Origin of the sequence: Neobacillus niacini, assembly GCF_031457145.1 — a bacterium.
In the GTDB taxonomy this organism is placed as follows: domain Bacteria; phylum Bacillota; class Bacilli; order Bacillales; family Cytobacillaceae; genus Neobacillus; species Neobacillus niacini_J.
On sequence record NZ_JAVDVZ010000008.1, the window covers coordinates 115344 to 173014 of the forward strand.

Genomic DNA, 57671 nt, shown 5'->3' on the forward strand with positions numbered 1-57671 from the left:
ATAAAAGCGGGGTATTAGACCAACCAGTGTACTTTTCCCCGAGCCGGTCGAGCCAATAATTCCGATTGTTTCTCCTGGTAGACAGGTTAGGTTAATATCTTTTAACACGGGGTCACCGCTTGTCCCTTCATAGGAAAAGTAAACATGATTGAAATCAATCCCACCTTGTTCTTTTTCAAGAGATGGTTGGATCACTTCTTCTTTCCAGGTGAGGTCATCCTCGAGGGCAAATACTTCACTCACCCTTACAGCTGACGTTTTCGCACGGACAAACATATTAAATACCATGGAAATCATCATTAACGAAAAAAGAATTTGGGTCATGTAGTTAATAAATGCAATAATATGACCAACCTGAACATTGCCATTGGTAACGCCAAAGCCGCCAATCCAGAGAACCGCGACAATCCCTAGGTTGACCGTCAGCATAATCGCAGGGCTAAATACAGCCATCAGCCTTGTAGCAGAAATCGATTGCTTTTTGAAATCTTCATTTGCATGATCAAATTTCTCAACTTCAACATCAAAACGGTTGAATGCTTTCACCACACGTACCCCTGATAAATATTCACGCATAACACCGTTAACTCGGTCGAGCGCTTTTTGAACCCTTGAGAACAAAGGGAATCCAAGCCGTAGGTTTAGAACAATAAATACCGCAACAATTGGGACCACTACGGCCAACACGACGGAGAGGTGGAGATTTAGCCGCGTCGCCATGATTAAGCCTCCGATAGCTAAAAGCGGGGATTTAACAAAAATCCGCATTAAGCCGTTTGCAAAAACTTGAATTTGTGTCACATCATTGGTCAGTCTCGTGATTAACGACGCACGTTCAAAGCGGTCAATATTTTTAAAGGATAAGGCTTGAATTTTTCTATATAAATCAGACCTTAACTCTGCACCAAAGCTTTGGGACACTATGCTTGCAAGGATACTTCTGATTGAAGCGGAGACGGCACCAAACAAAGTAATCAGAAGCATGACACCGCCCATTTTCAGTACATAATCCAAGTCTCTGCCAGCGACACCGACATCGATGATACTCGCCATAATCGTAGGCATTAACAGATCACAAATCGCTTCAAAGGTTAAAAATAAAACTGCTAAGCTAAAAGACTTCCAATATTTCTTTATGTATTTTGCTAAAAACCCCATGACCCGTTCACCCCAACCGTTATATGGAAACCTTTTTATAATAAGGCTATTATAGCAAAAAAAATATGAGTCCTTTGAAAAGGACTCATTCTTTTTTTATTCTTCTACTGGACGAAATTCGTGAACCCAAACTCGCATTTGTGGAAGCCATGGCATTCCAGGATGATAGGAAAGAATACTTTGCTTGTATTCTTCGACCGTAGGGTGGCCCTCGCGGCGTGCGTCATCGTCTGTCAATTCTCCCAAGCTTTGCGAATAGACATGTTCTACGACAAATTGACATCCTTCAAGCGTCATGATCTCTCCTGGATCGGCATATCTGCCATTCCGGCGTGTAGCAGTCTTTTCTCCTGCCAGCACCTTTTTAACATCTGATTCCATCGTAACCAATTTTTCAATTGAGCAAGTTTTTGGCGGCAGTGAAGTGTTTTCATTTTGCATGTCAATTTCCTCCTTATTCCAATTAGGCTTTTACCATTTTAACACTATCACTACATTATTAAAAACTTCTTACACATTTAAATCACGCTTTTTAAAAAAGACAAAGGTCACTACTGTAAGTCCGGCAATCAATACCACGGATAAAAGAACAAAGATTAGCTCAAAACCGGCACCGAACATAACACTTTTTGCCTCAAAGTATTTAAAAGGAGTAAGGTATTTCAAGCCTTCGATATTTTCATTTAAATCAATCGCCACCGAAATCACATACGTAAGCAAAAGAACTCCAGTCGCTAATGATGCAGCTGCTTTAGAGTTCTTTTTCACAGCTGCTAAAGAGCTGCCGATTACCATAAATAGAATTTGCAAAATAAACATACCTGCCATCGTGATTGCAATATCACCTGTAACCACGCCGCCATCGCTGTATTTTCCAACTAATAATACGGAAGAAATGAAGGTAACAAGATTCAGGATTAAGATATTGACGAATGCCGCCAGTAATTTAGCAGTAATAATTTGATTTCTTGATACGGGCTTAACAAACAAAAACTCGGTGGTTTTGTCCCGTTCTTCTTTTGCAATAATCGTTGCCCCAAGCATAGCTGCATGAATAGTTGCCATTAACAACAAATAAATGAAGAGTAATCCGTAATAACCAGTTGCTGTTGAAATATCAAATTCACCGATTCCTAAGACAGCCAGCAGCGATTTTGGCATTCCCGCCAGCATTTCATTCATTGGCTGACCAGAAGAGGACAGACTTTCATATTTAACCATCCCCGAGGCAACCATTAGGAAAACACCTATACTCCAGAATACAAGAGATTTTCGATGGGACTTCATTTCTTTTAAAAAAATATTCATCCTTCCATCACTCCTCCTTGGCCGTTATACCGAGTGAATATCCTTTTTGGCATAAATGAAATAACTAGCACCAATCGCCAAAATCATGAGTGCTGCTCCGGTTATCAAAAAGGATGTTTCATAACTTGCATTTTCCATGATATAAGCTGTATCAAAATATTTAAATGGAGAGAGATATCGTTTCGCTTCATCAGCGCTGAACATTCCTAAAAAGTAAAAGGCAAAAACGGTAGCGAGCGATACCGTTAGCACTGATTTAATCCTTGAGACGATAACTGAAATAATGATTCCTATTGCTAAAAAAAGCATTTGCACTAGGAAAACGGTTAATGAAAGCAGGATGAAAATGCTAACACTAAAATCTTCAGTCGCTACTTGGAAAGCAAGCAATGTTGCAGCTCCTATATAAACAATATTCGTTAGTATGATTGAAATCAATGCAGCCAATAATTTGTTCGTCAAAACCGTTGTACGGGTTACAGGCTTTGTTAGCAGGAAGTCCGCTGTTTTTTCCCTAACCTCTTTGCTGACAATACTTGTACCTAGATTCATGGCCTGAATTGCGCCGCAAAGCGTAACAAAAGATAACCCATAACAGTAGAATCCTAGAATGGAAAAGAAATTGTTGAGATTAATCCCGAATGCTTCTCGGAGCGCCGCCGGATACCCTTCAAGCAGCTTTGTAAATTCCTCTGTATCCTTTGTAAAGGCAGGAAAAAATGACATAAATAGCGCTGCAGTGCCGACTAGTGATATCGTCCAAATGATGGTAGACTTCCGATATGCCCTCAATTCATGCAACAAAATATTCATGGTTTTTATGCCTCCTTTTCATAATAGTGCATGAAAATCTCCTCAAGGTCTGGCTCTTCAATCCATAGATTCGTAATCTCAATGTCGGCAATTTTCCTCATGACATCGTTAATATTCCCTTTAAATAAGAAACTTGTATGGTTATCCTTTACCTCTAACTTATTTACACCTTCTAGGTTGAAGTAATTAGAGTCTAGTTCTGCTTTCGTTTCCACTTTGAACTTTTTATAGGTATTTTCTTTTAAGGTACTAATCTTTTCAACGGCTACAATCTTACCTTCTTTAATAATCGCAACGCGATTACATAGCCGTTGAACCTCGGTTAAAATATGAGAGGAAAATAGAATCGTAGCTCCTTTTTTGTTTTCTTCCTCTAATAGTTCGAAGAATCTTTGCTGCATCAGCGGATCTAACCCACTTGTCGGTTCGTCTAGAATAATAAGCTTAGGTGAGTGGAGCAGTCCTTGAACAATCCCGACCTTCTTTTTATTTCCCAGTGAGAGGTCTTCAATTTTTTTGGTGAGATCCAAATCCATAATTCCCGCCAATTCTTTTATTCTCTTACTGCAATCCTTTTTATAAAAACTAGCTGAATAGTTTAATAGATCCTTCACCTTCAGATTGTCATAGTAAAAAACTTCGGAAGGTAAGTAGCCGATTTCCTTTTTAATTTCAGGAGCAAATTGAACCGAATCTTTGCCAAAAATCGTTGCACTGCCGCTGGTAGGGTAAATGAGTGAAAGAAGGGTTCTTATTGTCGTCGATTTCCCGGCGCCATTAGGTCCGATAAAGCCAAAAATCTCACCTTCCTCGACATTAAAGCTGATATTACTAATTCCTCTTGCTTTGCCGTAAGTCTTTGTTAAATTTTTAATTTCAATCACATTCATCGCTATTTCCCCCCATCATTATAAAAGCCTTTAATGAAAATCTCGAAATACTCTTCTGCTTCAAGAAAGACCTTGTCATAATCAATTTTGTGATTGGGCAGCATTTTAGCCTTGAGTAACTCTTCATCACTCATTTTTTCAAAGGTCCACGAAATAATCTTAAGGACCTTCTGAACATCGACATCGTCCCTAAATTTAGATAAATCAATGCCCTCGTAAATGATATTGATATTAACCGCGGTCAGTTCTTGTTTCTTTTTATCAAACTCTACCTTTATTTCAGCTGAATCCTGCATAAACGCCTCTTGGATAAAGGTTAAGATATCAGGGTATTTCGTCTGCAGTTCCACTTTTATCTGAACGGCTTGGCGAATTCTTTTAAAAAAGTCTCTTTCGGTTAAATCGACCTTTTTATAAAATTCATCAGCAACCACGTTGTAGCAATAATCAAATAGAAAGAAGAATAACTGCTTCTTGTTTTTAAAATAATGGAATAGAAGTCCCTTTGAAATCCCTGCTTCCTTAACGATTTCATTGGTTGAGGCATTATCATATCCCTTCTGGGCAAATTCCTTTATTGCTGCATTGATGATTCGGTCCTGTTTTTCCTTTTCCAGGTTAAAAAACTTTGAAAACAAATTGGCAGCCTCCTTTCATTACTTCATTGACCAGAGTAGTCAATCATAGTGTACCCCCATTGACTACTCTGGTCAATGGTGGATAAGTAATATTTTTTACAAAATTATGAAATCCATATATTTAGGGAAGGGGACGTGCTAGGATACTTGTGGAGGTGAAAAATGAAGGATTATTCTGACTCACTTACATTAAAAGGTTTGATCTATGCTCAAAGTAGAATCGCGGCCAATCACCCGATTGTGCCTGACCTGTCTTCCAAACAATCCACGATTGAGGCAGGGATTGGAGGCGAGCAACGGGTGGCGGAAATTTTTCAGCGCTATCATTTTCCATTTAAGAACAACATTTTCCACGATTTATCACTTTCTTCAGACAGCTACTTTCAAATCGACCACTTATTCACAACACCTTATTTTGGACTTATTTTAGAAACCAAAAACATGAGCGGCAGCCTGGAATTTCAGGATAATCCACCGCAATTAATTCAAAAGAAGGAGGATGGACAAACCAAATATTACGAAAGTCCAGTCGTTCAATTGGAACGGAATCTTGAACTTTTGGAAATCTGGTTAGAGGAGAGAAATATTCAATTACCACTTTTTGGCGCCATCGTCTTAGCTTACCCGAAACAACATGTGGAAATCCCACCTGCGAATACCACACTCCTCTATCCAAATATGATCCCACCCTTTATTAAAAGCCTTCCACAGCAAGGTAAGAAGCTGGATTTTCCGACAGTACACCGGATTTCTTCAGAGTTGCTTGCTAGTCATCGCCCGTTTATTCCAAAACCTGTTTGTGAGACATATAAGATACCAATTAGCGAAATCAAACCAGGTGTCCGGTGCTGCAATTGCGGGAGGATTGGAATGATTAAGCTCCCCCGGACCTGGCACTGTAATTATTGTGACGTGAATAATCATAGAGCTCATGTGGAAACGCTGACGGAGTGGTTTTTGGTGGTGAAGAGGAGTATCACGAATCGGGAGTGCCGGGAGTTTTTGGGGGTGGATATACATACGGCAACCCGGATCTTGCTGAGTATGAATTTACAATTCAAAGGTAGCTTTCGAAACAGAACTTATTTCATGGACTTTAGAAACAAATAAGTATTTCATGCGAGAGTGTTTTCCGCTATCCGAGAGTATTTCGTCGCCATCCGAGAGTATTCCACGCCATCCGAGAGTGTTTTCCGCTATCCGAGAGTATTTCGCCGCCATCCGAGAGTATTCCACCCCATCCGAGAGTGTTTTCCGCTATCCGAGAGTATTTCGCCGCCAACCGAGAGTATTCCACCCCATCCGAGAGTATTTTCCACTATCCGAGAGTATTTCGCCGCCATCCGAGAGTATCCCACGCCATCCGAGAGTATTTTCCGCTATCCGAGAGTATTTCGCCGCCATCCGAGAGTGTTTTCCGCTATCCGAGAGTATCACACACACAAACCACCAATACTCAACTACTCAACAACTATTTTCAGCAAACCATCCCACAATTTCCGCCCACCACCCGAACATGCTATTATAAAGTTGTAAAAATGTGAAAAGGGAGTGCTACACACGTGAAGAATGAGTTGATTGAAAGATTTACCTCCTATGTGAAGGTGGATACGCAGTCGAATGAGAGCAATGAAAACTGTCCTTCAACACCTGGTCAGTTAACGTTAGCCAATATGTTGGTGGAGGAGTTAAAGTCGATTGGAATGCAAGAGGTAACGGTCGATGAAAATGGTTATGTGATGGCAACCTTACCGTCTAATACCGAAAAGGACGTACCAACAATCGGATTCCTAGCACACGTTGATACAGCAACTGATTTTACCGGCACCAACGTTAATCCACAGATCATTGAAAACTATGATGGCAACGACATCATCCTAAACCCAAATGTCACCATGTCAACAAAGGATTTCCCAGCCCTGCCAAGCTATAAAGGGCACACACTTATCACTACTGACGGCACAACACTGCTAGGTGCTGACAACAAAGCGGGAATCGCCGAAATCATGACCGCAATGGCTTACCTTATTCAACATCCAGAAATCAAGCATGGTAAGGTCCGCGTTGCGTTCACCCCAGATGAGGAGATTGGCAGAGGTCCACACAAATTTGATGTAAAAGCCTTCAATGCCAAGTATGCATACACTGTCGACGGTGGACCGCTTGGAGAGTTAGAATATGAAAGCTTTAATGCGGCCGCAGCCAAAATTACCATTAAAGGAACCAATATTCATCCGGGTTCAGCCAAAGACAAAATGGTAAATTCAATGAAAATTGCCATGGAATTACATAGCCAGCTGCCAGCTTTAGAAGCACCTGAACATACGGAAGGATATGAGGGCTTCTATCACCTAATTTCCTTTAACGGTGATGTCGAGCAAACAAAGCTTTACTACATTATTCGAGACCATGACAAAGATATCTTTCAAGAACGAAAAAATAGAATGACAGCCATCGTCGACCTGTTAAATGAAAGACATGGCAGTGATACCGTTCATCTTGAGTTGAAAGACCAATATTACAATATGGGTGAAAAAATCAAACCCGTCATGGAAATTGTTGACATTGCCCAACAGGCGATGGAGAACCTCGACATTAAACCACTAATCAAACCGATTCGCGGTGGTACAGACGGTTCCCAACTATCTTATATGGGACTGCCAACACCAAATATTTTTACAGGTGGAGAGAACTTCCACGGGAAGTATGAGTTTATATCTGTCGATAACATGATCAAAGCCACAAACTCGGTGATTGAAATTACCAAACTGTTTGAACAAAAAGCATAATCTAAAAAGAAGCCAACCGAACAGGTTGGCTTCTCATTATCTTTGGTACTGGTCCAGAATAGAAAAGAAATCCTTTAAAAACTCATAGAAAATTTTAACCGTAGGGAGCATCTTGCGCTCCTTGTGAATGATGACTCCGACCGTACGGGTGACATCAGGCTCAATAATCTGAACCTTAACTGTAGAACGAGGAAATCCTTCTACTAATGTGATTTCAGGGATTAAAGTGACTCCTAGTCCTGCCGAAACCAATCCTTTTATCGAATCAATATCTTCCCCCTCGAAGGACACTTTTGGCTGAAACCCTAACTGCTCACAAGCATGAACAATGATTTCCCTTAAAACAAATCCCTTTGGAAAAAGGACAAAGGATTCCTCCCGTAATTGGCTTAATTTTATCGAAGTCCGGTCCGATAAAGGATGGCTTAAAGGCAATAAGGCAACAATTTTTTCTGTAAAAAGGGTAGTGCCAATTAGGTTCTTCTCATGTTTTGGAACAGGACCAATTAACGCCATATCAAATTCGCCATGCATTACACCTTCAATTAGCTCTTTATATGAGGCTTGTTTCAATTGAAATTTCACTTGAGGGTAGTGCTCGCGAAAAGCAGAAATGGTTGTTGGGAGTGTATAAGAAGCCAGGCTAGTCGGAAATCCTATTCGTATCGTTCCTTTCATTGGGTCTAAGTATTCTTTAATTTCCCGTTGTGCGCCATCAATCACCTTCATGGCTTGTTCCATATGTTCTAAAAACATCTGTCCTATTCTGGTCAGTTTGACATTTCGGCCTTCGCGAATAAATAAGTCGACACCAAGCTCTTTTTCCAAATTAAAAATTTGCCGACTAACAGCGGATTGAGCTACATGCAGTTCTAATGCCGCATCTGTCACATGCTCACGTTTTGCTACTTCCATAAAATATTGAATTTGCCTTAATTCCAAAGCCTTCACCTCGATTCATCTCATTTTGAGATTGATTTTATCTATTATTAATATTGTTTAGATTATTATTTAATTATAAAATAATCCTATTCAATAATCTAATAATTTAAAGAAATTGGAGGGGTTGCTATGAAAACGATCGAACAGCTTAAACAAGATAACCAAAGTGTAGCACTTCAATATGTAAATGAAGTGTTCAATACTGTGATGTGCCGCAATCCTTATGAATCGGAGTTTCAACAAGCCGTTAAGGAAATTTTCGACTCACTTATTCCTGTTTTTGAAAAACATCCTAAATACATTGAACAGAGTATCCTAGAAAGAATCGTTGAGCCTGAAAGAGTTATTTCCTTTCGAGTTTCTTGGGTAGATGATAAAGGAAAGGCTCAAGTAAACCGTGGCTTCCGTGTACAGTATAACAGCGCCATCGGTCCATATAAGGGTGGTTTACGCTTCCACCCATCGGTTAATGCCAGCATTATTAAATTCCTTGGTTTTGAGCAGACCTTTAAAAACTCGTTAACTGGCCAGCCTATCGGCGGAGGTAAAGGTGGTTCTGACTTTGATCCTAAGGGTAAGTCAGATGGAGAAATCATGCGCTTTACACAAAGCTTCATGACCGAACTTTACCGACATATTGGTCCTGATGTCGATGTACCTGCTGGGGATATCGGTGTAGGTGCCAGAGAAATAGGATACATGTTTGGACAGTACAAAAGAATCCGCGGTGCCTATGAAGCTGGAGTGTTAACTGGTAAAGGGCTTGGCTATGGCGGCAGCTTGGCACGTACAGAAGCAACTGGCTATGGAACAGTTTACTTTGTTCAAGAAATGTTAGCTGACAAAGGACTAGGCTTTGAAGGAAGCACCGTCGTAGTGTCAGGTTCAGGGAATGTTTCTATCTATGCAATTGAAAAAGCAATCCAATTTGGCGCTAAGGTTGTAGCCTGCAGCGACTCAAACGGATATGTATATGACCCAAGCGGTATTAAGCTTGACACCGTCAAACGAATTAAAGAAGTGGAAAGAAAAAGAATCAGTGAATATGTTCTTGAGCATCCAGAAGCAGAGTACTTCGAAGGCTGCAGCGGTATCTGGTCAATTCCTTGTGACATTGCCTTACCTTGTGCAACTCAAAATGAAATTGATGAATCAGCAGCAAAAGTCCTCGTTTCTAATGGAGTAAAAGCTGTAGGCGAAGGGGCAAATATGCCTTCAACTCTTGAGGCTATTGAAGTATTTTTAGAAAGTGATATCCTATTTGCACCAGGGAAGGCTGCAAATGCAGGCGGTGTAGCGGTTTCCGCTCTAGAAATGGCACAAAATAGCCAAAGGCTGGCATGGACATTTGAAGAAGTTGATGCAAAACTTCACCAAATTATGATTAACATCTATCGTAACAGTATGAAAGCAGCTGATGAATATGGATATCCTGGCAACCTTGTTGTCGGTGCCAATATCGCAGGCTTCTTAAAAGTAGCAGACGCAATGATTGCACAGGGTGTAATCTAAAAATTAATGGGGTGCTCCGAATCGGAGTACCCCTTATTTTTATGCAGTTTTTTCCAGCCAATTCTTACCCTCTACCATTCGCGAAACCATCATCCCAGCAACATTATCCCCACTTGCATTCAACATGGTAGCAGGCGGATCAATTAATGTACTGATTGCAGCGATAATCGGTAAAGCTTCAGGCGGGAATCCAAATAAACTTAGGATTAACATTTCCCCAATCATTCCACCGCTAGGAATGGCTCCCATCACCGCACCGACTAACAGGGAAACACTAATAATTAAAAAGAAATTACCAATACCTGAAAGATTCATATCAAAAATACCAAACAAAAAGACAATTTTCAGAACGCCACCAATAACAGAACCATCTTTATGTAAAGCAGCCCCAAGCGGAATGGTTGTATCCCTGATATCTTTCTTAATCCCCATCCTGCTAGAAGCTTCTAGATTAACGGGTATGGAAGCAGCACTTGAACAGGTGGCAAGCGCCGTTATCGATGGTGCCAGCATATTACTCCAAAACACTCTTATTCCGTTACCCTTACCTGCCATAAAGGCATAAATCGTAAAGGCCACAAAGAAATAGACGATAGAAGCCACATAATAGGTTATACCTGCCTTAATATATGAACCTAATAGGATTGGACCATACTGACCTACTAAAGTGGCAAAGTAAGCGCCAAGGCCAATCGGTGCTAGGTACATAATCAAGGAAACCACCTTCATCATGACTTCGGAACCCGAGCTCAAAAAGCTGGTAAAGTGCTTCCCACGTTCCCCAATGGATTGCGCTGCGAATCCAACCAAGATAGAGATTACAATGAGCGCTAACATATTGCTTCTTGAGAACAATTCGACAAAATCCGGTACGGTAAAGGTCTTAACAATTTGTGTGACTGGATTTAACTCCTCTGCACCTTCAGGTTTTACCAGTTTTATATTGACTCCTTCACCTGGATTCACTACTTTTACAATAAAAAACATATAAATAGCTGATACAATTCCTGTAAATAGGAACGTTCCGAACATCCAGCCAATAATCTTCCCCAATCTTTTTGCACCATTCATATTGGCAATAGAAGAGGAAATGGTAAAGAAAATGAGCGGAACAATAATGGTGAATAATAGATTTAAAAAGACATCACCAATTGGCTGAAAAATAACAGCTTCCTCTTTCATTACTAATCCTAAAATGGCACCAACAAAAATGGACAGCAAAAGGATAATCGGAAAACGGTAATTTTTAAATTTTTCCATTTGGATTTTCTCCTTAGACAACTAAGTCGCCTATTTATTTGAAATATCAACAATTCTACTACACAGCCTTTCGAGAAGTGGTGCTTCATGGCTGATCACGAGGATTCCCATTTCCCGCTGTTTAGCTATATCTAGCACAACCTGCCATATTTGAGCTTGTGTAATCGAATCTAGCATAGTCGTCATCTCGTCAGCAATAAGAAACTCTGTCTTCGGTCCAAGTGCTCTTGCGACACAGAAGCGCTGCAATTCGCCGCCTGATAACTCATTGGGCCAGCGGCGCAGACATTCTTTATCAATTCCTAATCTTTCTAGTAATTCATTATCAGGATTCCAGCCCTCATGAAGAGTTTTCTGCATTCTCCATTTCGGATTTACTGCTTTTTCAGGGTGCTGAAAGACTAGTTGAACAGGATGATAGCCCGTATTCGGCAAAGGGGAGTCATTCAGCGTTACCATTCCTTCCAAAGGCATTTCATACCCCGCAAGAATTCGGCCCAGCGTTGTCTTCCCAGCCCCGCTTGGTCCGGCAAGACCGACAATTTCCCCTTTCCCTATCGTTAAATCAAGATGACGAAACATCCAACTATTCTTCTGATACCCAAAACCGACATTTTCCGCTTTAAGTTGCATGCAAACACCTAACCATTCCGCCTCGAATCATTTTTTCTGCCGGCAGTTCCTTGGAACAGTCTGAGGTAGCATGTTCACACCTAGGTGCAAAGGGACAACCGTTAGGTAAGTCATTGGCTAGCGGCTGTGAGCCTTTAATTGGAATGAAATCATTTTGGGGAAGGGCTCTCCATAATGCTTTTGTATAGGGGTGCCTCAAGTTCTCACCCCTACCAAAAAAATCACGAACAGGTGCGATTTCAACAACTGTACCTGCGTAGAAAACTGCAATTTTATCGGCAAGTTTCAAGGCAAAATCTATATCATGAGTAATGACCATTACCGCACTGCCATTATCAGCTAACTTCCTAAAGGAGGATTCCGCTTCCTTGATGACTTCAGAATCAAGTCCTGGTGTTGGTTCGTCGGCAATGATGACGCTGGCTTCACTTACAACTGCCATCGACACGAGTACACGTCTCGCCATTCCGCCTGATAATTGAAAGGGATATAGTTTTTCTACAAGCGGGTGTAATTTATATTTTTCAAAAATTTTCTTTTGTGCCGTAACAACATTTTGCTTTCTAACCGAAGTTTGCACCTGTGAACCGATTCTCATGAGTGGGTCTAAAAACTTCACAGATTGCGGTACCAGCACAATCTCGTGCCCGCGCAAGTTTGCCAGCATTTCTTTCGTCAGCACCTGTCCATCGAAAGAAATGCTGCCTGTCATCGTCGCATTTCCTGGTAAAATCCCAAGAATGGCATGTGCTAATATGCTCTTTCCTGAACCACTTGAGCCGACAACTGCAACAATTTCACCTTTATTTAGTGACACATTTAAGTTATGAATCACTTGATTATTTTCCTGTCTTAATCCCTTTGAGTACTGAGAAAAGGATATAGACAAATCACGAACCTCAAGGATAGTCATATCCCTCTCCACCCCCGTCCTATTCATTGGCACGGCTCGGGTCCGTTAATGACCGCAGCCGGTCCCCTACTAAATCAAAAGCACGCACCACCAAAAGTAAACATAATCCTGGAAAAAATGCCAGCCACCACATGCCTGTAGACAAGTAGCGCATGGATTCGGAGAGGATGATACCGATGGCTGGTTGATGCGGTGATAATCCCATGCCTAAAAATGTTACCGCCGCCTCATGAAGAATCGCGTGAGGAAACAGTAAAAATAGCCCCACTAAGAATTGTGGCAGAAGATGGGGAAGTATATGATGTACGGCAATAAACCACCGTGATTTTCCAAGTTTTTTTGATGTTTGGACAAACTCTGCACTTTGAATTTGCATGACCTCTGCCCGAATAACCCTCGTTAAGCTCGGCCAGTGGGTAAGTGCTAAGCCAATTACTACACCCTTCATCCCACCTCCTAGTACAAAAGCAATTAATATCAGCATGACCAAATGTGGAATACTTAAAAAAAGGTCAATAAGCCAGGAAATGATGGCATCAGCCAATTTTCCCATCGTTGCAGCGATGATCCCTAGACAAACCGCTATCGTAACAGACGCTGCAGCTGCTATAAGACCAACTACAATACTAATCGACAGCCCTTTTATCGTCCGAGTGAGCATATCCCGCCCAAGCCAATCCGTTCCAAATGGATGAGCAAGCGCAGGAGGGAGGTTGCGAAACTCTAAATTCGTTACAATTCGATCATTACTTAAGAGTTGACCTCCAACTAAGATAGCCAATAATAAAGCGGAAGTAACCGTGGTTACAATGACCGTTCTCTGTCTTTTATTTATTGTCCTAATTGTGTTCATAGCGATCTTTTCTCCTTCATTCTTGGATCAACTACAAAAGAAATAAGATCTGCCATTAAATTTCCGACAAATACAAATATGGAGCTAAAGATTACTAATCCTAAAAGGAGCGGAACATCACCGCGAAGTCCCGCTTCAACCGTTGCCTGTCCTAATCCTGGGTATGAAAAGACTTGCTCTGCTAAAACAGCACCTCCAAATAATTCACTAAAGGCTGCAAAATGGAGCGTAATCGCAGGTAAAGAGATGTTTCGTAATCCATGCCTCCATAGAAGGGTGAATCCTTTTTCACCCTTCGCTTTAGCAAATAAGATGTATTCACTTGAAAGGACCTCAATTAGCTTTTGTCTCGTATGTAAAGCAATATTTGCGACGCCGACGATACTAAGGGTAAGCGCAGGCAGAAATAAATGCTTAATACGGTCAGCAAGGGTAACATCTTCTGCAAGAACTCCTGCAGGAACCCCCATTCCTATTGGAAACCAATCTAACCAAACAGCAAATACCATCAATAACAGCAGTCCCATCCAAAATGCTGGTGTCGAAGCTAACGTATAACAATAGCCCTTGATTATTCTGTCCTGCCATTTACCTTTTTTCATCGCTGCTGCTATTCCTAAGGTAAAGCCTACAATGCCCGATAATATCCATGCAATGATCATAAGAGCAAGGGAATGAAGGAATTTCTCACTTATAATTTCTGTGACAGGACGCCGGTAAATCATCGAGGTTCCTAAATCGCCCTGCAATACGGAAGCACCCCAGCGGAAAAATTGTACGGCTGGAGGTTCATTTAACCCCCAGTTTTCTGCAATTTTATCCCGCTGTTCAGGACCGACCCTCATCATATCTGCCCCAATATAGGCTTGAATAGGGTCGATAGGTGACTGGCTAATTAATACGAAGGTAATGACACAAATGGCGAACAGGAGAGAAACCAGCCTGACGCTTTTCCTTACTATAAAAGAGACTATATTCTGCATTTTTGTCTCGCACCTATCATTTATTTCTCATTCCATTTCCAGTCAACAAGATTATCAGTAATTGGCCAACCATGACTATGCGGCTGAATTCTTTGCTCTCCAATATCCAGTTTTTCATTTACTAAATACAAGTGATCGATATTTACCAACCATGCCCAAGGCGCATCCCCCAATGTACTAAATCCAGTTTCTCCATCCCATTGAGCTTTTTTCCAGTATTCAATAGCTTCTTCCTCTGTTCGAGATGACAGTGCTTTTTCCAAGTATTCATCTACTTTTTTATTGGAATAAAAACCTGAGTTATAATAATCCATTCCTGCCATTTTCCCGCTAAACAGATTATAGATTTCAAGCGGGTCATGACTGCCCCATCCCATCATCACCGCATTCGAGTGCATTAACGTTTCAATTTCATCCCAGCTCTTACCTTCGACATTTATTTTTATTCCTAATGGTTTAACCATATCCGCAACCGAAATAGCTAACGATTGTCTAGTAACATCACTGGCAGGGTAGAGGAGATCAAACTCTGCTTTTAATGCTCCCTTTTCAAGAAGTCCATCATCATTTTGATCTTTCCAATTGGCATTTGCTAAGATTTCTTTAGCACCTTGCAGATTGCTATCTTTGATTTTTGTCTCTTCATTTCCCCAAGGCAAGCCATCTGCAGCTGAATAACCAGGTGTACCTTGACCCTCTAATACACCATCCACTAGAGTCTGGCGATCAATAGCAACGTTAATGGCCTTCCGAATCGCGATGTCGGCCGTTACATCATTACCAACTGCAAGACCATCTTTTGTTTTTTCGCCTGAAGGGACATAGGGAAACATGATTCCACGATTATCTACACTCTGAACCGCTTCAAGACGCATACCTGGAACCTGATTTTTACTAAAGGAAGCCGGAATATATGCCATATCTACCTGTCCTGCTTTTGCCGCAGCAAAGGCTGCATCTTCATTTAAAAACAAGAAAGTAATCTTTTTAAAAAATGGCTTTTTACCATAGTAATCAGGATTCATTTCAATAATGATTTGTTGTCCTTTATCCCACTGGACTAGTTTAAAAGGACCTGAGCCAATAGGATTTTCTGCATATGTATCACCATATGAATGCCTTGGAATTATTCCTAACGTTAGCAAAGAATGGATAAAGGTGGAATTTGCATGATGAAGGTGGAATTTAACCGTAGTAGCATCAGTAACCTCTACTGAGTCAAGTATATTCAAGTCTAAAACAGAACCACTTGTTAGTGCCGTTTCAAAGGTAAATTGAACATCCTCAGCCGTTAATGGCTTTCTATCTGAAAACAGAACATCATCTCGAAGTTTTACCGTCCAAGTCTTACCATCTTGACTAACTTCATAACTTGTAGCTACGTCATATGTAATCTTTAAGTTGTTATCTCTTTTTAACAATGTACTTTGAAAAAGAGGCGAACCATATTGACCCCATCCTAAAGCTGGATCAAAGCCCGTTTCAGGCTCATTTCCCACGGCTAGAACGAGTTCCTCTTTAATCGTATTTTCATTATTATTACTTCCTTCATTATTTTCCCTCTGGGCGCAACCTGCCATAAAAAGTAAGAGCATCACCAGAATAAATAAGGTAGCTTTTTTCAAATTACCCACTCCAATCCCTATAAAAAAAGAAAAATCTTAGCAAGAAAATTATAGCATAGGAAACAAAAAAGGTAGTAAAACAACAGCAAAAAAGATAAGCAAGAAACAATGCTTATCTATGAATCTCTTATTTATTACCTATTTATTCATGCTCGCTAGAAATCCGCCCAATAGATCATCTAAGTCAGGCTCATCCTCTGCTTTTTCTTCTTCTGCCAAAGGTCTCGCTGTTTCCCAATCAAAATCATCTAAGTCATCATCCATACCGGATAAATCAATACCAGCAGCTGTTTCCTCTATTACCTTGAGATTATCTTGATAAGAAACAGTTTTCTCAGGAAATACTTCTTCTTGCAGGTATAAAGCCTCATCGATATCGATAGAACTGCTATTTAAACTAGCAAGCAGGGAAGTAGACCGTATTGGGTCGGAGATTAATTGATAGATAATACTCCCTAATAACGCCTCGGAATGCTCATGCTTCAACCAATCACGCTGTGCCTTGGTTAACTTCTTGGGAAGAGGGACTGACACCATTTCCCGCTCTTTTGAATTCGCGTTACTAACGCCCTCCATCACAAATTCCGCAATTTTGCTTGAAAAATTTCTTCTTTCCGTTTCCTTTAACCTTTGCAGCTGCTTGACTAAATGGTCAGGGGTGTCAGAAGGGACGCGAAAGGAAATCGCCTGTCCCCTCTGAATTTCATTGGATCCTGCTTTTTTCATCTTATCACCCTATTAATTGGTAACAGGTTTCTTAATATGTTCAGTCTTAGTTTGTTCGGTCTTGTTTTTCTCTGCCTTTCGAACAAAATCCATGATGAGCTTGTAATAGGCATTGGCCATCATCCAAATACTTTCTTTTTCATCTTCAAAGAAATCGATATTAAAACCATCAAGGTTATTATTTAATGTTTTAAGATAATCCTTTAATACAGTCGCCCCACCGCCGACAAAATAGCAGATTTCTGTTTGTGAGTTCTTGGACCAAACATTCCGTAATAAACGATATTGTTTCTTAGCCAAATCAAGCAGAATGCGGTCAGTAATATCGTGAACACTCGTTCTGCTGCCTTTAACCATGATATGATTTCGGTCGTTTTTCTTCGTGATAATTTCAACAACGTCACGGCGGCTGTCTAATTCAACACCGTGCTTCGATCTGATTTCCTCACGGATTTGTTCTAATGATTCTGATACCCCTAGATTAAATCCTTGAGCTTTATCATCATCGACATTTCGATTTTTAATAACAGCAATATCTGTTGATAAGCCGCCGATATCTTGAATTAAAATACGCTTATCGATTAAATCTTTATTAATGATTTTTGAGTTATTATCCATCACTAGATTAATATAAGCCGCAAATCCCTCAGGGTATACCTTGATTTCATCAAACTTAATATTCACCTTTAAACCTTGGTATTTAGGTGTGACAAGAAACTCTACTTGGTGTACGGAACCAATTAATTTCGAGCGATAACCTGCGTCCTTACCTTCCTTTACTTCACGAAGGGGGAGACCTGTTCCTAAGGTATAGTTCGCATCGATGACATTTTTCACCTGACGGAAATTATTTTGATTTCCTTCCTTCACGGCATCTAACGCCAATGTAGTGAAAAGCATGACTAAGGTTTGGTCCTCCTCAGATTTGCTGCTGCCAGGATCTAATTCTGTCCCATTAACACTTTTCGTTGCAAGATTTCCCACACGATAAATAGCATTATTCTCTTTTAACGCGGGAGAATGTACCTTAATATGAATGCCATCAAGAGGGTTTTTTTCATCCAATTCTTCAATTCCAATTACTGGACGATCCTCTGTGTCTCTCGCGATTATATTAGGAATATTGAGCTCATATTCTAATTCTCCAAAAATAGCCTTAATCGAATCATTCCCTACATCAACTGCTGCCACTCTAGTATTACTCAAAACAATCATCCTCTCATACTCTTATATTAGAAGTAAATGAAAATATGTATCTAGCTTCTCTAGTTTAAGTTTATAGAAGATTGATAGATTCCACAATAAACTATTCGAAAAGAAATGAATGTGTAAAATTGTAAACATTATGTAATCGTTGTATACATTTTCGTTTACAACATTAACAAACACGTACACATGGCTTTACATCAACATGTGTACGTGTTTGTAAACTTGTATGCATTTTTGTAAACATCATGTATACGAATTTGTTTACAAGTAAACGAAATCTGTAAACAAAGGAATAGACCCCAAAGGGTTGGTAAAGTGTTAATCTTTAAGTAGAATTATAAAACTAGTGATGACTCCAGTTTTATGAATGGTGGAGTCTTTTTTCACGAATCAAATTGACAAATGCACAAAAAACCCGAAGCATGACTTGTTTAGGGGTCATGCTTCGGGCTTTGTTTAGTTTGTTATTTCTTTTTTGGAGATTTCTCTTTTAGGTTAATTTTATAGGTAAAGTCTACTGGATTCTTACTTTCAGCAGGCGCTGCATAGGAGGTAATCATATAGTTCTTTCCATCTTTGAATAGCTGTCTTAGAGTTAATGCATCCTCATCTGTTACATTGAATGGATCCACTGTGATTACCTTGTAATTCGTTTTCGCACCCTTTTTATTACCAACTTCCTTTTCGTTGATAAATGTAACCGTGTAATTAACGTATTGACCAGCTAATTCTTGGAAAGATTTAAAGCCCTCTGTAGAGCTGCCATCATTGCTATAACCAATTTCAGGAATTCCAATGTTATCTATAAACCATCCACTTTCATTTGATGCCCAGTCAGTTAAGTAACGGAAAGAAACTAATACCTTTTGACCAGCATATTGACTCAAATCAAAGCTTTCTTCCTGCCAATCTGCATATGTTCCTGTAAATCCTGGTACATTTTCTTTAATCCTTGGATAGCCTTCATCAACAACATCATTACGTGTATTTTCATTTTCTAAGCTAATCCAAGTCTCGCCGCCATCAGTTGAAACTTGAACCATTCCAAAGTCCCATTGCTCTTCGATATCAATGAAGTTATCAAACTTTAATGTTGCGGATTCTACAGCAGATAGGTCAGCTTCAAAGATGATAGCATTATCAGCTTCATCACCTTCATTACCCCATAATACTTTGTTATCAGCATTTTTTGGATCTGCAATTGATACCCATGGAGTACCCAAGAAATCAACACCATCAAATGAGATACTTCTAATCTTATCTTGGAAATCTAACTCTTTAAAATCGCCGCCCCATGCTGGAACGCCTTCTTTTTCAAATGTTACAGCCTTTTCAAAGTCTACTGTCTTACCTCTAGTTTCACCTGTCTTCGCATTTACAACAACATTACGAAGGTCAATACTATCAAAATTATAAACTCCATTACCAACTCTATCAGAATCTAGTGTTAAAGCCGTAATAAAGTTTTGATAAAGCTGAGTAAAATCAAGCTTTGAACCATGTGCTTTTAAAACCTCGTTTACACTGCTTAAGCCTTGAGCTTCATTTAATGCTAAGTCACGAATGAATTCTCGACCGAATTTATCATTCATATATAACGTAAATAGATAAACTTGACCATAATCAGCAATTGTTTCAGGACCAGTTGCTGCACCTTGATGTTCATCCCAATTCACTAATGAGTTCTCAGGATGATCTAAATAGAAGTTAATTGAACTGTCATCATGTCCATATCCACCAAGGTATTCAGAAAAGGTAGACATTCCTTCATTTAACCAAGTTTCTTCAGCTCCATCATTGTCAGCATGAATTAAATGCTGTAACTCATGGATAGTAGTTCCGAAGAATGTAGATTCTAAACGAGTTTCCCAGCTGTTTGTATCGATTGTAATGATATTTCTATCAATATAGTTTTCTAGTGTTTGCCAGAAGAAACCAGCAACAAAGAATGGATAAGTTGGGTCATTGAAATTATCATCTTGAATATTATCTACGAGCATGATTACCTTGTCGCTACCCTCATAGTAACCTGCAGGGACATTTCTGCCGGCAAGAGGAGAAAGTGATCCATCATGAACCTCTGGTGTTCCAAAGAACGCTGTTGCCTTCGGGTAGATATTAATATCGAATTCATCACGTAGTTTATCTACTTGTTCTTGTGTTACAACATGAGCTGGGCGAGGATCTCCTGTTGGAAATGCAAGATCATTAGCTACCCAAATTTCAACATTTTCACCCACGCTTCTTAGTGTAAATGGTTTGAACTTCAAATTCCTATTTAAGAATTGTTTGGTTCCTCCATTGTTCATAAAACTACTATTTGCAGTTGTGCCTGCTGATGTTTGATCCTCATTAAAATTAATTTTTGCAGCCTGCTCAGCAATTTTAGCATCAGCCTGCTTTAAGTATGAAGAATCCTTACTTAGTAGATTTAGCTGACCATCTATATCTACTCGATCTCCATATCGTTCTACATCCCATTTTGGTGCCGTGGCTTCAGCTGCGCTGACCTTTGAATCACCAGCTGATAGTGGTGCAAATAATGAAAGCGCTAATGCACCAGTTGATAGAATTGATAATAATTTTTTCTTTTCCAATTCCAAGTTCCCCCTTTTATGTAAGTTGTTTTCCAAATAATAGTAACATGGCGATTTTTCCGAATATATAGTTAATTAGTTGCAAACTTATCCTACTAAAGTTTCAATTAACTCTTGATTAATTATGAATCTTTTTACTTGTATTAGGATTTATTTGACTTTCTATTTATGTGATAAAAGTACCAACTAATTATTTTGCTAGTATTTCCAGGAAATAATTCATAGTTTACTTTTCACAGCACATCCTAAGAAAAATAATCATATTAGCAGGAGGAATTGATTGTGAACGTAGATGATATTATCATTGCCCGAGAGAAGATGAAGGGAGTGGTCCTTACAACTCCTTTGGATTATTCCAAAACATTTAGCCAGCTTGCTCATAATGAAGTATATTTGAAACTTGAAAACCTCCAAAAAACGGGTTCCTTTAAAGCTAGGGGGTCCTATAATAAGCTGATTTCCTTAACAGAGGGAGAGTTACAAAAAGGAGTTGTGGCTGCATCTGCAGGTAACCACGCCCAAGGTGTGGCCTATTCGAGTCAAATGCTCGGCGTAAACTGTACGATTGTCATGCCAAAAGGTGCGCCATTAAGTAAGGTTCTCGCAACAAAGCAATATGGAGCAGAGGTTATTTTAGAAGGTGCTACCTTTGATGACGCACTTTCCTATGCTTTAGAGTTAAAAGAACAAAGGGATGCAACATTTATACATGCCTTTGATGATGAAGCGATTATTGCCGGTCAAGGGACAGTCGGTTTGGAAATTCTTGATCAGCTTCCAGACGTAGAGGCTATTATTTGCCCTGTAGGCGGCGGCGGGCTGATTGCAGGGGTAGCAATGGCCGTCAAGGAGAAAAAACCTCACATAGCTGTATATGGGGTTCAGGCACTTGCATGCCCAAGTATGAAACAGTCTTTAAAAGAACAGAAGCCTGTTATGGTAGACTCGACACCAACAATGGCTGATGGAATTGCTGTTAGAAAACCAGGCCAGAAAACCTTTGAAATCACACAAAAATATGTAGATGATATATACTGTGTGGATGAGATGGAAATTGCTAGAACGATGCTAATGGTATTAGAAAGAAATAAACTGTTAGTGGAGGGGTCCGGTGCCTGTTCTCTATCAGCACTTTTATATGAAAAATTAAAACTGAAGGAAAAGAAGGTTGTTGCCGTTTTAAGCGGTGGAAATGTCGATATGAATTTTATTTCAAGGATTATTGAACGCGGCTTAGTGGAGTCAGGAAGATTTGCTACTTTTTCGATAACCTTAAAGGATAAACCAGGTGAACTTCAGAAGGTCTTAAGCTCACTAACAGATTTAGAGGCAAACATTCAATCCGTTAATCTCAATCATATGGGGAAAAATATTTATCCGGGCTATGCAGGACTTGACATCTCAGTAGAAACTAAGAATAACGATCATATTGATATGTTGTTTAAAGTCCTCAAAGAAAAAAATTATTGTGTCGAAATGACACACTAGTAATAAGAAAAGAGTGTTGATTTAGTCAACACTCTTTTCTTAACTGCTTCTTTATTTTTGCTCATTTTGATATCTTTCAAATTCCTTAGCTGTACAACGTACAAAATGTCCTGGTTTAACCTCTCTAAGCTCAAACTCTCCGTCTGTGCCATGTACAGTAGGATCATAGCTAATACGTTTACGAGTGCGCTCATATCTTGGGTCTGGCAGAGGAATAGCTGATAACAATGATTTTGTATATGGATGAATAGGATTATTATACAATTCATCACTTTCAGCTAATTCAACTAAATTACCCATATACATAACCCCAATACGGTCTGAAATATATTTAACCATTGAAAGGTCATGGGCAATAAACAAGTATGTTAAGCCGCGTTCTTTTTGTAGTTTCTTAAGCAGATTGACTACCTGCGCTTGAATGGACACGTCCAATGCTGAGATAGGCTCATCGGCAATAATAAATTCAGGATCAACTGCTAGCGCTCTAGCAATTCCAATACGCTGTCTTTGTCCACCACTGAATTCATGTGGGAAACGGGTTGCATGCTCTTTGTTAAGACCAACAGCCTGTAATAATTCTTCAACCTTCGCTTTACGTTCTGCTTCATTTTTTACTAGCTTATGAACATCCAGTCCCTCAGCAATAATATCCAGAACGTTCATACGAGGGTTCAAAGATGAAGACGGATCTTGGAAGATCATTTGCATTTTACGATTAAATTTAAGCAGCTCAGATTTAGACTTTTTACCATGAACATCTTCACCGTTAAATTTAACTTCACCGCCAGTTGCATCATAAAGACGAATGATTGTTCTACCTGTTGTAGACTTTCCGCACCCAGACTCACCAACTAGTCCAAATGTTTCACCTTTATATACATCAAAGCTTACACCATCGACAGCTTTGATGACATTTTTAGTACCAACTGAAAAATGTTTTTGTAAATTTTTTACTTCAAGTAATTTTTCTCTGGTCACTTTTTGCCACCACCCTTAGCACCTGTTTGAGCAAATCCTTGCATCCTGCGCTTAACCGCATCAGGTGGTTCGATTTTAGGTGCGTCTTCATGTAACAGCCATGTTGCCGCATAATGCGTGTCCGAAACTTTAAACATTGGCGGTTCCATTACTGTGTCAATTTCCATTGCAAATTTATTTCTAGCAGCAAACGCATCCCCAACAGGTGGATTAAGCATATCGGGCGGGCTGCCAGGTATCGCAAAAAGTTCTTCATCCGTGCTATCCAATGTAGGCATAGACCCAATCAATCCCCATGTATATGGGTGCTTAGGATTGTAGAAAATATCATCAACTGTACCAACTTCAACGATCTTCCCTGCGTACATAACCGCAACACGGTCCGCAACGTTTGCTACAACACCAAGATCATGCGTAATAAAAATAATCGCACTATCGGTTTTTTGTTGAATACTCTTCATCAATTCCAAAATTTGAGCCTGTATGGTTACGTCAAGTGCGGTTGTTGGTTCATCAGCTATTAAAATCTTTGGATTACATGCTAAAGCAATCGCTACGACCACACGCTGACGCATACCGCCAGAAAACTGGTGCGGATATTGATCAATTCGTACATCAGGTCGAGGAATGCCAACTAGCGTTAATAGTTCAAGCGCTGTTTTTCTAGCCTCTTGTCTGGTCATATTTTGGTGCTTGATAAGACCTTCCATGATTTGACTTCCAATTTTCATCGTCGGATTTAGAGATGACATTGGATCTTGGAAAACCATAGAAATATCTTTTCCGCGAATTTTTTGCATTTCTTTACTCGTCTTTTTAGCAAGGTCTACTCCTTCAAGGAGGATTTGCCCTTCTTTAATAAAGCCATGTGGTTCTGGAAGTAGTCTCATAATTGCATTAGAGGTTACAGACTTACCTGATCCAGATTCACCTACGATGGCCAATGTTTCCCCTTTATTTAAATCAAAAGTAACACCCCGAACAGCATGCACTTCACCATTGTAGGTGTTAAATGATACTTTTAAATCCTTTACTTCCAATAATTTAGTCATTTATTAAACACCTACTTTCTTATTTATGCATTTTCGGATCAAATGCATCTCTCAAACCGTCACCAACAATATTAAATGCAATCATAAGTACAGAGATTACAATTGCAGGGAATACAAGCATGTAAGGATATAGTCTGAGGTTATCAAATCCAAGGTCAATTAAAGATCCAAGTGAAGCATCAGGAGGAACAATACCTAGTCCAATAAAGCTTAAAAATGCTTCAAAAAAGATAGCCCCTGGAACAGTAAACATCGTGTTAATAATGATAATACCACTGATATTTGGAACTAAATGTTTTCTAATGATGGTACCATTAGATGTTCCTAACGTCCTTGAAGCTAAAACAAACTCTTGGTTTTTTAGCTTTAGTACTTCACCACGAACAATTCGGGACATACCAATCCAGCCAGTTATCGTTAGAGCAATTACAATTGAAATAATACCCGGCTTTAGAACTAACATCATTAAGAGAATAATGACTAAACTAGGAATACCAACTAAAATCTCAGCAATACGCTGCATGACATTATCGACTTTTCCTCCATAAAAACCAGAAATTCCACCATAAGCGACCCCAATGACAAGGTCAAGCACTGCAGCGACAAAAGCAATGATTAATGAAACCCTTGTTCCTTCCCAAAGTCTCGTCCATTGGTCACGGCCGAGGGCATCGCTGCCAAACCAAAAATATGTGTCTTTCATATCTTTTGCTTCATAAATATGATAGGTTGCCTTAACTTCAGCAGAATTTTTTGTACCATCGCCTTCATTAATGACTTCAAGGTCAATAAAATCTTCATTATTATCAAATCTAGCATTAGCCTTAGCCGTAGCTTGGTTAACATCTTTACCTTGGAAAGTAGCCATTAAAGTACCATCTACGCCAAGCCAAGAGACATTTTCCAAAACGGGTACACGTGGAGGCATTTTTGCTCTTTTCAAATCCTGTTCATCTGAACCAAAATTGTTCATCCAAGGACCAGCAATACTCATAATGATGATAATTAGGATAAGAATCATGCTGAAAACAGCAGGTTTATTATTAAGAAGTGTTCTTCTCGCATCCTGAAAAAACGTTCTGCTCGGAGCTGAAATTTTTTCACTAGTATCCTCTTTACGTACGAGAGGGACAAATAAATCTTTTGGTATATTATTCAGGTTATTTTTATCCATTTTAATTATTTCCCTCCTGCTAGTCTTATTCTAGGATCAATCAATCCGTATAGGAGGTCAATGATTAAGATAATTAAAATAAAGCCAAACGCAAATAATAATGTAGTACCCATAATTGTTGGGTAATCATTTACCATAACAGAGCTTACAAATTGCTCTCCAATGCCAGGAATAGCAAAAATTTGTTCAATAACCAATGAACCGGTCATCAAACCTACTGCCATTGGACCCAAAACGGTAATTAACGGAATGAGTGCATTACGCAATCCATGTTTTAAGATAATTCCTGATTCAGCCACACCTTTAGCGCGTGCTGTATTGATGTAATTGGAATGTAATACTTCCACCATTTCTGTTCTTGTAAAACGTGCTGCGGTCGCCATTGGGTGAATGGCCAAGGCAATTGTCGGTAAAATGGAATGTTCAAATTTCCCCCAAAGTGCCACCGGGAACCAGCCTAATTTTACAGCAAAAACATATTGCAATAAACCTGCAAATACAAACGAAGGAATCGAGGTTCCTATAACCGCTATGATAGTGGAAGAAAAATCAATGGGACTATTCCGGAAGATAGAGGCCATTAATCCAAGGAATATACCGATGATTGATCCTATTACTAATGCCTGAAATCCTATTTGTGCAGATGGCCCGATTCTGTCTCCCAATATTGTAGTTACAGGCGTATTATCAAATTTGAAGGAAACTCCCAAGTCACCTTTTACAAGGCCACCAAGATATTTTGCATACTGAACTGGTATTGGATCATTTAATCCATACTTTTCAAGAATGATTGCCTTTTGTTCTTCGCTTAACTTATCTTCTGCATTTAGCGGGCTACCTGGCAAAATTTTCATCAGAAAGAACGAGAATGTCGCAATAATAAATAAAGTTATAAGCATATACCATGCGCGACGAAGTATATATCGAGTCATTTTTGCACCTCCTAAATTTCTCTTTTCTCTTTATTATATGTCATATCTTGTCGAATATAAATTTTTATTATAATCGGAATATTCAGATCCACAGGTGAAAAGAGAGCATATGCCTAATAGCATATACTCCCTTTCATTTTTTTCATAGCATTTTTTATATACTATTTTTTCTATTATTCTTCAGCGCCAACACTAGCCCATTTGTACTCGTAAGTTGCACCAAATGCGTTTGTAAATACACCTTGAACTTTTGGAGAAACTAACAGAGCGCTTGCTCTTTGATATATAGGAGCGATTGCTGCCTCTTCAAATAGTACCTTTTCTGCTTTCAAGAAGTTCTCATAACGCTTATCTTGATCTTGAGCTAAAGTTGTTCCAGTTTCATTGATTAACTTATCATATTCAGCGTTTGAAAAGCCCATCATGTTATTTCCACCATCTGTTAACCATAGGTTTAAGAAGGTATATGGATCAAGGAAGTCTGGTCCCCATCCAGCAATCTGTATGTCATAATCCATAGCAGTGTCTAATTCTAGACGTTGTTCAAATGGTACTTCTTTTAAAGTTACTTTTAAACCTGGAAGGTTTGTTGATAATTGGTTTGCAAGGTATTGGTTCATCATTTTAGAAACTTCGCTGTCGCCGCCAAGTACTTCGATTGCTACTGTATCAGTTCCAAGTTCAGCTAAAGCTTTTTCCCATAATTTCTTTGCTTCTTCTTTATCGAATTTCACTAGATCTCCACTAACTTCGCGGAAGTCTTTACCATCAGGAGTTGAAACGAAATCTTTTGGTACTAGACCATTAGCAACGATAGAACCGTTGTTTAAGATTTCATCTACTAATGCTTGCTTATCAAATGCTCTAGAGATTGCTTTACGTACGTTTACGTTCTTAAGAGCAGGGTTTTTAGTTTGGTTCAACTTCATATAGAATACTGAAGTATCAGGCTCTACTGTGTAATCATCATGTGTTGAGTATTGGTCAACTAAGTCAGATGATAAACCTGCGCGGTCAACTGTACCCTTTTCATATAAATCAACAGCAGTTTGTGGATCTTTTACTACTACATAATGCATTTTTTCTAATTTTACAGTTTTTGCATCCCAATAAGTTTCATTCTTAACTATATCCCACTCGTTAGCAGTACTAGTCCAAGTAGCGAACTTATATGGTCCGTTTGATAATAAAGTATCTGCGCTAGTCGCGAATGTATCGCCTTTTTCTTCAACAAACTTTTTATTCAATGGTAAGAAAGTACCGAAAGTAGTTAAAGACTCAAAATAAGGAGTTGCGTTTTCAAGTTCAACAACTAGTGTGAAATCGCCATCAGCTTTAACACCTAATTGATCAACAGGAACTTCACCTTTGTTAACAGCCGTTGCGTTTTTGATAACGCCGCCCATCATGTATGGACCATATTCAGATCCAGTAGCTGGGTCAACTGCACGCTGCCAAGCATAAACGAAGTCGTTTGCAGTTACAGGGTCACCATTTGACCACTTAGCATCTTCACGTAAAGTAAATGTCCAAGTTTTACCATCATCACTTACTTTATGCTCTTTTGCAATACCTTCTGCTGTTAGTCCTTTTTCATCAAGACGGTATAGACCTTCCATTGTAGCACCTAAGAATTGGAAACCATATTCATCAGTTGCTGTAGATGGATCCATAGAAGGGATCGTATCACCATTAATAAAGTTTAATACTTGTTCAACTTCAGGCTTATCAGCTGGTTCTTTAGAATCATCAGTTTTTTCCTTGTTGCCGCCTGAACATGCTGCTAAGAACATGCTTAATACTAGGCTTAGGGCTAAAAGCCATGCATACTTTTTCTTCATAAAAAAATGACCTCCTATTGTTTTATTTTTCTGTAAACTTGCTCTTAAAAAAGAACCTAAGAAAATCATACTATTTTTTATCTACTCTTGTAAAGACTAAATATATTAAACAGTCAAAAAATTATTATATCATTATAGATTACAATAGCATTACAGTTGATTTAACAATACTTTTTTTCTGATTAATTGAAAAAAAAATATTTCAAAATAAGAATGCGCTTTCTTTATTATTGAGTGCAAAACCAGATAAAGTATACTTTCTAAGCGAGTTAGGTTAAAATACTTTTATTCTTCTTTGCATGTGTAAAATAATAATAGGAATTGTAAGGTGAATAGTATATGTTCAAAAATAAATGGAAGTTTTTATTACTCAATCTTTTACTGACCCTTTTGGTCTTTTTTATTTTTTCATCAAACTATATTCTACTGAATATTATAAATACTTTATTCTATTTTAGTGCTTTTTATCTTATCACCGTTTTACTTATGTACACTATTAAAGGGGGATTCTTTGATGGTGTAACCTTTGGGTTTAGAAGATTCAATAGTATTATGTTTAAACGGAATGATTATCTTGAAGAGTGGCGAGAAAAACCGCTGCCTTCTGAAAAATTTAACCCTTCGCTCTATCAAAGCTTTAAGTTCCAAGCCGTTTCATTGCTTATCCTGCTCATCATTTTACTTATCCTTTACTATATCATCTAAATCGCAGGATTTTGACGAGAAATATTGAATACTATTTTTGATAATTAATTTGTGTAATAGGTTTGGGAGTGTATAGAGTAAATGAAGATTTTAAATTATTTAAAACTTAATCAACACCCCATCCAGCTTCGCTTGGAGCAAAATCGGACGGATACTTTCACGGAAGTATATCATGCCCATCAAGGCATGGAATTATTGTATATACATAAGGGAAATGGAAAAGCGGTCATTGATCAGCAAATTTTCCCTATAAACGAGGGTACCCTAGTTATTATCAAACCCTATCAGTTACATCATATTCAATTTTTGACTTCTCCTAGTCAACCATACATACGATCCTTATTTGTCTTTGAACCTGCGATATTAGAAGGTTTTCTGTCCCCGTTCCCATCTCTTTATGAATTGCTGCAAGGCTTGTGTTATGACAAAAATATGATTCCAGTCCTTAATAATGAAAAACTATCAGAGATTGAAACATTCATAAAGCTCTATAAGAGTAAAACAGAAGAAAAATCTCCTTCTGAACTTTTGGAACAACAGGCATTATTTATGATTGCGGTACTCACTATAATAAAGCCAATTTGGAAGGAATCAGTAAAGGTTATAGATCGTTCATCCATTCAACCATCCACTGTTGAACAAATTATGCGTTGGATTGATGAGAATTATATGGAACCTTTCGAATTGAATGCGCTTGCAAAATCGATTCATTTATCACCTGTTCATGTTTCTTCATTATTTCGAAAGCATGTTGGCAGCAGCATTACAGATTATTTAACGGCACGGAGAATAAGGGAAGCATCCTGGTTGTTAAAGACAACCAACCTTTCTGTAAAAGAAATTGGTGAATCCGTCGGACTCACCAATTTCTCATACTTTTGCCAGTTGTTTAAAAAAAATGTCGGCATTAGCCCCCATCAATACAGAAAAATGGTTCTATTCCCAAATGTTTAATTGTTAACTGGTGTATCCAGTACAGCGCCGCCAACAGGTGATTGACGTAAATTTTTCACTGCCTGTTTACCTAGACGATCTTCAAGCTGTTGCAAATACAAACTTCTTGGCTTAACATGCTTACCATGGCTTTCTATATACCCTTGCTCACGAGGTCGCATATCACCAGCCTTCGGCCAATCACCAGGCTCAATGGCACCTACGTGTCCAATGGAATAATTTTGTGCAGTAGGAGGCTGTTGTATAATCAAATCGCCTTCTGTATTCCATGCAACATAGTTTGCCCCTGACCAGCCATGGCCAGTTCCATACCACTGACGGTCTTGGATGGCAATTGGTGCTTTAATATTGTCGAAAAGTCCACCGACTGACCATCTGTGGTGCGGCTCACTCTTTGTATAATTGATTTCTCCAACGCTGTCTAAAAAGACATTTGGTCCCATAACACGGCTGTCAACTAAAAACGCATGCCTTGCTGTATTGGCATAAACACGCTGCGTCAACAGCAATTGCCCGCCGTATTTATAAGGATATCTTCGACTGCCAGTAATCTGACTTACCATATCAAGCGACTTCGTATCTTGAACCGTCACCCATTTGGAGGATTTTGAAATATCAACAAGACTATATTGTAAATGAAGTCCAGTCACGTCCCGCACCCATGCATTTATTGCCTTATCAATCCGTACGGCAGTATTTGCATGGTTTTCGTCTGCAAAGTAGGTTTCTCCATTATTATGCACTCTTATTACACTAGGATTGAACACGGTGTCGAAACGGATGTTCTCAACGCCAATGTTTTCGATGCGGCCGTCTTCATATTTGACAATCTCTCCGCCGCCAAATCTCTCTTCGATTGAATTTGCCAATGGAGCATCTACAGTAATAATATTTCCGTTAATGGCTGTAATGACGCGGTCAAACTCATGGTTGAACGGTTCCCATTGCAAGGTTCCATCCGTATCAGGGCCCGGATCTTTTACAATTTGGTCCATATCGATTTCATGAATCCAGTGGGCATTTCCATATCGGCGGACGATGATTTCATCCCCAACTTTAAAGTCTCCTGTATTCTCTACATGAAAAGATCGGGAGCCCACAGGAACGTATAATTCAGTAATTTTCGTTTCCGTTTCTTCATTAAGAGTGATTCCTTCTAAACCCTTAAGCTCCAGCATATTAATTTTTTTAGTTGTAGTTGAATACAGAATGGTCCCATCTTCTTCCTGTCCTTTTCCTCGCAAGACAACACCGCTGGCTTGGATCGCTAAAGGACTACTAATCTCAAATGTTCCTTTTTCTAGTACAACCGCACCACGGAAACCGTTTTCATCAATTGGCATAGCAGAAACTTCATCAATAGCTGCTTGAATACTTGCCGTATCGTCTCCTTCAACTGGTGCAACGACAACCTTTGCTTGTACATCAGGGAGTTTCACGCCGCCACCTTGATAGCCTGCATTTGAAAAGTCTAGAATTTGATTCCCTTTATAATCAGGAGTGTAATCTAACGTACCATCTTTTCCAACATATACAATCTTGCTTTCATTACCGCCGATTTTTGGTTCATCGAGAACGGTGAAAAAGAAGCTATCATGTAGAGGCTGACCACCAAAATCGAATACTAGATGGATTTCATAATGTCCTTTTCCATTAACCAATCCTTGAAAAGTAATCTCTTCATTACTGCCTTTATCTAGAACCGTTTCCTGTAGTGTTTGAATGACTTTACCATCTTTGAGTAGCTCAGCAGTAACACTTCCATTCAAAAAGGGCTCCAATTGAATAGTAGGGATCTGATCCCCGGATTCCAGTACGGCTGGCTCTCCAATTTCAATGGTCATTTTATCGTGCAGCAATGCTGCATCTACAAATCTATCTTCAGGATTTCTTACCTGCATAAACACTGATGTAGATTTTGTTTCATCTCCTGAGGTTACAGCTGCTGTAATTTTCGCTACACCGTCAGCTTTTGCATTAACCGTACCATTTGAATCAACAGTCGCCACTTCTAGATTACTGCTTTCCAAAGTAACTTGAGTATTTGAGAGATCTACTACACTGCCATCCGCCAATACACCCTTTACATCCAAATCTCTTACTGCCAGGGGTAGAGACTCAATCGTTGCATTTTCAGGATATTTCTCTTGCCCTTTATCCGTAAAATATACACTTTCAATACTTAATTCATCGGCTAGAAATACCCCGCCACCTGGAACAAGAGTGCCCGTTAAAAGTATCGCTGCTACAAGAGAAGTCATCTTACTTTTAAAATGTTTCACATGCATTTCCTCCTTATATTTTTAGTAAACTTTCAAAAACCATTTATATGTTTTTTGAATTTTCAACCTAATGTTACCACTTTTAACCAACAAAAATTGTTGTCCTATTTACAGAAAATGTTGCTCAATTATTGTTTATTTAAAGGTAATATCCATTCTAATCCAATAGCAATGAACACAAATACCTACTAACATCCTTTTATTCCCATAATAAAAACCAGTTCAGGATTGAACTGGTTTTATTTGGTTCATTTTATTTATTTTTACCCTGGTCAATAATTTACCAACATAATTAACCTGTGCTATCTATTTAATGCGTCCCCTTGACATCTAAGGTAGTGTTTGTTACATGTTTTTTCTGAAATGTGGATGTGTTGATTTTTTCTTGCAATTTTTCATAGTAAAGGTTTGCATCCACAGGTAAATGGACAGATTCATTTAACCAAGAAGATAGGTAGATAGCATTTGAGATTTCCAGCGCATTTACCCCCTCTTCCCCTGGAGAAAGGAGTGGTGAATCTTTAAGAATAGCTTCCACCCAATTTTGAATAATGATTTTATGATTGTCGTTTTCACTAACAACTGGTATTTCTATTTTTTGAGATTCAGGCATACCAAAACCACCAGTATACGTTGCATTAAATTCACGTTCTGATTGGGCTAATTGGTGGAAAACAAGTTTCTCATCTTCAACCACGATTTTACCGCGGTCACCAACGATCTCAAAGCGGTGCGTACCAGGTGCTTCTCCTGTCGAAGCAATAAAAACACCCGTTGCTCCATTTTCATATTCGATAAATGCAGTTACATCATCTTCCACTTCGATGTCATGGTACTTTCCTAAGCTGCTACTTGCACGAATGCTCTTTGGCATAACGCCCGTCGTCCACTGCAAAATATCTAATTGGTGAACAGCCTGATTGATTAGGACTCCGCCGCCTTCTCCTTCCCACGTTGCTCTCCATTTACTTGAATCGTAATAACTTTGGGGACGGTACGGTGCTGTATAAATTAAATTTGTCCGTTTTAAGTCTCCTACCTGACCTGATTGTACAAGGTCTCTAACTTTTTGATAAAGAGGATTGGCCCTTTGGTTGTACATGATGCTGAACACTTTGCCACTAGACTTCGCTGCAGCATTCATTTCTAGTACATTTTTCGTATAAACACCAGCTGGTTTTTCAATAATAACGTGTTTCCCTTTGGCAAAAGCCTTTTTGGCTAGTTCTGGATGACTATAATGTGGGGTAGCAATAATGACGGCATCAACACCTGATTCATTGAAAAAGGTCTCTTCGTCTTTAAAAATTTTCACATCACCCTGCGTATGAGTTTCCACCCATGCAATCCGGCCTTCATTACTGCTGCAAACCGCCGTTAACATAGCCCCTTTAATTTGGCCTTTATCTAGCATTTCAACATATGAACTGCCCATATTCCCAATTCCGATTACGCCAATTTTAACTATTTTCATCATTTTTCCCTCATTTATATTTTGAATAGTCGTACAAGGAACTATTAAATAGATGCAAATATTAACCACATCGTGGTACATGTGTACCACATATCGGTTACACCTATTATAATAATGATTTGAATCCTATGTCAACATATTCATACTTCTTTATGAAGCTAAAGCCATTGAATCTATGCAAATCTTCGTTATAATAAAATAGATTATGTGGAAGGGGACAACTTTATGAGTACCGATAAACAGGATCAATCGAGAACAGCTAATGTTCAAGTAATTTCTCGTGCAGCCACTATACTGAGGGCTCTTAGAAATCATCCAAAAGGATTAAGCTTGTCGCAGATTGCCAAAGAAGTGGGCATGGCCAGATCAACGGTACAACGTATTGTAACGACTCTTGAACAAGAGAGGTTTGTTACAAGCGCTTCTAGTAATGGCGGTTACCGTCTTGGAGCTGAGATTACAATGCTTGCAGCCGCTGTACATAGTGATTTAAGAGAAGAAATCAGGCCCTTTTTAATAAAACTATCGCATCAAGTCAATGAAACAGTAGACCTCTCCGTGTTAGATAATGGGAAGGTACTTTTTGTTGATCAAATTATCGCCCCGCATCCATTGCAAGCAACTTCCCAGCCTGGCGCCTCTTTTCCATTACATTGCACAGCAAATGGAAAGGCCATACTTGCCTCCTTGCCTCTAGATGAAGTTGAGAAACTGGTACCGGAATCCTTGAAACAATTTAATGAACATACCATTACGATCAGGGAAGAACTGTTCAAGGAGTTAGAATTAATCCGTAAAACGGGGGTATCCTTTGCAAGGGAGGAACACATCGAGGGAATTTGTGCAGTGGGGTCAGTAGTTGTCGATCGTATGGGGAATCTAAGCGCGGTCTCAATTCCGCTCCCATCAACACGTTTTTATGGCAATGAAGATAGGTTGGCAGCCGCCCTTCTTGATACTTGTAAGATGATCAAACAGCACTTTGAGTTCAAACATTGAAAAAGAAATGGCCTCTCGAAAAAATATCGAGAGGCTCCATTTTTAATACCTATTTGTGTTTAAGTTTAACCTAACAGTCTAGCTAACTATTACTTACCGGAAAACGTAATATCCGCTTCAATTCTGCTCATAAATTCTTCTGCTGCGCTGTATCCTTGCTGCTTTAAATACCAGTTATTTGCTGCTGCCTCAATTAAGCCCGCCACATCACGTCCAGGCTGGAGTTGGATTTCCATGGAGGGAATCTTAACACCCATATAATCTGTATAGTTAATTTCCTGATCCAGATCATTATACAAGGCATCCTTTTCCCATTTCGTCAAATTGATATCAAGCGTAATTCGTGTTTCATCTTGAAATGCCTTGCGGCCGTATAAGCGCACTACATTCAATAGCCCAATGCTGCGAAGAGCCAAAAATTCCTTGGTTTTCTCATCATGGGTACCCAGAATCGTTTGCGGACTAAGCTTTTTTAGGACTACAATATCATCCGCTACTAGTCGGTGTCCCCGGCGAATTAATGTGTGGGCAGTCTCGCTTTTCCCTACGCCCGAATTTCCGCGAAGCAAGATCCCAATGCCAGATACATTCATACAAACTCCATGAATAGCAATTTCTGGCGCTAATTCCTTTATCAAAAAAGCATCCAATTTGGTGATAAACTCTGAAGTTATCTCAAGCTTGTTTGTTACTAACAGCGGGATACCCTGTTCTATACAATGATGCGTTAAATAGGTAATATCTTCATCACCAGCGGTTACGATAAAACATGGCGGGTGATAGTGGACGATATTTCCAATCCGAATTTTGCGTTCCTCATTACTTAACTTATGTAAATAGGTAATTTCCTTTTTCCCCAAAATTTGAACTCGTTCAGTTGGAAAAAAATCAAAATGGCCAACAAATTCCAGGCCCGGACGATGCACCCGTGATTGCGTAATCACTTTCTGCAGTTGACCTTCACCAGCCACTACTTTCAATGAAAACTTCTGAACTAAGTTTTCAACTGTAATTTTTTTCACCTATATTCACCCTTTTATTTTTGATTGAAATTACTTTATCTCTTAATAAAAATGACGACTCCTATTGATAGTATCAGGAATCGTCTTTCTAAAACACCTTATTTACTAAATTTTTTAAAAATTAATGTAGCATTATGCCCGCCAAAACCTAATGAGTTTGTTAGGGCGACTTGAATATCCTTCTTCTTAGCCACGTTAGGAACATAATCTAAATCTAATTGTTCATCAGGTGTTTCATAATTAATCGTTGGAGGAAGGATTCCTTCCTTAATGGCTAATAGAGAAAAAATAGCTTCAATCGCTCCCGTAGCTCCAAGCAAATGTCCTGTCATCGATTTGGTCGAACTTACTGAAAGAGTATAAGCATGGTCTTTGAAAACTTCCTTGATGGCTAATGTTTCATTCAAATCGTTATAATAAGTAGATGTTCCGTGGGCATTGATATAATCCACTTGTTCCGGAGAGATTTCAGCATCCGCTATTGCTAGCTTCATAGCCCGCTGTGCACCTTCTCCCTCTGGTGCAGGTGTTGTAATATGATGGGCATCACCTGTAGCACCGTATCCAATCAACTCTCCATATATGTGAGCATTACGTGCTAGAGCATGTTCTAATTCTTCTAATACCACTATCCCAGCTCCTTCCCCGATAACAAACCCATCACGGTTCTTATCAAAAGGACGGCTTGCTGTTTTTGGATCTGGATTTTTCGAAAGAGCGGTCATATTAGAAAACCCAGCAACGGTCATTTCTGTAATCGTTGCTTCTGTTCCGCCGGCAATCATCATTTCCACATCTCCTTTTTGGATCACACGGAATGCATCACCGATTGAATTAGCACCTGATGCGCATGCTGTGACGGAACAATTGTTGATTCCTTTTGCTCCAAGTTCGATAGAGACTTGACCTGCCGCCATATCAGGGATAAACATTGGAATCGTAAATGGATTAACCCTTCTTTGACCTTTTTCAATAAATTTTCGATGCTGCTCCTCGAACTCAGCCAAACCGCCAATTCCTGACCCAATCCAAACTCCGACTCGTTCGGGTTGAATATCCTCGCCGATTTCAATGCCTGCATCCTTTACAGCCATTTTGCTTGCAGCAACAGCGAACTGACTGTAACGGCCCATTCTTCTTGCTTCTTTTCTATCGATAAATTCCTCTGGGGCAAAGTCTTTTACTTCTGCAGCAATCTTAATATCTACTCTTTCCACATCGAACATCGTTGCAGGGGCAATTCCTGAAACACCATTTTTAATGTTGCTCCATGTTGAAAAAGCATCATTCCCCAAAGGAGTAACTGCTCCAATACCAGTAACCACTATTCTTCTTTTCATATGCATCTCTCCCCTATTCAATATTCAAATTATAAGTTACAAATAAAGATTTGTGTGAAAATAACGCTTACAGGTTTGTATCTGTTTAGTTATGAAAGGAAGAATTTCTCCAATAAACGCAAACAAGTCGTGAGATTTCCATATTATTAGCACAGCTTGATATTTTTATGCTTTTTAATTGGAAAATTTCACTATGCTAATTTCAACTATATTGAAACTGTTCCATTTCCTTTATATGCTATATCCATCATGGAAATACGATTCAAATAGAAAAGGTGGATTTACCTATTTTAGAATACTAAGAGAAATTATTATATTAATCTATCATTCTAGCAAAAACTTGAATTCGGAGCAAACAGATGTAGTAAATATACCATGGCGTAACAGAGACCTAAAATTACCAAAAAACGCCATGTAATATCTTTACAAGTAAACTAGTTAATGAGTATAATAAATTTCTATAGTCCGAATATTCTATATATGTATAATATTTGGATAGCAGATAAAATTAGGGGGTAAAAATGAATGAAGGTAAAAAATTGGTTATTACTTTTAACATTTGGATTGGTCCTAAGTGTCCTAGCCGCATGTTCTGGTGATGAGACAAAGGAACCCGCGGGAACAAAAACAGATGACACTGCGGAGGAAAAAGTACTTAATTTTTTGAATCCAGAAGCGATTCCGTCAATGGATCCAGCCTTAGCTACAGATGAGTCTTCCTTTATCTACTTGGCTGCAACAACGGAAGGCCTATACCGACTAGATGAAAAAACACAACCATCTCCTGGAATTGCCACCAGTCATAAAGTAAGTGTCGATGGTCTGACTTGGACATTTACGTTACGCGACGACGCAGTTTGGTCAAATGGGGATAAGGTAACAGCTCATGATTTTGTGTATGCATGGCAGCGTGCCGTTGATCCTGCTACAGCTTCAGAATATGGTCCGTATATGATGAGTGGAGTAATCAAAAATGCTTCTGCTGTAAACAAGGGTGAAGCTGCCGTTGATCAGTTAGGAGTTAAGGCTGACGGTGATTTTACCCTCGTCGTTGAATTAGAAAATCCAACACCATACTTTGAAACATTAACGACATTCGGAACATTCTTCCCGGTAAATAAAAAATTTGTGGAGGAAAAGGGCGATAGTTTTGCAACGAGTTCAGAAAACTTATTAGCAAATGGACCCTACAAAATTTCCAATTGGTCAAGCACAAGCGATTCATGGGAACTAGTGAAGAATGATGATTATTGGGATGCAAAAACAGTAAAAATGGATAAACTGACTTTCAAAGTCGTAAAAGACCCACAAACTGCGCTTGATTTATATGAAGAAGGTACAGTTGATCGTATGGACTTAACATCCGACTTAGTTGACCAATACTCTACAAGTGACGACTATGTAGTTTCAGCAGATACATTTGTTTACTTTTTAAAGTTTAATCAAACTAAATCAGAAGCATTAGCAAATAAGAATATCCGCGCTGCTCTCAGCAGAGCATTTGACAAAGAAGCTTTAGTAGGCGAGATTTTAAACAATGGATCCTTTGCTGCAAACGGCTTGGTTCCGAAAGACTTTACGCCAATGCCTGAAACAGGTGAGGATTTCCGTGAAGTAAGTGGGGACCTTGTTTCCTATGACCTTGCTGCAGCTAAAGATTTCTGGGCAAAAGGATTGCAAGAATTAGGAACGGATTCTGTTGAACTTGAGTTCTTAGCAGATGATGACAAGACAACGAAAAACTTAGTTGAATACGTTGCAAACCAACTTTCAACGAATTTAAAAGGATTAAAGATTAACATTAAACAAATTCCGAAAAAGCAACGTCTTGATTTAGATAAAAATATGGATTATCAACTTCAACTTACCAGATGGGGCCCTGACTTCCTTGATCCATTCACATACATGAACTTATGGATTACAGATGGCGGGAACAATATGACTGGATATTCTAGCGCGGAATATGACAAGTTGGTTAGTGAAACAGCTACAAAATTTGCTACAGATAATAAAGCACGCTATAAAAACTTCTTAGAGGCGGAAAAAGTGCTATTTGAAGATGCAGTAATTGCCCCTGTTTACCAGGCTTCTAGAGCGCAATTAGTATCTCCAAGAATTCAAGGTGTGTTTGTGAACCCATTTGGTGCAACTTACGAATATAAATGGGCAGATGTAGGAGAGTAAGAGTGCTTAGTTAAAATGAAAAGAGAGGGAGAAATGCCATTTGGTATTTCTCCCTCTCTTTTATCGCTTTGAAAAGTCTTATTTACTTATGATACGGTTCTCTGTAAACATCAAAAGGAGGTTCCTTTAACTAGTAAAGAATCAATCATATAATCATTACAATTGTTTTAAAGTACGCTTTAGGAATTCCCTTGTACGATCTTGTGTTGGATGATTGAAAATTTGCTCTGGACTTCCTTCTTCGGCAATAACTCCCTTATCCATAAATACGGCTCGATCAGATACCTCTTTTGCAAATTCCATTTCGTGCGTAACGATCAACATCGTAAGACCTGATTCTGCAAGTTCCTTCATGACTTTTAGAACTTCTCCTACCATTTCTGGATCAAGGGCGGATGTTGGTTCATCAAATAACATCACATCTGGCTCCATGGAAAGTGCTCTTGCAATCGCCACGCGCTGCTTTTGACCGCCGGATAGCTGCCTTGGCTTGGCATTAATATATTTGTCCATTCCAACAACCTTCAAGTACTTCATCGCGACTCTTTCGGCTTCTTCCTTGGAGCGTTTTAATACTTTTACCTGTCCTACCACACAGTTGTTTAGAACATTGTGATTGTTAAATAAGTTAAATTGTTGGAAAACCATGCCTAAATGCTTCCGGTAATTAGCTGCATCGTGCTTGTCATCCAAAATATTTTCACCATGATAGATAATTTGTCCGCCGCTTGGTTTTTCTAAAAGATTAATACAACGAAGAAGAGTTGATTTACCAGAACCTGAGGAACCGATGATGGAGACTACTTCTCCTTTGTTCACCGAAAAATTAATATCTTTTAATACTTCATGCGTTCCAAAGGATTTGTTTAAATGTTGAATATCAATAATCTTATCCATATTCCCTCCTCCTTCTCCCATTATTTTTGATTTACTTCTAAATGTGTATCGTTTCCTATCATCGTATAGTTGTCAGAGCCATCTAATTTCTTTTCAAGGTATAGCAATATTCTTGTTACGATAAAGGTCATCACAAAATAAATCATACATGCTACGAAAAATGACTCAAAATATCTAAAATTATTGCCTGAAATCGATTTTGTCACGAAATATAATTCTGTAACGGAAATAACATTCAGAACGGATGTATCTTTAATATTAATAACAAATTGATTTCCTGTTGCAGGCAGTATATTTCGAATAACCTGTGGCAGTACAACATTCCACATCGTTTGGACATGATTCATTCCTATAGCATGTGCTGCTTCGAACTGTCCCTTATCAATCGAAACAATCCCGCCACGAACAATTTCTGCCATATAGGCTCCTGTATTAATCGATACAACTATAATCGCTGCAACAAAAACATTCATATCTAAACCAAATGCTAGCGCAGAACCATAATAAATAACCATTGCTTGTACGATCATCGGTGTTCCACGGAAGAATTCAATATAGATAGAAAGGATTACGTTAATCAATTTTAAAAATGCTTTTTTCGCTCCGCGTTCAGGTACTGGTATTGTTCGTATTACCCCTGCGAATAATCCAATAACTGCCCCAATAATCGTCCCAGTAAGAGCAATCAAAAGCGTTAAACCTGCACCACGAAGGAACATAGGCCAGTTTTCTGAAATTATTTTAATGACCCACTCAAGACTCATCTTTTATCCTCCTCTACCTAAAACCGACTGTATGTCGAAATACAGTCGGTCTCACCATTTTTTATTGTGCTGCTGGTTGATTCTTAATAGCATTATCCATAATACTTGTGCGTTCTTCCTCTGCGATACCTTTTAAAACTTCATTGATTTTATCTGTAAGGTCACTGCCTTTTTCAAGACCGACAGCGATTGCGGTGTCATCTGCTGATGTTTCAAATCCTTCTTCAAATTCAACCATTACATAGTTTTCATTCGCAGCTGATGCACTAACTCCTTCCGGACGCTCTGAAACGTATCCATCAATCATTCCTGATTCAAGAGCCACCCTCATTGCTGGGAAGTTGTCCATCGCCGTTTTCTTGTCTACACCTTTAATTTGATCAATCACTGAATAGTGGAATGTATTTAATTGAGCTGTAACTTTTGCTCCCTTGAAATCTTGGATAGAAGTAGCGCCTTCAAACTTGCTGCCCTTTTTCACCACCATCACTAAATTTGATGTATAGTAATTATCTGAAAAATCGATTGTTTCTTTACGTTCTGCTGTTGGTGACATGCCAGCAATGATTGCATCAATTTTCCCTGATGTTAATGCTGGTACAAGACCATCCCACTCAGTTTTGACAATCACTAATTCTTTTCCTAACCCTTCAGCCACTTTTTTAGCAATTTCCACATCATAACCACCTGCATATTCTTTCGTGCCACCGATTTTAACGGCACCGTTAGAATCATCGTTTTGAGTCCAGTTAAAAGGAGCATATCCCGCTTCAAGACCCACCTTAAATGTATTATCTTCTGACGATCCAGATTCGGAGCCCTTACTTGTCCCACAACCTGCCAATAGAAGAATGGTTGAAACCAACAAAACTATAAATAATGATAACTTTTTTCTCATCCTGTTTCTCCTCCTGTTTTTTTCTATGAATTACGACGAAAAACGACCTGAGATATACTCAGGTCGCACTATGCGTAGTTGCCCTAAAGTCCTCTCTTTTATCCCTAATGAGATAGCACAACTCAATAAACCGGATAGTTTATTGAGACAGTCCTGCAGCTCTTAACTGCAGACCCAGCATGTAATACTCGAGTATATTACAAACTTCGGCGACATTTCCTTCTCCTTAGCATCACGGCTTCTCAAACTCCACTAAAGACTGTTAAATATCGCGCCTCTACCTCACTGAAAAAAAGTGAGGTCTTATTTAATTATACTTATATACTATAGCATAATATTTAAATATTCAACTGGTATTTAAAAGCAACTTCCATTAAACTAGGACATTGGGTTGTTCCACGTGAAACTATTATCTTTTGTAAAAATGGGGCCGTCTACCTGAGATACTTTAATGGGTGATAAATATAGATAAGATGTTAATTGTTACTAAAAACATAGGGAAGGCATCTGTTTATCAATGGGTATATAATAAGGTAGGTGAGACATTTGTAGCACAACTACTTATACCCATTCTTGACCCGCAAAACTAAGTCAGAACCGTCGGTTGTATCAAATCTTAAGGAGTAATAAGGTGAGAATCTATGAATCTTGCGATTGTTTAACGTTTAGATTTTAAGTCCATTTTTTAGAAAGAAGGTAGGATGTTGTCCCTAATAGAGGGACGCTGCGCATATGAAATTCCTAATCATTGTTTTGCAAATTTGCATTTTATATATTTTTTCCTTCATTGGAAGTGCTATTCAAAACCTTTTTCAACTGGCGATTCCAGGCAGTATTATCGCCCTATTATTACTTTTTATTTGTTTATGTTTAAAAATCATCCCAGTAAGGTTTATAGAGCAGGGTGCAGGTTTTCTGTTAAGTATTTTAACACTATTTTTTATTCCTGCTACAGTCGGTATCATGAATTACCCTTCATTGCTTTCTCTTCACGGTGTCATATTCTTTATAGTTATTCTATTAAGCACCCTAATTACCATTGCAATAGCAGGGACAGCAAGCCAATTTTTTGAAAAGAAGGCACAAAAAAGAAAGGATGAACAGGAATGCAACAAGCACTATTCCCAATTTGGATGATTCTATTAACTGTCATTGCCTTTTTTGTGATGACCCGATTATACAAACGTTTTTCTTATTCGTTTTTCATTCCAGTTTTAACTGCTACCGTCCTGATTATCATCATCCTTGTAGTGCTTAATATTCCTTATAAAAGCTATATGCTAGGCGGACAGTGGATTAACTCTCTTTTGGGACCGGCCGTTGTGGCACTTGCTTATCCTTTGTATAAACAACGTCACTTTTTATTGACTCATATGATTCCTATCTTAGGAGGGGTTTTAATCGGTGCCATTTCTGGGATGGTAAGTGTCAGCATCTTAGCTAAGTTATTTGGAATGAGTCATCCATTAATTCTTTCAATCATCCCTAAATCTCTTACAACCCCTGTTGCAATAGAAGTGGCCAGAGGTTTGGGAGGGAATGCCTCAATGGCGGTTATTAGCGTGATGATTGCTGGCATCTTTGGTGTCATTGCAGCTCCCACGATTTTTAAATTCGCCCGCGTGCATAGTCCCATTGGGAGAGGAATCGCCCTTGGAAGTGCCTCACATGCCTTAGGAACTTCAAAAGCTGCCGAATATGGTGAACTTGCCTTTTCCATGAGCTCTATAACCATGACCTTATGTGCGATAATTGGATCATTTTTAGGACCCATCGTTGTGTGGCTATTCCATATTTAAACGCTTGGATGGAAACAGCTAAGTATGCATTTAAATACGGATTATCAACTCTTCTTCAAATGGTCCTTGAAATTGAAACCAGTGACCCAGCATGTTATAAATACCCACGATGAAAACTGCCTCTATTTATGGTAAGGTTCACCGCTCCTACTTAAGCGGTGGTTTCTATACTCAGTTTTAATTTGAGGTAGAAAAGTGGAATTCCAAGCTAGCATTTTACATTATTAAAAGACTGTTGATTTTACTCAACAGCCTTAAAAATAAATTAAATTAGTCTAATCCTAATGCCTCCAAACCAATCTGAGCTAGCTTTTTATGACCCACAAGTGATGGGTGAATATCTCCAGGTATAAGGTTATTTAACGGATTCAATCCGATTTCATATGCATTTGCAACCACTAAACCTGGATATAAATGCACTAATGTCTCCAATGAATTATTAATTACTATTGTCTCTGCATCTAGGTTTCCTCCACTTGCCACAAAAGCATCCTTTATTGGCTTTAACAAATCATTACTCCCAATATTCAACGTAATATAATCTGCTTTACTAACTGCTTGAATGAACTTTTGATCATTATTTAGCGCATTCAACAGATTTATTGTTTTCCATCCTGGCACAGCAAGGTTTCGAACACGCAAATCTGCTTCTTTCCCGATTAAATATGGAAATGCATCTCTTGAAGGTTCATCAATACTATCGGTGAGGCCGTAAGTAAATCTAAAACTTTTAATATAACAAAATATACATTAATTAAATAGAATAAAAAGTTACTTATTTTTAAATAAACTCAGATATTTCTTTATATTGTGTATATTCATAATATAATGATAAATTTAAACGATATACAGGCTATCATTCCTGTGTGAAAAATCTGAGAGATGAATATATGAAAGATTTATCATTTGACCTTTATAGGTTAAAAAAGGAGGAATGTATAAAATGAAAAAAAGGGCATTAGCGGTAACCGTATTAATCATACTCTCCCTTATTACTGCTACAGTTGTTGGAGCAAAAGCGTTATATGTAACAAAACCAGTGCCAAAAGGGGAAAGACATTCCATTTCTGAAATTGTCCATCCTAATAGTCAGTGGGAAAAGGTAGCTACCGGAAGTGGATTTATGGAGGGCATTAATTTTGACCGAGGCGGAAATATTTGGATGGTTAGTCCGCCTACAGGCGAAATTATTAAGGTCGAGGACGATAAGCTTTCAATCGTAGAAACATATGTAGGGGACCTCCCTGTAGGGACAAAGTTTCACAAGGATGGTCGTCTCTTTATCACGGATGTTACTGGAAAACTTTACTCCTATGACCCTGTCACTAGAAAGCGCACCACCATTGTTGATTCTTACAATGGCAAACCTTTAAATGGACTAAATGACCTCGTATTTGACCAGGCTGGTGGACTTTACTTTACAGAACCAATGGGATCCAGTGCAACGAAACCAATAGGCCGGGTCTTCTACCTGCCGCCAGATGGTTCAGAATTACAGCTTTTCCAAGAAGGTATTGCTTATCCAAATGGAATTGCGATTTCAGCAAACGGTCAGCGTGTTTATATCTCTGAGTTCGCTACAAACCGAATTATCTCTGTACCTTCAAAGAATGCTAAAGACGCGCGTGAAACACCGTTTGTCTTCGGTCAATTTGAAGGCGGAATCGGTCCAGATGGTTTAGCCGTCGATACGGAGGGCAATCTTTATGTAGCCCATTTTCAGGCTGGCGAAATTGTCGTACTGGATGCAAGTGGATTTAAATACGGTACCATTCGCCTGCCTAAGGATGCGGGGACTTTTACCACCAATCTGACTTTTCATAATGGATGCCTTTATGTAACAGAGTCATCAAAAAATGAAGTCTGGCGTATTAAGGTCAAAAAGGAAGGTTTACAGCCTTACGGGTTACAATAGAACTATCAATAATAGAGGTTTTTATGGAAATTTATAGACAGAAACTATAGTTTCTCCCTTCTACAAAAATCTCTCAGATTCTCTGGGGCTGTCACAAAACTTTGTGACAGTCCCTTTTTTGTTGTTTCAAGAGAAGATAACATATTTTTTAATATGGTACCTATTGATAGGATCCAAAGACCCTTAAACATTTGCAACTACTTTTGGCATAGCAACCCAATGCCCCTTATTTATTTCAACGAGCTCGGATTGCTGCAATTGATATTATCTTCATCTGTCTGCTCTTCCATTAACGTTCTTTTCTTCTTCGCTTCGATCTTCGGATCGGGAATTGGGATGGCAGAGAGCAGGGATTTTGTATAGGCATGCTGCGGGTTCGAATAGAGCTCCTCGCTTTCTGCAAGTTCTACGATTTTCCCAGCATACATGACTGCGACACGGTCACTTATATGCTTGACCATCGACAGGTCATCACCAGGCCAAGGGCCACCCACCACGAATGCCTCAGACCTCGCCGGCTGTTCCAAACGGATCCCTTCAACATACCTCTCACATCCTTCCTTGACTCTTTTCGTCCCTCTCGTGGCCCATGTAGGCTTCGAGAAAAAGCAGTGAGCCCGCAGGCCTCGGCTTGATTCGCCGAGCCCGCGGGCTCACTACCTTCGGGATGCCTGACGATCCCTACCGGATCGCCGACGTCATCCCATGGCCAGGGGCCTACCGATTAGAGTTCCCCTTGCCATAGCTGTTGCCATAGCTTTTGCCATTGTTGCCATTGTTGTTGCCATTGTTGTTGCCATTGTTTGTTGCCTTTGTCATTGTTGTTGCCTTTGCCATCGTTGTTGCCTTTGTCATTGTTGTTGCCTTTGCCATCGTTGTTGCCTTTGTCATTGTTGTTGCCTTTGCCATCGTTGTTGCCTTTGCCATCGTTGTTGCCTTTGTCATTGTTGTTGCCTTTGCCATTGTTGTTGCCTTTGTCATTATTGTTGCCTTTGCCATCGTTGTTGCCTTTGCCATCGTTGTTGTCTTTGCCATCGTTGTTGCCTTTATCATTGTTGTTGCCTTTGTTGTTGCCATTGTCATCGTTGTTGCCATTGCCGTTGTCCTTGTTGAGTTTGAGATTCAACGGGATGTCCTTTTCCAGCGGAGTGTCTGCCGAGGAACCACCGACATGCACGCTGTACTTTCCGTCAACGGTAGCCCACTCGCCATCAGCCCAGTTCCCCAGATTGTCCGGGTCTTCCGGAATGAAATAAGAGAACGGGTGGTTGGAATCAGCCTGGTTAATCAACACAGTCACCTGTTGGCTCTCACCGGGCTCAAGGTCAACCTTCTGGAAGTTGACAAGTCGCTTGGTCGGCTGCCCCGCCTCGTCCGGGAGTGTCAGGTAGACCTGTGCCGCTTCGGCGCCGGCAACGTCGCCTGTGTTCGTGATGGTGAAGGACACGTCAATACCAGACAACGAGCCTTTGCCCTGGACCTCCTTGACCTTGAGATCGTCATACTTGAAGGTCGTGTACGACAAGCCGTAACCGAATGGGAAGAGCGGCTTCACGTCGTTAGCCTCGTACCAGCGGTAGCCCATCTCAAGACCCTCGGTGTACTTGGCGATTAGCTGGTCGGAACCGTTACCGTACGGGCCAGGGCCACCTGGCTTGCCGGTGTCTTGACGGGTTCCAGGGTACTGCTCCTCAGTCGCGAAGGCTGCTTCACGCTCGGTCGCACCGAACGTCATAGGCAGCTTACCGGAAGGATTGACTTTACCATAGAGCAAGTTTGCCACGGCATTGCCATCCTCCATGCCTGGGAACCAAGCCTCAAGCACTGCAGGTACCTTATCCAACCATGGCATAAGCACCGTACCGGAAGTCTTCAGAACCACAGCGGTGTTCTCCGCGTTGGCCCCCAAGACCGCATCGATTAGCGGCTCCTGCTCTACCCAGTTCTCTCGATCCGGGTGTTTGTCGAGGTCGATGGCCGGGAAGCCAAGGGTATCGCGGTCCACAGTCTCATGCGGGTTGTCGCCGACCATGAGTAGCACGACGTCGGACTCAGCAGCCAGCTTAGCGGCAGCCTCCGGGTCACGTCCATCGTTATACGTTACTTTGGTATCGTAGCCCAGTTCCTCGATGACATTCTCTAAGCCTTCCTGTGGTGTGACTGTGTAAGGGGTCACGACGTTCTCGTTGTTGTCCCGAACAGAGCGCGGGGACATCTTGGCCTCACCGGCAAACCACTCGAGACCGATCAGCGCAATTGACTTCGGCTCACCGTCCAGTGGCAGGAAGCCGTCATCGTTCTTTAACAGCACTGAGCCTTCCTCGGACATTTTCCGTGCGCTGGCGCCGTTGGCGATTGGATCGACGATCTCCGGCAGGAACTTGTCGTAGGGCTCATCCATGTGGCCGAACTCAATCATCTTGATGTAACGCGGACGAAGTAGATTGTCGATGTCGTCCTCGGTTACCTGACCCGAGTCGAGGACCTCCTGGATCTTCTCTTGGGTGTAGTACTGTGGTGCCCAATCTAGCTCGACATTCATACCCGCCTTAATGGCTGAGACCGTGTCGTGAATCGCACGGCGGTCACTCATGACGTAACCATCGAAGCCCCACTTGTTCCTTAGTGCATCTTGGAGCAGTTCAGAGCTGTCACAGGCAAAGGTGCCGTTGACATCCGGGAACGAGCACATCACGGAGGCAGGGTCAGCATCCTTGACGGTCATCTCGAACGGCAGCATGTACAGCTCGTTCATGGCCTTTGAGGGAACCTGAACACCCATCGTCCATCGCTCGGTCTCCTGCTCATTGCCGGCCAGGTGCTTAAGCTGGGCCTGGACCCCCTGGTCCTGGATGCCCTTGACTTGCTGTGTCGCCAGGGTACCCGTCAGGTACGGGTCCTCACTGAAGTACTCATAGTTCCGGCCATTGTATGGGTGACGCACGAGGTTCATGCCCGGTCCGAGCAGCACGTGATGCGCGAAGGCCCGTGTCTCCTCGCCAAGAATCCGGCCGGCCTCATAGTTCAGCCCACGGTCGAAGGTCGCGGCCATAGCCAGGGTGGACGGCAATCCCGTCGCCTCCGGATCATTGCCACACGATCCGCCCTTCACGCCCGTACCACCGTTGGTCATCCGAACTGTGGGGATGCCCAGTTCCTCGTTCCCACGGATCTGCCGGCCGGTGTCCTGCCACTCACACCCGGGCAGGGTACCCTGGGGAGCAAATTCTCCGTTCATATACTTGCTACTACCGCCCCTTTTGATGATTACCGTTTCACCAGTGTCATTCTCATTAAAGCGCGAGATGGCAATTTGCTGGATCTTCTGTTCCATCGTCATCGCATCGAGAAGCAACTCGGTGCGCTCCTCAGCAGAGAGCTGGGTGTTCATCCAGGGTCTCGTCCCTTCCGTTCCACCGTTCATCGCATTAGTAGGAATTACTAACGCAGACATGAAGATCATTGCTGTCAAAAAAATTAAAGTAATGCGTTTTATCATCTTATTTCTCCCTTACTATGTATTTGTCTATTAGTATTTAAATAATTCGTTTTGTCATCTCCCTTACTAACTACTAAGTCTATTAGTATAGAGAAAAACTATTACGCTAGTATGAACCCTTAATTACAGTACAATAACAAATACCACGAGATTAGTAATGCTCCCAAAGTCCTGAAGAGGATCAAGTATCCTCCATGAAACACCCTCATATTTGAACTCGGTACACGTATTCCAATCGTTTGTATGAGAATTTCTTAAAGGATATAAAAGTAGAATTAAGATTCAGAAGGGACTTTACTATTCAAATTTCAGAGAAATATTTTTCTGAGATAGCAATTTGAAGAGTTCCAAAAGGAGGATTTTATATTTGGCTTAGATTGCAATCAGGAGTTTCCACTCGAAAACTATTTTATTTAACTCTTCGAGATAGGATTTTATTAAATCCGGGAAGTGTGTATGATAAAAATGATGATCAGCACCTTCGTATATCCTATTCTTATGCTTAAATGGATCAACTAGAAAAAGGGCTAATTTATTTAGCACAACTTATTAAAAATTCTTCTATGAATTGAACTTTCCGTTGAGGATACCATATTAATAAGATACGTATCCTTTATTTTTATAAAAGGCTATTTAATAACTCCTTATCTAGGACAAGTTCAACTCTCTGCTTTACCACTATTTGTGATACGGTTAACTTCTACTTTTCTGGTAAAGAACCTTCTTCTAACTATCTAATTTACTCCAATCTGTTAAAGATAATAGACGAACAACTTCATAACCATTTCCTTCCCCTTTAGGCTTTATAATAACTGTCCCCATATAGGGTATTTGCCCTAAACCTACCCCTTCTGGGAAACTGTGCGCAACAATAACTTTATTTCTCCCCTCTACTGGAATTGTTTCCAAAACAGACCTAAAATTATTTAAAATTCTTTGTCTATCACTACTAGGTAAATTTCCATTCAACCTATATATCTCAAACCAAAATGGATTAACTTGAACATGGCCACTTCCAAATGCTAACTGCGCTGTTTCTATTGTCCTGCAAAAGGGACTTGCGGAAGCAGGGGATTGAATCGGTATTTGTAAGTAACGAAGAATCTTTCCATAGTAAATAGCCTGCCAACGTCCCTTTTCAGAAAGATTTCCTTGGGTTAAACAGTCTTGAAAGTTTAAATAGGGTAAATCTCTTCCAACGGTCGCTTCCCCATGCCTTGCATATAATATAAATCCACCTTTTCTAAGGGAATTAAGTAACGATCCATTCAAAGCAATCTTCTCCTTTCATGTAAACATCTTAGTTTACTGCTAATGTATGTTATGGATTATTAATCAGTTTAAAAAAAACAAACAGGAATAATTAAAACCTTTTCCTGTTTGTTTTTTAGCATAGCAATCAAATGAATGGAAGAAAAAACAGTGCCTGCCACTACCCGAATAATGTCGATGAATTCGACAAAAAGTGGGTAGTGACAGGCACTTATATCTATTTATTCTTTGGCATTTTCGTTACAGATGGCATACCAGAGATATAACCAATACCGCCTGTTTTATTAATACCAATTTGTTCGTCAACAGCTTTAAGTAGTTCTTCTTTATTAACAGCTGTAATGGACTTACCTTCTACTTCATCACCAGGATGCTGGAAATTACTGAAAATGTATGAGAATCCATTGCGGTCATCAGCAGCAAATAATCCAGTTGCTTCCGCTCCTGCTGGAACAGATAAAATACGCTCTAATTCTTTTGTATCAACATTATAAGCCCAAACGAAGTTATTTGTGTGGTTACCACTATCTTCACCAATAAAGAGAGTTCTCATTGCTTCAGAGTAACTTAAGTTATCTGGATTCGCTACTTTATCTACATTTGCAGTGTTTCCATATGCATCAGCTGCAGGAAGGTCTTCCCCTACTACCAAACCAGACATGGATGGTGCTACATACGAGCTATTAATAGCATTTCCATTGCTATCTTTTTGGCCGCCTCGCAAGTCTAATTGATAGGTCACACCCGCTTTAATTTTTGGTAATTGAATATGGTCTGCTGGATCTTTACCAGTTGAATCTTTTTCCATCGCCTTACTTTGATCGGAGATGGCAATATATACTTTTTTATCCTTTTCGTTTAGTGCTAAACCTTCCATTTTGTTAAATTCTGTAGTCGCACCAAGCATGGCAGCATAACGGCGTGTTTCAAGGAAAGCTGCTGCTTTTTCTTTGCCAGGTTTAAGTTTTAGGTACTCAACTTTACCTTCATTTGAGTATGTTTTAATCGCAGTAAAACCTTCTTTAGGAGCATCTGAAGTTTCAAAAATATCATTGAATGTAATGCCGCTATCAATAATATCTTTCACTTCTTTATCCGTTGCATGTCCTAAATTAATCCATTGTAAATCTCCTGAGCCACCGTTTTCAGTACCTGTTTGTTTGAATGTTGCTGCATAGAGTGTACCGGATGATAAATCTTTTTCTTTGTCAGCTACATACATAAACATTCCTGTATTGCCACCATCATCACCGTAAAAAACAGTTTTGTTATCAGGCATTACTTTAGCTAACTCATGAGAGAAGCGTCCTGTACTGTAATGTTTTTCAACTGATGTTTTACCATTTTTACCTACTGTAATTTCAGGAGTATAGCCATAGAAATAAGGATTAGCCTTTGCTTTATCTCCGAAATAGAATTGAGAGAATGTTTCAACTTGACTTCTTACTTTCGAAGTTGGGTTTAAGAAAAGACGTGCATCTGGTTCGTACTCTTCAGAACCTAAATGTGTATTCCATGGAGATAATGATCCGTTACATGGAATCCAAAGTCCATCTACTGCTGAAAAATCAATTTTTTCAACATTGACAGGTTTAAGTTCACCTGTTTTTTTGTCCTGTTCCATCTCCGTTAAAGACATAGATGCTGGAACTAAACCGTAAGCTGATTGACCGGCAGCATCAATCGTTTGATATTCATAGTGTGTAACCATATAAAGTTTGCCGTTAATAGGCATTAATAAGCTGTTTGAATCCGGAGCATCAGAGACAAAGTATTCTCCGTTTGTGCCGCTTGGATCCTTAATTGGATTTCCATTTACATCAATAGGTGTACCTGCAGGAACTTTTTCACCTTTAACTGTCGCTACCTTATCTTCTGATTTAAATAGGTAGTTGTAAGTCAGGGGAAATGTTTTTACTTTTCCATTGATATATTTCACATCAACGGTTGCATTTGTATATGTTTTTACCATTTCATCAATCGTTGCAGGTGCTTGCATTCCATTAAATCTAACAGATTCTATTTTATTGTTATTCTGAGAAGCCGCAAATGCCGGTGTTACGGCTGGAATAGTAATAGCTAAAGCAAGTGCTAAAGTAGCCCCTTTTTTCACAAGTTTCTTATTAATCATCTAATAAATCCTCCTAATAGATTAATAGTTTACTGTTCAATTAAACACGATAATTGTTAAGGAAATGTTAATTTGATGTATAGTTTTTATTAGTTTTAAGCATCAACTAACGCCCACGTAAAATAGCCTTTAGGAGTTTTTCCCTATGCCTAACCGTTCTAAAAATTGGATAAGTTCCAAATAATATTATTATTCCAGCAAAGATTATTCTTATTAATTCTACTGCTTTCGCCTTTTCAGAGAAAGAAACGGAGATGTAGAACCTTCTTCGGCTACACATCACAGGAATTTAGAACTAATTATTTACACTAAGTTTACGAACTTTTAAGAATACTCCAGCCTAAAGGCACATTTATGTATAGGAACTTCTCTATATAATTTAAATTGTTTGAAAAAAAACATTTAAAAGGAGCTGTTTCCGTTGAAAAAACCGTTATTTCAAGCAGGTAAGAGATTAGCTGCAACTACTATGGCATTATCCGTTTTAGCTGCTCCCCTTTCGTATCATACTGTGATGGCTGCCAAGCCCGATCAGACAGGAAAACACGAGGTATCCTTAAGGATTCTTGGGACGACAGATATTCACACTAATATTTATAACTATGATTATTATAAGGATGCTGGGACGCTGGAATTTGGTCTTGCCAATACAGCTACCCTTATCAAGGAAGCGAGAGCGGAAGCGAAAAACACTCTCCTTTTTGACAATGGTGACCTAATTCAAGGAAACCCGCTTGGCGATTATAAAGCAAGAGTGGACAAACTTGAGGAGGGAGAACTTCATCCAGTCTTTCAAGCAATGAAGCAATTAGACTATGATGCAGCAACTGTTGGAAACCATGAGTTTAATTATGGACTAGAGTTCCTTGATGAAGTATTGGACGATGCTCCAATGCCTTATGTTAGTGCCAATGTGTTTAAGGATGATCACGATAACGACCCATCCAATGATGAACATTACTTCAAACCTTATACTATTTTAAAGAAGAAAGTAGTAGACGACAGAGGGAAAACGCAAGTGATTAAAGTGGGTGTAATCGGGGCTGTCGCTCCGCAAATCACTCAATGGGATAAAGCCCATCTTGCTGGTAAAGTGACCACGAAGGATATTGTAAAATCAGTCGAAGCACAAATCCCGAAAATGAAAGAAGAAGGCGCTGATCTAATTATTGCCCTGGCCCACACTGGAATTGGCGATGAAAAAGTCAGTGAGATGGAGGAAAATGCCGCCTACGACCTGACAAAGATAGAAGGCATCGACGCCATTATTTCTGGTCATAGTCATTCCACATTCCCAGGAAACTATGGAAATCTGCCGGGAGTAGATACTGAAAAAGGGACGATCAACGGGGTACCTGTTGTAATGGCAGGGAGCTGGGGAAGCCACCTTGGTGTCATTGATTTAAAAATTGCGAAAGAAAAAGGGAAATGGCTAGTTAAAGATTCTGAGTCAGAATTACGAGCTATTTATGATAAAACAACGAAAACAAGCTTGGCGGAGCCTGATACTGAAGTATTAGAAGCTGTTAAAGAAGCACACGAAGAAACCATTAAGTATATCCGCCAGCCGGTGGGAACTACGACAGCAGATATTCACAGCTATTTTGCCCTTGCTCAGGATGACCCTTCGATCCAAATTGTGACAAACGCTCAAAAGTGGTATGTGGAGAAAAAAGTGAAGGGTACCTCTGATGAAAATCTGCCAATTCTTTCTGCAGGTGCGCCATTTAAAGCAGGCTTTGGAGGCGACTATACGTATATTCCAGCAGGAACGATTGCAATTAAAAATGTGGCAGATCTTTATCTTTATCCAAACACGGTTGCTGCGATTAAAATTACCGGTGCGGATGTAAAGGAATGGCTTGAAATGTCCGCCGGTCAGTTTAATCAAATTGACCCAACTTCAGCTAAAGAGCAGCCATTAATTAATAGCAGCTATCCAACCTATAACTATGACGTGATAGATGGAGTAACGTATGAAATTGATGTAACAGTGCCGGCTAAGTATGACAGAAATGGCAATCTGGTTCATGGTGAGGCAAACCGTATTAAAAATTTACAGTACAACGGCCAGCCGATTGATCTTGAACAGGAATTCCTTGTTGCAACAAACAACTACCGTGCAGGCGGCAATTTCCCTGGAGTCAGAAACCAAACAGCCGTCGAAATGTACCCAGACGAAAACCGCCAGGCAATCATTGATTATATTCAGGAACAACAAACCATTGACCCGTCTGCTGATGAAAACTGGACCTTCGCCCCTGTTACAAAAGAAGTAAAGGTTGTATTTGAATCTTCTCTAAACGCACAAAATACGATTTCACCTAAAAGTGGGATTAAATTTATCGGCGAAACCGCAAACGGATCTGGAAAGTATTCTTTGAAACTGCTAGTTGCCGAGTCTCAGCTGATTTTGAAATAGTCGTGTCAAAATGACAGGAAATATTAGTATTTTATTAGAAGAGTACCTGGTCCAACCGGGTACTCTCTCTTTCATGAGTAAATAAAGTCTAGAAACATATGAGAGACTCATTCACTTCATCCATGTCGCCATTAGGATACATAAATGAAACAGTTCTATTTTCACATATGATAATTGAACCTTCGGCTAATCCGTTCGGTCTACTTATGTTGATAACCCATTAACCATCGTTAATTTTTGACAATGCTCAGGTTTAACATCACGATTAGGATTGAATCCCCAGACTCTCTTAGCTACTATCGCAATAAAAGGAAGGAAAAAGGGATACAAATTTCACTTTTGAAGGCTATAGGTGTATAGTTGAACATGCAGGATAAAATTTTACAATAAATGCCAGTATTTTAGTTTGCAACGAAAAAATAGAAACTATTCTCAACGAACATCTATTTTCCTAGAATGGGACTTCTTCCTACTTTTAGGAGCGATTCAGATGTTCTTTTTTTATAGTTTAATTGAATCGACATGGAGGAAAAATTATTGAAGAAACATGCCATTATTTATTGTGAAAATCAATTTAGTTCCATGGACGGAAAGACCGCAAACGGATTAATACGTGAACCGGGAAATTACTCAATCACTGCAGTCATTGACAGTACAAAAAAGGGAAAAGATTCAGGGGAATTTTTAGATAACAAAAGGAACGGTATTCCCTTATGCGGAGACCTTGGAGAAGCCATCACATGTTCAAAGCAAAAACCAGAGTATTTTATCTTCGGGATTGCTCCAGCTGATGCCTTTTTAAAAGAAAGCGAAAGAAAAATAATGATTCAAGCCATGCAGGCTGGAATGAATATTATTAATCCACTTCAGGAATTTCTTACAGAAGATGAAGAAATGATGGACTACTCCACGCGGTATGGTGTAGAAATTTATGATATTCGGAAACCTAAACCAAAAAAGGAATGGAAATTATTTACCGGGAAAATCTTAGAAATATCAACTCCAATTATAACAGTGCTAGGTACTGATGGTGCTTGTGGGAAACGAACAACTGCCATTATCATTGAAAAGGGACTTCAGGAAAGAGGATATAAAACAGCTTTTATTGCAACAGGACAAACAGGACTAATTCAAGGGGCTGACTATGGATTTGCAATGGACGCATTTCCATTACAATATGTGATTGGTGAACTAGAAAGTGAAGTAGTCAGAGCAAATGAAATAGAACATCCGGACATTATTATAGTAGAAGGACAGGGTGCCTTAAGTCATCCAGCCTATGCAAGTTCATGTGGAATTCTAAGAGGTGCCAGGCCGAACGCAGTTATACTACAGCATCCGCCAAAAAGAAAATTTCTAGGGGACTTCCCTTTTGTGAAAATGCCAAGTGTGCAAAGTGAAATAGAATTGATTGAGAATTTCAGCCAGGCAAAGGTAATTGCTATTACACTGAATCATGAAGGAATGACCGACCAGGAATTAAAACATACAATCCTCGAATATGAGCGCACATTTCATCTTCCGGTATCTGATGTTTTGAAAACTGATTATAATAAAATCATTGATCCTATTATTGAATTCTTCCCATCCTTAAAAAACAAGGTAGAAGTTGTTGTATCATAATGGGCATTAACCCAAGAATTGAAATTAACCTTGAAAAAATAAGACATAATGCAATGATTTTAAAAGAATTGTATGGAAAGCAAGAGATTCAAATTACTGGGGTAGTTAAAGGGGTGGTTGCCAGCCCCAAAGTGGCTAAGGTCCTAATTGAAAGCGGTATCAAAAGTCTTGCCGATTCAAAAATATCTAATATAGAAAAAATGAAAAAGGCTAAGTTAAAAGCAACCTTTATTTTATTGCGCACCCCCGCAATGAGTGAAGTTCAAAAGGTCGTAGAGTATGCAGATATCAGCATGAATACAGAACTTGAAGTAATTCGGGCTTTGTCAGCTGAAGCTGTAAGACAAGAGAAAATACATCAAATTATACTAATGGTAGAAATGGGAGACTTAAGAGAAGGCATTATGTTGAAAGATGTCCCTGCATTTATTCAGCAGGTTCTAAATATGCCATGTATTCAGATAGCCGGTATCAGTACAAACCTCGCCTGCTATGGAGGGGTCATCCCGACAGAACAAAAAATGCACGTGTTTTCTTCCTTTGTAAAAAACATAAAAAGGAAATTCGCCTTACGGCTCCCCTATGTTTCAGGCGGAAATTCAGCTAACTACAATTGGCTGATGAATACGAAAGATGTAGGAGAAGTCAATAATATTCGCCTAGGTGAATCCATTCTTTTAGGACGTGAGACTGTAAATGGAAAATTGATTCCAAAATTATTTTCTGACGCCTTTTGCTTTATTGCTGAAGTAATTGAATCTAAATTAAAACCATCTGTTCCATTTGGAACTCAGGGGAAAAATGCATTTGGCGAAATCGTATCGTTTCAAGATCGCGGGATAATTAGACGAGCAATTCTTGGAGTTGGTCGACAAGACATACTCGTTTCGGGGTTAACTCCCCTTAAGATTTTTGACATACTCGGTTCTAGTAGTGATCATATCATCTTGGATGCAAAAAAAATCAATTTAAAACCAGGTGATGAAGTTGCATTCTCCCTTGACTACGGTGCAATGCTTTCTGCCATGACCTCCCCTTACGTTAATAAAATATTTACCTTTAGAGATGCTAAAATTAGCCCGGAATCTGGTTAAAAATAGCAATTTCTAAAACCTTACTTTCCTCAAATACATTCAAAATTTATTTGATTAACTTTATTAAAAACACAATATAG

47 protein-coding genes, 1 pseudogene and 1 riboswitch (1 of these 49 only partly in view) are annotated in these 57671 nt (G+C 39.5%); of the genes and pseudogenes, 15 read left to right on the forward strand and 33 right to left on the reverse strand.

Going from position 1 to position 57671, the window contains the following annotated elements; all coding sequences use genetic code 11:
* The 6 genes from J2Y03_RS18650 to J2Y03_RS18675 form a co-directional block, all read right to left on the reverse strand.
* Positions 1-1158: the 5' portion of an ABC transporter ATP-binding protein gene (locus tag J2Y03_RS18650; RefSeq protein WP_310196657.1), read on the reverse strand. The gene continues 579 nt to the left of window position 1, outside the view; only the first 1158 of its 1737 coding nucleotides appear in the window; it begins with the start codon at positions 1156-1158; its stop codon lies beyond the left edge, outside the window.
* A 96-nt stretch (positions 1159-1254) separates the two neighbouring features.
* On the reverse strand, positions 1255-1599 hold the full coding sequence (locus J2Y03_RS18655) for an ASCH domain-containing protein (RefSeq protein WP_396954223.1): 345 nt from the start codon (positions 1597-1599) through the stop codon (positions 1255-1257).
* 69 nt (positions 1600-1668) lie between these two features.
* Complete coding sequence (locus J2Y03_RS18660) at positions 1669-2466, reverse strand: ABC transporter permease subunit (protein ID WP_310196659.1); 798 nt, start codon at positions 2464-2466, stop codon at positions 1669-1671.
* A gap of 24 nt (positions 2467-2490) precedes the next feature.
* The gene (locus tag J2Y03_RS18665) at positions 2491-3279 is read right to left on the reverse strand and encodes an ABC transporter permease subunit (protein ID WP_310196662.1); all 789 of its coding nucleotides are present in this window, start codon (positions 3277-3279) and stop codon (positions 2491-2493) included.
* A 5-nt stretch (positions 3280-3284) separates the two neighbouring features.
* Positions 3285-4169: an ABC transporter ATP-binding protein gene (locus J2Y03_RS18670; RefSeq protein WP_310196664.1), complete on the reverse strand. Its 885-nt coding sequence runs from the start codon at positions 4167-4169 to the stop codon at positions 3285-3287.
* A 2-nt stretch (positions 4170-4171) separates the two neighbouring features.
* Entirely contained in the window at positions 4172-4807 is a 636-nt protein-coding gene (locus J2Y03_RS18675; protein ID WP_132087482.1) for a TetR/AcrR family transcriptional regulator, read from the reverse strand.
* Positions 4808-4969: 162 nt separating this feature from the next.
* Between J2Y03_RS18675 and J2Y03_RS18680 the strand changes: the two genes are divergently transcribed.
* A complete protein-coding gene (locus J2Y03_RS18680; protein ID WP_310196667.1) occupies positions 4970-5917 on the forward strand; it encodes a nuclease-related domain-containing protein in 948 nt (315 codons plus the stop codon).
* A gap of 452 nt (positions 5918-6369) precedes the next feature.
* Positions 6370-7596: a peptidase T gene (gene pepT / locus J2Y03_RS18685; RefSeq protein ID WP_310196670.1), complete on the forward strand. Its 1227-nt coding sequence runs from the start codon at positions 6370-6372 to the stop codon at positions 7594-7596.
* Positions 7597-7632: 36 nt separating this feature from the next.
* On the opposite strand, the gene J2Y03_RS18690 is transcribed toward pepT, so the two are convergent.
* On the reverse strand, positions 7633-8538 hold the full coding sequence (locus tag J2Y03_RS18690; RefSeq protein ID WP_132087473.1) for a LysR family transcriptional regulator: 906 nt from the start codon (positions 8536-8538) through the stop codon (positions 7633-7635).
* A 129-nt stretch (positions 8539-8667) separates the two neighbouring features.
* Here J2Y03_RS18690 and gdhA point away from each other — a divergent pair, with 129 nt between their 5' ends.
* A complete protein-coding gene (gene gdhA / locus J2Y03_RS18695) occupies positions 8668-10050 on the forward strand; it encodes an NADP-specific glutamate dehydrogenase (protein WP_310196673.1) in 1383 nt (460 codons plus the stop codon).
* Positions 10051-10089: 39 nt separating this feature from the next.
* Here gdhA and J2Y03_RS18700 read toward each other — a convergent pair whose 3' ends face one another.
* The 9 genes from J2Y03_RS18700 to J2Y03_RS18740 all read right to left on the reverse strand — a co-directional run bounded on the left by J2Y03_RS18700 (position 10090) and on the right by J2Y03_RS18740 (position 20849).
* Positions 10090-11310 carry a dicarboxylate/amino acid:cation symporter gene (locus tag J2Y03_RS18700; RefSeq protein WP_310196676.1) on the reverse strand — a complete coding sequence of 407 codons (1221 nt, stop codon included), beginning with the start codon at positions 11308-11310 and terminating at the stop codon, positions 10090-10092.
* A gap of 30 nt (positions 11311-11340) precedes the next feature.
* Positions 11341-11943 carry an ABC transporter ATP-binding protein gene (locus J2Y03_RS18705; RefSeq protein ID WP_310196679.1) on the reverse strand — a complete coding sequence of 201 codons (603 nt, stop codon included), beginning with the start codon at positions 11941-11943 and terminating at the stop codon, positions 11341-11343.
* Complete coding sequence (locus tag J2Y03_RS18710) at positions 11933-12856, reverse strand: ABC transporter ATP-binding protein (protein ID WP_310196682.1); 924 nt, start codon at positions 12854-12856, stop codon at positions 11933-11935. Before J2Y03_RS18710 ends, J2Y03_RS18705 begins: the two co-directional genes overlap by 11 nt.
* Before the next feature lie 19 nt (positions 12857-12875).
* Positions 12876-13709: an ABC transporter permease gene (locus J2Y03_RS18715; RefSeq protein ID WP_310196685.1), complete on the reverse strand. Its 834-nt coding sequence runs from the start codon at positions 13707-13709 to the stop codon at positions 12876-12878.
* Positions 13706-14692: an ABC transporter permease gene (locus J2Y03_RS18720; RefSeq protein ID WP_310196687.1), complete on the reverse strand. Its 987-nt coding sequence runs from the start codon at positions 14690-14692 to the stop codon at positions 13706-13708. The genes J2Y03_RS18715 and J2Y03_RS18720 overlap by 4 nt, the downstream gene beginning before the upstream one ends.
* Positions 14693-14712: 20 nt before the next feature.
* Positions 14713-16287, reverse strand: coding sequence for an ABC transporter substrate-binding protein (locus J2Y03_RS18725; RefSeq protein WP_396954226.1), 1575 nt, complete (start codon positions 16285-16287; stop codon positions 14713-14715).
* Between the two features lie 168 nt (positions 16288-16455).
* Positions 16456-17043, reverse strand: coding sequence for a hypothetical protein (locus tag J2Y03_RS18730; RefSeq protein WP_310196689.1), 588 nt, complete (start codon positions 17041-17043; stop codon positions 16456-16458).
* A gap of 12 nt (positions 17044-17055) precedes the next feature.
* The gene (locus tag J2Y03_RS18735; protein WP_132087450.1) at positions 17056-18249 is read right to left on the reverse strand and encodes a ParM/StbA family protein; all 1194 of its coding nucleotides are present in this window, start codon (positions 18247-18249) and stop codon (positions 17056-17058) included.
* Positions 18250-18716: 467 nt separating this feature from the next.
* A complete protein-coding gene (locus tag J2Y03_RS18740; RefSeq protein WP_310196694.1) occupies positions 18717-20849 on the reverse strand; it encodes an immune inhibitor A domain-containing protein in 2133 nt (710 codons plus the stop codon).
* Positions 20850-21128: 279 nt separating this feature from the next.
* Between J2Y03_RS18740 and ilvA the strand changes: the two genes are divergently transcribed.
* Entirely contained in the window at positions 21129-22337 is a 1209-nt protein-coding gene (gene ilvA, locus J2Y03_RS18745) for a threonine ammonia-lyase (RefSeq protein ID WP_310196891.1), read from the forward strand.
* A 51-nt stretch (positions 22338-22388) separates the two neighbouring features.
* Here ilvA and J2Y03_RS18750 read toward each other — a convergent pair whose 3' ends face one another.
* The 5 genes from J2Y03_RS18750 to J2Y03_RS18770 form a co-directional block, all read right to left on the reverse strand.
* A complete protein-coding gene (locus J2Y03_RS18750) occupies positions 22389-23318 on the reverse strand; it encodes an ABC transporter ATP-binding protein (RefSeq protein WP_310196697.1) in 930 nt (309 codons plus the stop codon).
* A complete protein-coding gene (locus J2Y03_RS18755) occupies positions 23315-24370 on the reverse strand; it encodes an ABC transporter ATP-binding protein (protein ID WP_310196700.1) in 1056 nt (351 codons plus the stop codon). Before J2Y03_RS18755 ends, J2Y03_RS18750 begins: the two co-directional genes overlap by 4 nt.
* Before the next feature lie 19 nt (positions 24371-24389).
* On the reverse strand, positions 24390-25544 hold the full coding sequence (opp3C, locus tag J2Y03_RS18760) for an oligopeptide ABC transporter permease (protein ID WP_310196704.1): 1155 nt from the start codon (positions 25542-25544) through the stop codon (positions 24390-24392).
* Positions 25545-25549: 5 nt separating this feature from the next.
* A complete protein-coding gene (gene opp3b, locus J2Y03_RS18765) occupies positions 25550-26476 on the reverse strand; it encodes an oligopeptide ABC transporter permease (protein WP_310196707.1) in 927 nt (308 codons plus the stop codon).
* 173 nt (positions 26477-26649) lie between these two features.
* Positions 26650-28317, reverse strand: coding sequence for a peptide ABC transporter substrate-binding protein (locus J2Y03_RS18770; RefSeq protein ID WP_310196710.1), 1668 nt, complete (start codon positions 28315-28317; stop codon positions 26650-26652).
* 339 nt (positions 28318-28656) lie between these two features.
* Here J2Y03_RS18770 and J2Y03_RS18775 point away from each other — a divergent pair, with 339 nt between their 5' ends.
* A complete protein-coding gene (locus tag J2Y03_RS18775; RefSeq protein ID WP_132087430.1) occupies positions 28657-29022 on the forward strand; it encodes a DUF3899 domain-containing protein in 366 nt (121 codons plus the stop codon).
* 81 nt (positions 29023-29103) lie between these two features.
* On the forward strand, positions 29104-29976 hold the full coding sequence (locus J2Y03_RS18780; RefSeq protein ID WP_310196714.1) for an AraC family transcriptional regulator: 873 nt from the start codon (positions 29104-29106) through the stop codon (positions 29974-29976).
* Here J2Y03_RS18780 and J2Y03_RS18785 read toward each other — a convergent pair.
* Together J2Y03_RS18785 and J2Y03_RS18790 are read right to left on the reverse strand one after the other, a co-directional pair.
* The gene (locus tag J2Y03_RS18785; protein WP_310196716.1) at positions 29973-32258 is read right to left on the reverse strand and encodes an Ig-like domain-containing protein; all 2286 of its coding nucleotides are present in this window, start codon (positions 32256-32258) and stop codon (positions 29973-29975) included. The genes J2Y03_RS18780 and J2Y03_RS18785 overlap by 4 nt on opposite strands.
* A 310-nt stretch (positions 32259-32568) precedes the next feature.
* Complete coding sequence (locus J2Y03_RS18790; protein WP_310196719.1) at positions 32569-33732, reverse strand: Gfo/Idh/MocA family protein; 1164 nt, start codon at positions 33730-33732, stop codon at positions 32569-32571.
* Positions 33733-33957: 225 nt separating this feature from the next.
* Between J2Y03_RS18790 and J2Y03_RS18795 the strand changes: the two genes are divergently transcribed.
* Positions 33958-34731 carry an IclR family transcriptional regulator gene (locus J2Y03_RS18795; protein ID WP_310196722.1) on the forward strand — a complete coding sequence of 258 codons (774 nt, stop codon included), beginning with the start codon at positions 33958-33960 and terminating at the stop codon, positions 34729-34731.
* Between the two features lie 89 nt (positions 34732-34820).
* Here the strand turns inward: J2Y03_RS18795 and hprK are convergent, their stop codons facing one another.
* Together hprK and fabF are read right to left on the reverse strand one after the other, a co-directional pair.
* Positions 34821-35753 (reverse strand): HPr(Ser) kinase/phosphatase, encoded by a 933-nt coding sequence (gene hprK / locus J2Y03_RS18800; protein ID WP_310196725.1) that lies wholly within the window; start codon positions 35751-35753, stop codon positions 34821-34823.
* A gap of 98 nt (positions 35754-35851) precedes the next feature.
* Positions 35852-37093 carry a beta-ketoacyl-ACP synthase II gene (gene fabF, locus J2Y03_RS18805; RefSeq protein ID WP_310196727.1) on the reverse strand — a complete coding sequence of 414 codons (1242 nt, stop codon included), beginning with the start codon at positions 37091-37093 and terminating at the stop codon, positions 35852-35854.
* A gap of 525 nt (positions 37094-37618) precedes the next feature.
* Between fabF and J2Y03_RS18810 the strand changes: the two genes are divergently transcribed.
* A complete protein-coding gene (locus J2Y03_RS18810; RefSeq protein WP_310196730.1) occupies positions 37619-39277 on the forward strand; it encodes a peptide ABC transporter substrate-binding protein in 1659 nt (552 codons plus the stop codon).
* A gap of 156 nt (positions 39278-39433) precedes the next feature.
* Here J2Y03_RS18810 and J2Y03_RS18815 read toward each other — a convergent pair whose 3' ends face one another.
* The 3 genes from J2Y03_RS18815 to J2Y03_RS18825 all read right to left on the reverse strand — a co-directional run bounded on the left by J2Y03_RS18815 (position 39434) and on the right by J2Y03_RS18825 (position 41836).
* On the reverse strand, positions 39434-40174 hold the full coding sequence (locus tag J2Y03_RS18815; protein ID WP_310196734.1) for an amino acid ABC transporter ATP-binding protein: 741 nt from the start codon (positions 40172-40174) through the stop codon (positions 39434-39436).
* Between the two features lie 20 nt (positions 40175-40194).
* Entirely contained in the window at positions 40195-40938 is a 744-nt protein-coding gene (locus J2Y03_RS18820) for an amino acid ABC transporter permease (RefSeq protein ID WP_310196737.1), read from the reverse strand.
* A 61-nt stretch (positions 40939-40999) separates the two neighbouring features.
* Complete coding sequence (locus tag J2Y03_RS18825) at positions 41000-41836, reverse strand: transporter substrate-binding domain-containing protein (RefSeq protein ID WP_310196740.1); 837 nt, start codon at positions 41834-41836, stop codon at positions 41000-41002.
* 105 nt (positions 41837-41941) lie between these two features.
* A riboswitch (Lysine riboswitch) is annotated at positions 41942-42124 on the reverse strand.
* 167 nt (positions 42125-42291) lie between these two features.
* On the opposite strand from J2Y03_RS18825, the gene J2Y03_RS18830 reads away from it, so the two are divergent.
* The 3 genes from J2Y03_RS18830 (at position 42292) to J2Y03_RS18840 (ending at position 43635) form a co-directional block, all read left to right on the forward strand.
* Positions 42292-42426, forward strand: coding sequence for a hypothetical protein (locus J2Y03_RS18830; RefSeq protein WP_310196743.1), 135 nt, complete (start codon positions 42292-42294; stop codon positions 42424-42426).
* Between the two features lie 142 nt (positions 42427-42568).
* Positions 42569-42973, forward strand: a complete 405-nt coding sequence (locus J2Y03_RS18835) for a CidA/LrgA family protein (RefSeq protein WP_310196746.1) — start codon at positions 42569-42571, stop codon at positions 42971-42973.
* Positions 42943-43635, forward strand: coding sequence for an LrgB family protein (locus J2Y03_RS18840; RefSeq protein ID WP_310196749.1), 693 nt, complete (start codon positions 42943-42945; stop codon positions 43633-43635). Before J2Y03_RS18835 ends, J2Y03_RS18840 begins: the two co-directional genes overlap by 31 nt.
* A gap of 270 nt (positions 43636-43905) precedes the next feature.
* Here the strand turns inward: J2Y03_RS18840 and J2Y03_RS18845 are convergent, their stop codons facing one another.
* Positions 43906-44277: an SGNH/GDSL hydrolase family protein gene (locus J2Y03_RS18845; protein WP_310196752.1), complete on the reverse strand. Its 372-nt coding sequence runs from the start codon at positions 44275-44277 to the stop codon at positions 43906-43908.
* 301 nt (positions 44278-44578) lie between these two features.
* On the opposite strand from J2Y03_RS18845, the gene J2Y03_RS18850 reads away from it, so the two are divergent.
* Positions 44579-45550: an SMP-30/gluconolactonase/LRE family protein gene (locus J2Y03_RS18850; protein WP_310196755.1), complete on the forward strand. Its 972-nt coding sequence runs from the start codon at positions 44579-44581 to the stop codon at positions 45548-45550.
* Between the two features lie 183 nt (positions 45551-45733).
* Here the strand turns inward: J2Y03_RS18850 and J2Y03_RS18855 are convergent.
* The 4 genes and pseudogenes from J2Y03_RS18855 to J2Y03_RS18870 all read right to left on the reverse strand — a co-directional run.
* Positions 45734-46020: pseudogene (locus J2Y03_RS18855) on the reverse strand (ABC transporter ATP-binding protein); the annotation flags it as partial.
* 254 nt (positions 46021-46274) lie between these two features.
* The gene (locus J2Y03_RS18860; protein ID WP_310196760.1) at positions 46275-49049 is read right to left on the reverse strand and encodes a beta-glucosidase; all 2775 of its coding nucleotides are present in this window, start codon (positions 49047-49049) and stop codon (positions 46275-46277) included.
* Positions 49050-49775: 726 nt separating this feature from the next.
* A complete protein-coding gene (locus J2Y03_RS18865) occupies positions 49776-50321 on the reverse strand; it encodes a histidine phosphatase family protein (protein WP_310196763.1) in 546 nt (181 codons plus the stop codon).
* A gap of 217 nt (positions 50322-50538) precedes the next feature.
* Positions 50539-52452 (reverse strand): PhoX family protein, encoded by a 1914-nt coding sequence (locus J2Y03_RS18870; RefSeq protein WP_310196766.1) that lies wholly within the window; start codon positions 52450-52452, stop codon positions 50539-50541.
* A 469-nt stretch (positions 52453-52921) separates the two neighbouring features.
* Between J2Y03_RS18870 and J2Y03_RS18875 the strand changes: the two genes are divergently transcribed.
* The 3 genes from J2Y03_RS18875 to J2Y03_RS18885 all read left to right on the forward strand — a co-directional run bounded on the left by J2Y03_RS18875 (position 52922) and on the right by J2Y03_RS18885 (position 57591).
* On the forward strand, positions 52922-54874 hold the full coding sequence (locus J2Y03_RS18875) for a bifunctional 2',3'-cyclic-nucleotide 2'-phosphodiesterase/3'-nucleotidase (RefSeq protein ID WP_310196894.1): 1953 nt from the start codon (positions 52922-52924) through the stop codon (positions 54872-54874).
* A gap of 537 nt (positions 54875-55411) precedes the next feature.
* Positions 55412-56497, forward strand: a complete 1086-nt coding sequence (locus J2Y03_RS18880; protein WP_310196770.1) for a DUF1611 domain-containing protein — start codon at positions 55412-55414, stop codon at positions 56495-56497.
* Positions 56497-57591, forward strand: a complete 1095-nt coding sequence (locus J2Y03_RS18885) for an alanine/ornithine racemase family PLP-dependent enzyme (RefSeq protein ID WP_132087366.1) — start codon at positions 56497-56499, stop codon at positions 57589-57591. Before J2Y03_RS18880 ends, J2Y03_RS18885 begins: the two co-directional genes overlap by 1 nt.
* Positions 57592-57671: the final 80 nt, after the last annotated feature.

Bases quoted from the DNA above. Each gene is read 5' to 3' on its own strand.
- J2Y03_RS18885 (WP_132087366.1), top strand. From the start codon at position 56,497: ATGGGCATTAACCCAAGAATTGAAATTAACCTTGAAAAAATAAGACAT.
- J2Y03_RS18815 (WP_310196734.1), bottom strand. From the start codon at position 40,174: ATGGATAAGATTATTGATATTCAACATTTAAACAAATCCTTTGGAACG.
- J2Y03_RS18875 (WP_310196894.1), top strand. From the start codon at position 52,922: ATGGCATTATCCGTTTTAGCTGCTCCCCTTTCGTATCATACTGTGATG.
- J2Y03_RS18660 (WP_310196659.1), bottom strand. From the start codon at position 2,466: ATGAATATTTTTTTAAAAGAAATGAAGTCCCATCGAAAATCTCTTGTA.
- J2Y03_RS18840 (WP_310196749.1), top strand. From the start codon at position 42,943: ATGCAACAAGCACTATTCCCAATTTGGATGATTCTATTAACTGTCATT.
- J2Y03_RS18725 (WP_396954226.1), bottom strand. From the start codon at position 16,287: ATGCTCTTACTTTTTATGGCAGGTTGCGCCCAGAGGGAAAATAATGAA.
- J2Y03_RS18710 (WP_310196682.1), bottom strand. From the start codon at position 12,856: ATGACTATCCTTGAGGTTCGTGATTTGTCTATATCCTTTTCTCAGTAC.
- J2Y03_RS18870 (WP_310196766.1), bottom strand. From the start codon at position 52,452: ATGATTAATAAGAAACTTGTGAAAAAAGGGGCTACTTTAGCACTTGCT.
- J2Y03_RS18665 (WP_310196662.1), bottom strand. From the start codon at position 3,279: ATGAATATTTTGTTGCATGAATTGAGGGCATATCGGAAGTCTACCATC.
- J2Y03_RS18850 (WP_310196755.1), top strand. From the start codon at position 44,579: ATGAAAAAAAGGGCATTAGCGGTAACCGTATTAATCATACTCTCCCTT.
- J2Y03_RS18715 (WP_310196685.1), bottom strand. From the start codon at position 13,709: ATGAACACAATTAGGACAATAAATAAAAGACAGAGAACGGTCATTGTA.
- J2Y03_RS18705 (WP_310196679.1), bottom strand. From the start codon at position 11,943: ATGCAACTTAAAGCGGAAAATGTCGGTTTTGGGTATCAGAAGAATAGT.
- J2Y03_RS18670 (WP_310196664.1), bottom strand. From the start codon at position 4,169: ATGAATGTGATTGAAATTAAAAATTTAACAAAGACTTACGGCAAAGCA.
- J2Y03_RS18655 (WP_396954223.1), bottom strand. From the start codon at position 1,599: ATGCAAAATGAAAACACTTCACTGCCGCCAAAAACTTGCTCAATTGAA.
- J2Y03_RS18790 (WP_310196719.1), bottom strand. From the start codon at position 33,732: ATGAAAATAGTTAAAATTGGCGTAATCGGAATTGGGAATATGGGCAGT.
- J2Y03_RS18825 (WP_310196740.1), bottom strand. From the start codon at position 41,836: ATGAGAAAAAAGTTATCATTATTTATAGTTTTGTTGGTTTCAACCATT.
- J2Y03_RS18860 (WP_310196760.1), bottom strand. From the start codon at position 49,049: ATGATAAAACGCATTACTTTAATTTTTTTGACAGCAATGATCTTCATG.
- J2Y03_RS18810 (WP_310196730.1), top strand. From the start codon at position 37,619: ATGAAGGTAAAAAATTGGTTATTACTTTTAACATTTGGATTGGTCCTA.
- J2Y03_RS18755 (WP_310196700.1), bottom strand. From the start codon at position 24,370: ATGACTAAATTATTGGAAGTAAAGGATTTAAAAGTATCATTTAACACC.
- opp3C (WP_310196704.1), bottom strand. From the start codon at position 25,544: ATGGATAAAAATAACCTGAATAATATACCAAAAGATTTATTTGTCCCT.
- J2Y03_RS18835 (WP_310196746.1), top strand. From the start codon at position 42,569: ATGAAATTCCTAATCATTGTTTTGCAAATTTGCATTTTATATATTTTT.
- opp3b (WP_310196707.1), bottom strand. From the start codon at position 26,476: ATGACTCGATATATACTTCGTCGCGCATGGTATATGCTTATAACTTTA.
- J2Y03_RS18780 (WP_310196714.1), top strand. From the start codon at position 29,104: ATGAAGATTTTAAATTATTTAAAACTTAATCAACACCCCATCCAGCTT.
- J2Y03_RS18795 (WP_310196722.1), top strand. From the start codon at position 33,958: ATGAGTACCGATAAACAGGATCAATCGAGAACAGCTAATGTTCAAGTA.
- J2Y03_RS18820 (WP_310196737.1), bottom strand. From the start codon at position 40,938: ATGAGTCTTGAGTGGGTCATTAAAATAATTTCAGAAAACTGGCCTATG.
- gdhA (WP_310196673.1), top strand. From the start codon at position 8,668: ATGAAAACGATCGAACAGCTTAAACAAGATAACCAAAGTGTAGCACTT.
- J2Y03_RS18700 (WP_310196676.1), bottom strand. From the start codon at position 11,310: ATGGAAAAATTTAAAAATTACCGTTTTCCGATTATCCTTTTGCTGTCC.
- J2Y03_RS18680 (WP_310196667.1), top strand. From the start codon at position 4,970: ATGAAGGATTATTCTGACTCACTTACATTAAAAGGTTTGATCTATGCT.
- J2Y03_RS18775 (WP_132087430.1), top strand. From the start codon at position 28,657: ATGTTCAAAAATAAATGGAAGTTTTTATTACTCAATCTTTTACTGACC.
- J2Y03_RS18720 (WP_310196687.1), bottom strand. From the start codon at position 14,692: ATGCAGAATATAGTCTCTTTTATAGTAAGGAAAAGCGTCAGGCTGGTT.
- J2Y03_RS18730 (WP_310196689.1), bottom strand. From the start codon at position 17,043: ATGAAAAAAGCAGGATCCAATGAAATTCAGAGGGGACAGGCGATTTCC.
- fabF (WP_310196727.1), bottom strand. From the start codon at position 37,093: ATGAAAAGAAGAATAGTGGTTACTGGTATTGGAGCAGTTACTCCTTTG.
- J2Y03_RS18770 (WP_310196710.1), bottom strand. From the start codon at position 28,317: ATGAAGAAAAAGTATGCATGGCTTTTAGCCCTAAGCCTAGTATTAAGC.